50 protein-coding genes (1 of these 50 only partly in view) are annotated in these 56,394 nt (G+C 72.5%); 25 read left to right on the forward strand and 25 right to left on the reverse strand.

Annotation, left to right across the window (positions count from 1 at the left end; all coding sequences use genetic code 11):
• Positions 1-867, reverse strand: an 867-nt coding sequence (locus Asi02nite_RS41860; protein WP_239127165.1) for a PLL family lectin, incomplete at its 3' end; no start/stop codon positions are given.
• A gap of 220 nt (positions 868-1,087) precedes the next feature.
• Between Asi02nite_RS41860 and Asi02nite_RS41865 the strand changes: the two genes are divergently transcribed.
• From Asi02nite_RS41865 to Asi02nite_RS27885, 5 genes are all read left to right on the forward strand, one after another.
• Positions 1,088-4,360 carry a DUF2961 domain-containing protein gene (locus tag Asi02nite_RS41865; RefSeq protein ID WP_239127167.1) on the forward strand — a complete coding sequence of 1,091 codons (3,273 nt, stop codon included), beginning with the start codon at positions 1,088-1,090 and terminating at the stop codon, positions 4,358-4,360.
• Positions 4,357-6,474 (forward strand): family 43 glycosylhydrolase, encoded by a 2,118-nt coding sequence (locus Asi02nite_RS27870; protein ID WP_203716892.1) that lies wholly within the window; start codon positions 4,357-4,359, stop codon positions 6,472-6,474. The genes Asi02nite_RS41865 and Asi02nite_RS27870 overlap by 4 nt, the downstream gene beginning before the upstream one ends.
• Before the next feature lie 142 nt (positions 6,475-6,616).
• On the forward strand, positions 6,617-8,173 hold the full coding sequence (locus Asi02nite_RS27875; protein ID WP_203716893.1) for a sugar ABC transporter ATP-binding protein: 1,557 nt from the start codon (positions 6,617-6,619) through the stop codon (positions 8,171-8,173).
• Complete coding sequence (locus tag Asi02nite_RS27880; RefSeq protein WP_203716894.1) at positions 8,170-9,252, forward strand: ABC transporter permease; 1,083 nt, start codon at positions 8,170-8,172, stop codon at positions 9,250-9,252. Before Asi02nite_RS27875 ends, Asi02nite_RS27880 begins: the two co-directional genes overlap by 4 nt.
• 34 nt (positions 9,253-9,286) lie before the next feature.
• Positions 9,287-10,297 (forward strand): substrate-binding domain-containing protein, encoded by a 1,011-nt coding sequence (locus Asi02nite_RS27885; protein WP_203716895.1) that lies wholly within the window; start codon positions 9,287-9,289, stop codon positions 10,295-10,297.
• Between the two features lie 153 nt (positions 10,298-10,450).
• Here Asi02nite_RS27885 and Asi02nite_RS27890 read toward each other — a convergent pair whose 3' ends face one another.
• Together Asi02nite_RS27890 and Asi02nite_RS27895 are read right to left on the reverse strand one after the other, a co-directional pair.
• The gene (locus Asi02nite_RS27890; protein ID WP_203716896.1) at positions 10,451-15,034 is read right to left on the reverse strand and encodes a WD40 repeat domain-containing protein; all 4,584 of its coding nucleotides are present in this window, start codon (positions 15,032-15,034) and stop codon (positions 10,451-10,453) included.
• Positions 15,027-15,908, reverse strand: a complete 882-nt coding sequence (locus Asi02nite_RS27895; RefSeq protein ID WP_203716897.1) for a hypothetical protein — start codon at positions 15,906-15,908, stop codon at positions 15,027-15,029. Before Asi02nite_RS27895 ends, Asi02nite_RS27890 begins: the two co-directional genes overlap by 8 nt.
• 145 nt (positions 15,909-16,053) lie before the next feature.
• Between Asi02nite_RS27895 and Asi02nite_RS27900 the strand changes: the two genes are divergently transcribed.
• From Asi02nite_RS27900 to Asi02nite_RS42425, 3 genes are all read left to right on the forward strand, one after another.
• On the forward strand, positions 16,054-16,755 hold the full coding sequence (locus Asi02nite_RS27900) for a DUF4097 family beta strand repeat-containing protein (RefSeq protein ID WP_308440184.1): 702 nt from the start codon (positions 16,054-16,056) through the stop codon (positions 16,753-16,755).
• Positions 16,756-16,798: 43 nt separating this feature from the next.
• Positions 16,799-17,146: a hypothetical protein gene (locus tag Asi02nite_RS27905; protein ID WP_203716898.1), complete on the forward strand. Its 348-nt coding sequence runs from the start codon at positions 16,799-16,801 to the stop codon at positions 17,144-17,146.
• Positions 17,147-17,230: 84 nt separating this feature from the next.
• Positions 17,231-17,365, forward strand: coding sequence for a hypothetical protein (locus tag Asi02nite_RS42425; RefSeq protein ID WP_275410395.1), 135 nt, complete (start codon positions 17,231-17,233; stop codon positions 17,363-17,365).
• Between the two features lie 41 nt (positions 17,366-17,406).
• Here Asi02nite_RS42425 and Asi02nite_RS27910 read toward each other — a convergent pair whose 3' ends face one another.
• Positions 17,407-17,775: a hypothetical protein gene (locus Asi02nite_RS27910; RefSeq protein ID WP_203716899.1), complete on the reverse strand. Its 369-nt coding sequence runs from the start codon at positions 17,773-17,775 to the stop codon at positions 17,407-17,409.
• A 102-nt stretch (positions 17,776-17,877) separates the two neighbouring features.
• Positions 17,878-18,651: a M23 family metallopeptidase gene (locus Asi02nite_RS27915; protein ID WP_203716900.1), complete on the reverse strand. Its 774-nt coding sequence runs from the start codon at positions 18,649-18,651 to the stop codon at positions 17,878-17,880.
• Positions 18,652-18,880: 229 nt separating this feature from the next.
• Here Asi02nite_RS27915 and Asi02nite_RS27920 point away from each other — a divergent pair, with 229 nt between their 5' ends.
• Both Asi02nite_RS27920 and Asi02nite_RS27925 read left to right on the forward strand, forming a co-directional pair.
• A complete protein-coding gene (locus Asi02nite_RS27920; protein ID WP_444541778.1) occupies positions 18,881-20,470 on the forward strand; it encodes an ABC transporter transmembrane domain-containing protein in 1,590 nt (529 codons plus the stop codon).
• Positions 20,467-22,197 carry an ABC transporter ATP-binding protein gene (locus tag Asi02nite_RS27925; protein WP_203716901.1) on the forward strand — a complete coding sequence of 577 codons (1,731 nt, stop codon included), beginning with the start codon at positions 20,467-20,469 and terminating at the stop codon, positions 22,195-22,197. The genes Asi02nite_RS27920 and Asi02nite_RS27925 overlap by 4 nt, the downstream gene beginning before the upstream one ends.
• A gap of 3 nt (positions 22,198-22,200) precedes the next feature.
• On the opposite strand, the gene Asi02nite_RS27930 is transcribed toward Asi02nite_RS27925, so the two are convergent.
• Positions 22,201-22,806 (reverse strand): hypothetical protein, encoded by a 606-nt coding sequence (locus Asi02nite_RS27930; RefSeq protein ID WP_203716902.1) that lies wholly within the window; start codon positions 22,804-22,806, stop codon positions 22,201-22,203.
• Positions 22,807-22,914: 108 nt separating this feature from the next.
• Here Asi02nite_RS27930 and Asi02nite_RS27935 point away from each other — a divergent pair, with 108 nt between their 5' ends.
• Positions 22,915-23,874: a YihY/virulence factor BrkB family protein gene (locus tag Asi02nite_RS27935; RefSeq protein ID WP_203716903.1), complete on the forward strand. Its 960-nt coding sequence runs from the start codon at positions 22,915-22,917 to the stop codon at positions 23,872-23,874.
• 1 nt (position 23,875) lies between these two features.
• Here Asi02nite_RS27935 and ppk2 read toward each other — a convergent pair whose 3' ends face one another.
• Complete coding sequence (gene ppk2 / locus Asi02nite_RS27940; RefSeq protein ID WP_203716904.1) at positions 23,876-24,808, reverse strand: polyphosphate kinase 2; 933 nt, start codon at positions 24,806-24,808, stop codon at positions 23,876-23,878.
• A gap of 68 nt (positions 24,809-24,876) precedes the next feature.
• Between ppk2 and Asi02nite_RS27945 the strand changes: the two genes are divergently transcribed.
• Together Asi02nite_RS27945 and Asi02nite_RS27950 are read left to right on the forward strand one after the other, a co-directional pair.
• Complete coding sequence (locus Asi02nite_RS27945) at positions 24,877-25,659, forward strand: SDR family NAD(P)-dependent oxidoreductase (RefSeq protein WP_203716905.1); 783 nt, start codon at positions 24,877-24,879, stop codon at positions 25,657-25,659.
• A complete protein-coding gene (locus Asi02nite_RS27950) occupies positions 25,659-26,813 on the forward strand; it encodes a low temperature requirement protein A (RefSeq protein ID WP_203716906.1) in 1,155 nt (384 codons plus the stop codon). The genes Asi02nite_RS27945 and Asi02nite_RS27950 overlap by 1 nt, the downstream gene beginning before the upstream one ends.
• Here the strand turns inward: Asi02nite_RS27950 and Asi02nite_RS27955 are convergent.
• From Asi02nite_RS27955 to Asi02nite_RS27965, 3 genes are read right to left on the reverse strand one after another with little or no spacing between them, the layout of a single operon-like run.
• On the reverse strand, positions 26,810-27,637 hold the full coding sequence (locus Asi02nite_RS27955) for a retropepsin-like aspartic protease (RefSeq protein ID WP_203716907.1): 828 nt from the start codon (positions 27,635-27,637) through the stop codon (positions 26,810-26,812). The two genes, Asi02nite_RS27950 and Asi02nite_RS27955, sit on opposite strands and share 4 nt — an antisense overlap.
• Before the next feature lie 40 nt (positions 27,638-27,677).
• The gene (locus Asi02nite_RS27960; protein ID WP_203716908.1) at positions 27,678-28,100 is read right to left on the reverse strand and encodes a hypothetical protein; all 423 of its coding nucleotides are present in this window, start codon (positions 28,098-28,100) and stop codon (positions 27,678-27,680) included.
• Between the two features lie 8 nt (positions 28,101-28,108).
• Entirely contained in the window at positions 28,109-28,858 is a 750-nt protein-coding gene (locus Asi02nite_RS27965; protein WP_203716909.1) for a Crp/Fnr family transcriptional regulator, read from the reverse strand.
• Between the two features lie 320 nt (positions 28,859-29,178).
• Here Asi02nite_RS27965 and Asi02nite_RS27970 point away from each other — a divergent pair, with 320 nt between their 5' ends.
• The 3 genes from Asi02nite_RS27970 (at position 29,179) to Asi02nite_RS27980 (ending at position 31,375) form a co-directional block, all read left to right on the forward strand.
• Positions 29,179-29,487, forward strand: a complete 309-nt coding sequence (locus Asi02nite_RS27970) for a hypothetical protein (RefSeq protein WP_203716910.1) — start codon at positions 29,179-29,181, stop codon at positions 29,485-29,487.
• A gap of 15 nt (positions 29,488-29,502) precedes the next feature.
• Complete coding sequence (locus tag Asi02nite_RS27975; RefSeq protein WP_239127169.1) at positions 29,503-30,435, forward strand: Dyp-type peroxidase; 933 nt, start codon at positions 29,503-29,505, stop codon at positions 30,433-30,435.
• A gap of 106 nt (positions 30,436-30,541) precedes the next feature.
• Complete coding sequence (locus Asi02nite_RS27980; protein WP_203716911.1) at positions 30,542-31,375, forward strand: alpha/beta fold hydrolase; 834 nt, start codon at positions 30,542-30,544, stop codon at positions 31,373-31,375.
• A gap of 288 nt (positions 31,376-31,663) precedes the next feature.
• Here the strand turns inward: Asi02nite_RS27980 and Asi02nite_RS27985 are convergent, their stop codons facing one another.
• Positions 31,664-32,875, reverse strand: a complete 1,212-nt coding sequence (locus Asi02nite_RS27985; RefSeq protein WP_239127171.1) for a hypothetical protein — start codon at positions 32,873-32,875, stop codon at positions 31,664-31,666.
• A gap of 11 nt (positions 32,876-32,886) precedes the next feature.
• Positions 32,887-34,410, reverse strand: coding sequence for an alkaline phosphatase D family protein (locus Asi02nite_RS27990; protein ID WP_203716912.1), 1,524 nt, complete (start codon positions 34,408-34,410; stop codon positions 32,887-32,889).
• A 143-nt stretch (positions 34,411-34,553) separates the two neighbouring features.
• On the opposite strand from Asi02nite_RS27990, the gene Asi02nite_RS27995 reads away from it, so the two are divergent.
• The 4 genes from Asi02nite_RS27995 (at position 34,554) to Asi02nite_RS28010 (ending at position 38,430) form a co-directional block, all read left to right on the forward strand.
• Positions 34,554-35,321, forward strand: coding sequence for an MEDS and STAS domain-containing protein (locus tag Asi02nite_RS27995; RefSeq protein ID WP_203716913.1), 768 nt, complete (start codon positions 34,554-34,556; stop codon positions 35,319-35,321).
• Complete coding sequence (locus Asi02nite_RS28000) at positions 35,318-36,277, forward strand: anti-sigma factor RsbA family regulatory protein (RefSeq protein ID WP_203716914.1); 960 nt, start codon at positions 35,318-35,320, stop codon at positions 36,275-36,277. The genes Asi02nite_RS27995 and Asi02nite_RS28000 overlap by 4 nt, the downstream gene beginning before the upstream one ends.
• Before the next feature lie 241 nt (positions 36,278-36,518).
• Entirely contained in the window at positions 36,519-37,649 is a 1,131-nt protein-coding gene (locus Asi02nite_RS28005; protein WP_203716915.1) for an FAD-dependent monooxygenase, read from the forward strand.
• Positions 37,650-37,716: 67 nt separating this feature from the next.
• Positions 37,717-38,430, forward strand: coding sequence for a VOC family protein (locus tag Asi02nite_RS28010; RefSeq protein WP_203716916.1), 714 nt, complete (start codon positions 37,717-37,719; stop codon positions 38,428-38,430).
• Positions 38,431-38,982: 552 nt separating this feature from the next.
• On the opposite strand, the gene Asi02nite_RS28015 is transcribed toward Asi02nite_RS28010, so the two are convergent.
• The gene (locus tag Asi02nite_RS28015; RefSeq protein WP_203716917.1) at positions 38,983-39,210 is read right to left on the reverse strand and encodes a hypothetical protein; all 228 of its coding nucleotides are present in this window, start codon (positions 39,208-39,210) and stop codon (positions 38,983-38,985) included.
• 9 nt (positions 39,211-39,219) lie between these two features.
• Positions 39,220-39,939, reverse strand: a complete 720-nt coding sequence (locus tag Asi02nite_RS28020; RefSeq protein ID WP_203716918.1) for a TetR/AcrR family transcriptional regulator — start codon at positions 39,937-39,939, stop codon at positions 39,220-39,222.
• A 25-nt stretch (positions 39,940-39,964) separates the two neighbouring features.
• On the opposite strand from Asi02nite_RS28020, the gene Asi02nite_RS28025 reads away from it, so the two are divergent.
• Complete coding sequence (locus tag Asi02nite_RS28025; protein WP_203716919.1) at positions 39,965-40,927, forward strand: alpha/beta fold hydrolase; 963 nt, start codon at positions 39,965-39,967, stop codon at positions 40,925-40,927.
• A 119-nt stretch (positions 40,928-41,046) separates the two neighbouring features.
• Here the strand turns inward: Asi02nite_RS28025 and Asi02nite_RS28030 are convergent, their stop codons facing one another.
• A complete protein-coding gene (locus Asi02nite_RS28030; protein ID WP_203716920.1) occupies positions 41,047-41,208 on the reverse strand; it encodes a hypothetical protein in 162 nt (53 codons plus the stop codon).
• Positions 41,209-41,382: 174 nt separating this feature from the next.
• Between Asi02nite_RS28030 and Asi02nite_RS28035 the strand changes: the two genes are divergently transcribed.
• Positions 41,383-41,769 carry a VOC family protein gene (locus tag Asi02nite_RS28035; RefSeq protein WP_203716921.1) on the forward strand — a complete coding sequence of 129 codons (387 nt, stop codon included), beginning with the start codon at positions 41,383-41,385 and terminating at the stop codon, positions 41,767-41,769.
• Between the two features lie 6 nt (positions 41,770-41,775).
• Here the strand turns inward: Asi02nite_RS28035 and Asi02nite_RS28040 are convergent, their stop codons facing one another.
• Positions 41,776-42,636 (reverse strand): alpha/beta fold hydrolase, encoded by an 861-nt coding sequence (locus tag Asi02nite_RS28040; protein ID WP_203716922.1) that lies wholly within the window; start codon positions 42,634-42,636, stop codon positions 41,776-41,778.
• Between the two features lie 49 nt (positions 42,637-42,685).
• Here Asi02nite_RS28040 and Asi02nite_RS28045 point away from each other — a divergent pair, with 49 nt between their 5' ends.
• Positions 42,686-43,288: a TetR/AcrR family transcriptional regulator gene (locus tag Asi02nite_RS28045; RefSeq protein ID WP_203716923.1), complete on the forward strand. Its 603-nt coding sequence runs from the start codon at positions 42,686-42,688 to the stop codon at positions 43,286-43,288.
• A 346-nt stretch (positions 43,289-43,634) separates the two neighbouring features.
• On the opposite strand, the gene Asi02nite_RS28050 is transcribed toward Asi02nite_RS28045, so the two are convergent.
• The 4 genes from Asi02nite_RS28050 to Asi02nite_RS28065 all read right to left on the reverse strand — a co-directional run bounded on the left by Asi02nite_RS28050 (position 43,635) and on the right by Asi02nite_RS28065 (position 49,917).
• A complete protein-coding gene (locus tag Asi02nite_RS28050; RefSeq protein ID WP_203716924.1) occupies positions 43,635-44,819 on the reverse strand; it encodes a zinc-dependent alcohol dehydrogenase in 1,185 nt (394 codons plus the stop codon).
• Positions 44,820-44,847: 28 nt separating this feature from the next.
• On the reverse strand, positions 44,848-46,779 hold the full coding sequence (locus tag Asi02nite_RS28055; protein ID WP_203716925.1) for an acyltransferase family protein: 1,932 nt from the start codon (positions 46,777-46,779) through the stop codon (positions 44,848-44,850).
• Between the two features lie 35 nt (positions 46,780-46,814).
• Positions 46,815-47,867, reverse strand: a complete 1,053-nt coding sequence (locus Asi02nite_RS28060; RefSeq protein WP_203716926.1) for a 3-deoxy-7-phosphoheptulonate synthase — start codon at positions 47,865-47,867, stop codon at positions 46,815-46,817.
• A 358-nt stretch (positions 47,868-48,225) separates the two neighbouring features.
• Entirely contained in the window at positions 48,226-49,917 is a 1,692-nt protein-coding gene (locus Asi02nite_RS28065; RefSeq protein WP_203716927.1) for a glycoside hydrolase family 43 protein, read from the reverse strand.
• 99 nt (positions 49,918-50,016) lie between these two features.
• Here Asi02nite_RS28065 and Asi02nite_RS28070 point away from each other — a divergent pair, with 99 nt between their 5' ends.
• Positions 50,017-50,736, forward strand: coding sequence for an OBAP family protein (locus Asi02nite_RS28070; protein WP_203716928.1), 720 nt, complete (start codon positions 50,017-50,019; stop codon positions 50,734-50,736).
• On the opposite strand, the gene Asi02nite_RS28075 is transcribed toward Asi02nite_RS28070, so the two are convergent.
• From Asi02nite_RS28075 to arfA, 5 genes are read right to left on the reverse strand one after another with little or no spacing between them, the layout of a single operon-like run.
• Complete coding sequence (locus Asi02nite_RS28075) at positions 50,733-51,710, reverse strand: glycoside hydrolase family 43 protein (protein WP_203716929.1); 978 nt, start codon at positions 51,708-51,710, stop codon at positions 50,733-50,735. The genes Asi02nite_RS28070 and Asi02nite_RS28075 overlap by 4 nt on opposite strands.
• Positions 51,707-52,531: a carbohydrate ABC transporter permease gene (locus Asi02nite_RS28080; protein ID WP_203716930.1), complete on the reverse strand. Its 825-nt coding sequence runs from the start codon at positions 52,529-52,531 to the stop codon at positions 51,707-51,709. Before Asi02nite_RS28080 ends, Asi02nite_RS28075 begins: the two co-directional genes overlap by 4 nt.
• Positions 52,531-53,436: a carbohydrate ABC transporter permease gene (locus Asi02nite_RS28085; RefSeq protein ID WP_239127173.1), complete on the reverse strand. Its 906-nt coding sequence runs from the start codon at positions 53,434-53,436 to the stop codon at positions 52,531-52,533. Before Asi02nite_RS28085 ends, Asi02nite_RS28080 begins: the two co-directional genes overlap by 1 nt.
• 2 nt (positions 53,437-53,438) lie before the next feature.
• Positions 53,439-54,785 (reverse strand): ABC transporter substrate-binding protein, encoded by a 1,347-nt coding sequence (locus tag Asi02nite_RS28090; protein ID WP_203716931.1) that lies wholly within the window; start codon positions 54,783-54,785, stop codon positions 53,439-53,441.
• Positions 54,782-56,296 carry an arabinosylfuranosidase ArfA gene (gene arfA, locus Asi02nite_RS28095; protein WP_203716932.1) on the reverse strand — a complete coding sequence of 505 codons (1,515 nt, stop codon included), beginning with the start codon at positions 56,294-56,296 and terminating at the stop codon, positions 54,782-54,784. The genes Asi02nite_RS28090 and arfA overlap by 4 nt, the downstream gene beginning before the upstream one ends.
• Before the next feature lie 90 nt (positions 56,297-56,386).
• On the opposite strand from arfA, the gene Asi02nite_RS28100 reads away from it, so the two are divergent.
• Positions 56,387-56,394: the 5' end (the start) of a LacI family DNA-binding transcriptional regulator gene (locus Asi02nite_RS28100; protein WP_203716933.1), read on the forward strand. 994 nt of this gene lie beyond the right edge of the window; only the first 8 of its 1,002 coding nucleotides appear in the window; the start codon lies at positions 56,387-56,389; its stop codon lies beyond the right edge, outside the window.

Here is a 56,394-nt window from a genome sequence, read left to right on the forward strand (position 1 = left end):
GCCCGACACCTGCCCCGATACGAGGTCGTAGAAGCGGTGCTCCAAGTTGCCGGCCGGGTTGCGGAAGAACACGTGCTGCTGGTTCCCGTACGCGAAACCGGTGGGATCCGACCGCACCAACCCGACCGTGTTCCAGTTGTCGAGTCCCGGCGCCGCCGAACCGCTCTGCCACCAGTGCCGCAGCGTGTTGTCGGTGCCGCGGGCGAACACGTGCTGCTGTCCATTGTGGGCGTAGCCGATTGGCAACCCCACCAGCGCGCCGCCGCCCCAGTCCGGCCGGACGAGCCCCGTCGCCGGCGACCACGAGATGTTGCTCAGCGTGCCACCGGTGTTGACGGCGGCCACGTGCTGCTGGTCGCCGTAGGAGTAGGCGGTGCCGGCGACCCCGCCGCCGACCATCGCCCGCGCCTCCGCGAGCAGCGCCCGCGCCTTGGCCTCGCTCTGGTCGTAGCGGTCCGGGAAGCCCGACCGCTGCACGGCCTGGGCGATCTGGCCCGCGGTGCAGCCCGGGCAGCGGCCGTCCTCGACCTGGGCGCGGCTGAAGAACTGGGTGGACGCGTACTCGACGTTGAGGATCTGCGCCGGCGTGCCCCAGCCGTAGCTGGGCCGCTGCTGGAAGACGCCCAGGGAGTCCTTGTCGCCGCAGGGCAGGTTGTTCATGTGGGACTCGACCCAGCCGGCCTCGAAGCCGGCGAGCATCACCCGGTCGGAGACCCCGCGGGCGACGCCGACCTGGTAGACGATCCGGATCACGGTGGGGTCGTGGTTGGCCGGGATGCTGGTGCAGGCGGCCGACGCCGGTGCCGGCGCCGCGAGCACGACCGCGGCCGCGACGGCGAGCGCCGCGAGCCAGGAGGGGATACGCACGACGGTCTCCTCGGGGGTACGGGAGAGAAATCGATTGCTCGCACTATGCGGAAATACCACGACGACTGTCAATGGCTGCCGGCCACCTCGTTCTGTTGGGGGTTAAGGCGGATGCACTGAAAATATTCTTCAAACGTTGAAACCGGGCGGGCAAGTATTGACAGTCATCGGTCCCCGAAGTTAACTCGCCAGCAATCGATTTCTAGACGAAGGGACCGCCGTGAGATCCCGTACCCTCGGCGCCGCCGTGGCGGCGCTGCTCGCGGTCACCGCACCCGCCGCCGTCCCGCCCGCCACCGCGGCCGCCGGCGCCGCCGTGCTGGCCGTCCCCGACGACAAGGGCCCGATCGGCTGGGACGCCTACCGCCGGCTCGACCGGCTGCCCTACCTGTCCGCCGGCACCCGGACCGAGCAGTTCTCCAGCTTCGCCCGGGACGGCTCCAACGACGACGGCTTCGTCGGCACCTACTCGTGCCTGCGCCAGTCCGGCGGCTGCGTGATCGCCGAGGACCGCGGCGCCGGCGAGGTGCAGTCGATCTGGTTCACCCGCGACAACGGCACCGTCACCAACACCGGCTGGATCCGGATCGAGCTCGACGGGGTCACGGTGGTCAACACCGGGCTGCAGAACCTGGTCAACGGCGGGCTCGGCAACCCGTTCTCGTTCCCCCTGGTCACGAACGCCGACCAGACCTCCGGCGGCGTCACGGTCAAGGTCCCGATGCCCTACCGGGACTCGATGCGGATCACCACCCAGCACAACCCGCTCTTCTACCACGTCACCTACCGCGAGTTCGCCGACGCGAGCGGGGTGAGCACGTTCAACCCGGCCGACCCGGCCACCGACGTGGTCGACAAGCTGCGCGCCGCCGGCACCCGCGACCCGAAGCCCGCGCAGGCCGGCGCCACCACGGCGGCCGCGACCGTCAACGTGCCGGCCGGCGGCTCGGCCACCCTGGCCACGCTGAGCGGGCCGCGGGCGGTCACCGCGTTCCGGCTGCGCGTGCCGGACGCGCTCGCGACCGAGCCCAACCTGAGCGGACTGCGGCTGCGGTTCACCTTCGACGGCCGGTCCACGGTGGACAGCCCGGCCGGCGAGTTCTTCGGCGGCGGGCTGGGGGAGCGCAACGTCCGGTCGTTGATGTTCGCGATGGACGCCGCGGCCGGGGGCTGGTACTCGGCCTGGTGGCCGATGCCGTTCCGGACCGGCGCCACGCTCCAGCTCGCCAACACCACCGGCGCCGCGCTCAACGGCATCCAGGCCGAGGTGACCTCCGCGCCCGGCACAACCTGGACCGACGCCCTCGCGGCGGCCGGCCCGGCCGGCTACTTCACCACCCAGTCCCGTCGCGCCGAGACGGTCGCCGGCACCGACTGGCCCGTCGTCGACGCCGCTGGCCGAGGCCGGTTCGTGGGCGTCAGCCACACCATGCGCGGCCACATCACGAGCGGCAACACCCGGAACTACCTCGAGGGCGACGAACGCGTGTACGTCGACGGCTCGCCGACACCACAGATCTACGGCACGGGCACCGAGGACTTCTACGAGTCCGGCTGGTACTTCAACCGCGGTGAGTACAGCGGCGTGTTCACCGGCAACACCGCGCACCAGTTCCGCGGCGGAGGCTGCGTCGACGAGTGCGACGCGACCTACCGGCTCATGCTCGGCGACGCCGTCTCGTACGGCAGTGGGCTGCGGTTCGGCATCGAGCACGGTCCGGCCAGCGACATGCCGGCCCAGTACGGCTCGACGGCGTTCCTCTACACCCAGCCGACCGTGGCGCTGCGGCGCACCGACACCGTCGTCACCGGCGACGCGGCCAGCCGGACCGCGCACGCGTACACGGACGTGGGTGGCGGCCAGGCGGCGCTGACGTCGCGGTTCGAGGGCGACGACGACAGCGTGACGGTGACCGACCAGGTGCGGCGGTCGACCGGCGCGGTCAGCTTCCGGGTGGCGGTCGACCCGGCCAACCAGGGCGTCAAGCTCCGGCGGACCGGCGACCAGCAGGCGGCGTACCAGCAGATGACCGTCGCCGTCGACGGTGTCGGCGCGGGCGTCTGGGTCCAGCCGCTCGGCAACGGCACCCAGCGCTGGTTGGCCGACGAGTTCGTGCTGCCGGCCGCGCGGACGGCTGGGAAGTCGGCGGTCACGGTCACGCTCACGCCGGTCGCGGGCGCCCCGGCCTGGACCGCGTCGAGGTACGTCGCGGACAGCATGGTGCCGCCCTACGCCGACACCACCGCCCCCGCCGCGGTCACCGGCCTGACCCTCGGCGGCGGCCGTACCCACGCGGTGGCCCTGTCCTGGAACGAGCCGTCGGACAACGTCGGCGTGACGGGCTACCGGATCTACGCGTCGGCGTCGCCCGGGGTGGCGATCACCGCGGCCAACCTCGTCGGCACGTCCCGCACCACCGCCTTCCGGCACGGGCCGCTGCCCGCGAACGTGACCCGCTACTACCGCGTGGTCGCGGTCGACGGCGCGGGCAACGCCGGCGGCGGCTCCGGCGAGGTGTCGGCGACCACCCGGCCGCGCAACACGAGTGACGCCGACAACGACCGGCGCGACGACGCGGTGGTCTTCACCCGGGGCCTGGCCGGCGACGTCTTCACCTCGCTCTCCGACGGCACGCGGTTCGTGCAGGACGGCTGGCTCTGGAACGACCTGTTCGCCCTCGACGCGGAGATCCCGCTGACCGGCGACGTCAACGGCGACGGCCGGGCCGACGCCATCACGTTCACGCGCGGGGACCCGGCCGACGTCTACGTCGGACTCTCCACGGGCAGCGGGTTCGCCGGCGGGACCAAGTGGCACGACTTCTTCGCGGTCGGCACGGAGATCCCGGCGGTCGGCGACGTCAACGGCGACGGGCTGGCCGACATCATCACCTTCACGCGCGGCGACCTCGCCGACGTCTACGTGGCGCTCTCGAACGGGACCTCGTTCGGGCCGGGCGTCAAGTGGCACGACCACTTCGCGGTCGGTGCCGAACTCCCGGTGGTCGGCGACTTCAACGGCGACGGGCGGGACGACATCGCGACCTTCACCAGGGGTACGCACGACCAGGCGGACGTCTACGTCTCGCTCTCCGACGGGGCGAAGTTCGTCGAGGACGGCTGGAAGTGGCACGACCACTTCGCGGTCGGGGCCGAGCTTCCGGCGGCCGGTGACGTCAACGGCGACGGCCGCGACGACATCATCGCGTTCACCCGCGGCACCGCCGGCGACGTGTTCGTCTCGCTCTCCGACGGCTCGCGTTTCGTCCAGGACAACTGGAAGTGGCACGACCTGTTCGCGCTCAACTCGGAGGTGCCGGGCGTCGGTGACTTCGACGGCGACGGGCGGGCCGACATCGTGACCTTCACCCGCGGCACCACCGCGGACGCGTTCGTGTCGCTCTCCGACGGCGGCCGGTTCGTGCAGACGACCTGGAAGTGGCACGACCACTTCGCCACCGGGTCCGAGTTCCCCCGCCCGAGCCTGCTGTGAGACGGCTGATCGCGGCCCTCGCCGGGGTGGTTCTCACCCTGGCGGGGGCCGCCGCGCCCGCCCGCGCCGCGGACGAGACGGTCCGGCTCGAGGCGGAGGCGTTGCTGCCGGCCGTCTCCGCCTCGGCGCCGGTCGAGGCGCAACCGAACTGCTGCGGCGTGGCCTGGTCGGCCGGGCGGCAGCTGTGGTTCCGGGCTGTGCGGGCGGGCGACGCGGTCACCGTGTCGCTGCCCGCGGTCACCCCGGGCCAGTACGACCTGGGCGCGGTGCTGACGCGGGGCCCGGACTACGGCCACGTGCGGTTCGCGATCGACGGCGTCGCGGTCGGGCAACTCTTCGAGGGGTACGCCGCCTCGGTGCAGCGGACCGGGGCGGTCCCGCTGGGCTCGGTGTCGCTGGCGGCCGGCCCGCACCGGCTGACGGTCACCGTGACCGGGCGGCATGCCGCGTCCACCGGCTTCTTCGCCGGCATCGACACCGTGTCGCTACGCCGGGTCGGACCGCTCGCCGCGGTCACCACCGTGCCCTACGAGACCGTCGCCGACACGCCGGCGCAGGGCGCGCTGACCCGCGTCTACGACCCGAGCGTGGGGGAGTCGACCACCTGGTACTACAACGACCACACGCTGGTGCGGAACGTGCGGACCGGGGTGTGGCACGTCTTCGCCATCACGCACGCCGAGCCGGCGAACCCGCTCGACGAGAAGACCTTCGGGCATGCCACCGCGCCGTCGCTCGCGGGTCCCTGGACGAAACAGCCGCCGGCGCTGACCGCGAGCGCGGCCGCGGGGGAGGGTTGGATCTGGGCGCCGCACGTGGTCTACAGCAACGGGCTCTACTACCTGTTCTACGCGGCCGGGAACCCCGACTTCGCCAACTACCGGATGCACCTGGCGACCTCGCCGGACCTGTTCACCTGGACCCGCAGCCCGGCCAACCCGCTGTTCACCGACGGCTGGGAGGGGCGCGACCCGATGGTCACCCGGGTCGGCGCGCAGTGGGTCATGTACAACACGGCCACCTCACCCCGGACCGGCGGCAACCACGTCGTCAACTACCGCACGAGCACCGACCTGACGACCTGGAGCGCGCCCGCCGTGGCGTACAAGGCACCCGTCAGCGGGCAGGCGGGCGGGCCGACGGAGTCGCCGTTCGTGGTCCGGCGCGGGTCGTTCTGGTACCTGTTCGTCTGCTGTGACGGCACGGACTACGGTGCCGCCTACCGGCGGACGGCCGTCTACCGCAGCGCCGATCCGTTCCGGTTCGACCATGCCGAGAAGGTCGCCGTGCTCGACGCGCACGCGGCCGAGGTCGTGGTCGACGGCTCCTCCTGGTATCTCAGCCATGCCGGGTGGGGCCAGGGCGGGCTCTGGCTTGCGCCGCTGACCTGGGCCGGCGGGGTGGTCGCCCGCGGCTACCGGGTGACCACGAGCTTCCTGCGGGCCGACGTGCGCACCTGGCCCGAGGCCCGGATCGCCGCGCTCGACGTGGACACCGGCGGGGGCTATCGGCCCGCGCTCGACCAGTCCCACCGCGGCACCGGGCCCTACCTCGCGGTGGGCCGGTTCGACGTGACCGACCGGGCGGGCGCGCCGGCGCGGGTCGACGTGTCCGCGGACGGCTCCCGGCTGCACCTGATCGGCATCCCGTTCGGCGACGAGCCGGTGCGGGCCGACTGGCTGCTCACGGTAGCGCCGCGGTGGACCGGGTCCGCGCTGCAGAGCGACCTGGTCTGGCAGGTCGACAGCGCGCCGACGGCCGCGGTCTGGGAGGTGGCGTTCAACGTGGACGGTGCCCTGCCGGCGGTCGGTGACCCGGCCGTGGAGGCGCGCCCGACCGGCGACGTGCCCGGGATGCCATCGTGGACGATGACCACGGGCCCCGGCCTGTCGATGGTCGCGGCGCACCGCTGGGCGTCGGCCTGGCGGGGCGACAACACCTGGTACGACGCCGGCCACGCGATGGCCGCCTGGCAACCGTTGTGGCGCAACGGCGGCACGGCCTGGGCGCCGGGCCAGTACCCGGCCGGCACGTGGCGGTTCGCCGCGAGCCCGGTCCACCGCGACACCGTCTTCGCGACCACCGTCCACACGGCACTCAACGCCACACCGTAACGCAAGGAACGGTCCGTTGTTAACGCTTTCCGCATAACAACGGACCGTTGCAATCGCCTCGGAAGGATCCTTCAGGGGTTGACAGGACGTTGAAGCTCTTCTACGTTCCGGATGCAAGAAATCGATTTCTCAGGAGGTCGGCATGAGTGACGAAGCGGTCGTCACCATGACCGGCGTGGCCAAGCGTTTCGGCGGCGTGGTGGCCCTGGCCGGCGTCGACTTCTCGGTGCGGGCGGGCGAGGTGCACGCGCTGCTCGGGGAGAACGGCGCCGGCAAGTCCACTTTGATCAATGTGCTCTCCGGCGTGATCACCGACTACGAGGGCACGGTCGCCGTCGACGGGTCGCCCGTGCGGTTCGCCGGCCCGGCGGCCGCGCAGGCGGCCGGCATCGCGACGATCCACCAGGAGCTCGACCTCGTGCCGGGCCTGTCGGTGGCCGAGAACCTGGTGCTCGGTCGCGAGCCGCGCACCCGGCTGCGCACCGTCGACCGGCGCGCGATGCTGCGCACGGCCCGCGAGCAACTCGGCCGGCTCGGCGCCGACCTCGACCCGCGCCGCCTGCTCGGCTCGCTGCGGGTCGGCGAGCAGCAACTCGTCGAGATCGCCAAGGCGCTGCTCCTGGACGCACGGGTCCTGATCATGGACGAGCCGACCGCCGCCCTGGCCGACGCCGAGGTGCGGCGGCTGTTCGCCACCATCGCCGGCCTGCGCCGGGAAGGCGTCGGCGTCGTCTACATCTCGCACCGCATGGAGGAGATCGAGCAGATCGCCGACCGGGCGACCGTGCTGCGCAACGGCTCGGTGGCCGGCACGGTCCGGCCGGGGGAGACCGACCGGGGGCGGATCATCTCGCTGATGGTCGGTCGCTCGGCCGAGTCGCTGTTCGACGTCGCCGCCGCGCCCGACGGGCCGGCCGACCGGGAGCCGCTGCTCGAGGTCGACGCCCTCTCCGTGCGGCCCAAGACGGTGCGGCCCGGGCGCTCCGAACCCACCGGCGTCACCCTGACCGTCGGCGCCGGCGAGATCGTCGGTCTGGCCGGGCTGATGGGCGCCGGCCGCACCGAGTTGCTGGAGACGCTCTTCGGCGCCGGCTCACCGGGCCGCCGCTCCGGCACCGTCCGCCTCGGCGGGCAGCCCTACGCGCCGCGTAACCCCCGCGCGGCCCTGCGGTCCGGCGTCGGCTTCGTACCCGAGGACCGGCGCCGGTCCGCGCTCGTCCTCGCGCACCCGACGGGCCGCAGCATCGCGCTCGCGGCGCTCGGGTCGCTCAGCACGCTCGGCGTGGTGCGCCGCGGCCGGGAGCGCGCCGCGGTGCGCGGCAAGATGGCCGAGCTCGCGATCAAGGCCGCCTCCGCCGCCGCGCCGGTCGGCTCGCTCAGCGGCGGCAACCAGCAGAAGGTGATCTTCGCACGCCAGCTCCTGGTTCGGCCGCGGCTGCTCCTGCTCGACGAGCCGACCAGGGGCGTCGACATCGGCGCGAAGGCCGAGATCTACCGCCTGCTGCACCGGCTGGCCGCCGACGGCATGGGCATCCTGCTCGCCTCGTCGGAGCTGCCCGAGCTGCTCGGCGTCTGCGACCGGGTGGTCGTGCTGCGGCGCGGCGCGGTCGCCGCCGACCTGACCGCCGCCGACTCGACCGCCGAGGACATCCTCGCCGCCGCGATGGGCGTGGCCGTGGCCGGAAAGGACTCCCGATGACCGACACCCGCACGCCGCCCGGCGAGGAGGTCGCGCCCGCCGCCGGCACCGTCGGTCTGCGCGGCACGGCGGCCCGCTGGGTCCACCGGCCGCGCAGCCGCCGCGAGCTGCTCGACCGGCTGTTCGCCGTACAGAGCCTGTTCGCGCTCGTCGTGGTCTTCGTCGTGGCGATCGCCGTCTCCCCGCGCCGCGGTGGCGAGATCCTCTTCCTCGACGGCGGCAACCTCGGCAACATCGTCCGCGCGGTCTCCGAGATCGGCATCATCGCGGTCGGCATGACCTTCGTGATCCTGCTCGGCGGCATCGACCTGTCCGTCGGCGCGATCCTCGGCCTGTCCGCGGTCGGCACCGCGACGCTGATGGTCGACTCGGGCTACGGCATCCTGCCCGCGGTGGTCGTCGTGCTCGCGATCGGCCTGCTGTTCGGGGCCCTGCAGGGGTACGCGACGGCCAGGCTCGGGATCCAGTCGTTCATCGTCACGCTGGCCGGGCTGCAGGTCGCCCGCGGCCTGGCCCGGATCTGGTCCGGCGGCCTGGGCATCCCGATCGCGTACGGCGACGGCCCGAAGGAGGCACCGCCGGCGTTCGAGTTCCTCAACGGCAGCATCAACGGGGTCGTACCCGTCCCGGCGGTGCTCTTCATCGCCATCGGCGTCGCCGCGATCGTCGTGCTGCGGACCACCGCGTTCGCCCGGCACGTCTACGCGATCGGCGGCAACGAGAAGGCGGCCAAGCTCTCGGGTGTTCCGGTCACCCGGGTCAAGGTCGCCGTGTTCGCCATCGCGGGCCTGCTCGCCGCGGTGGCCGGCATCATCCACGCGGGCCAGCTCAACCAGGGCAGCCCCAACGACGGTGCCGGGTACGAGCTGGACGCGATCGCCGCCGTGGTCATCGGCGGCACCAGCCTCGCCGGCGGGTCCGGCTCGATGGGCGGCACGCTGGCCGGCGCGCTGCTGCTCGGCATCCTCAACAACATCCTCGCGCTCAACAACATCGACGCGAACGTGCAGCTGCTGATCAAGGGCCTGGTGATCGTCGCCGCGGCCGCGCTGCAGAAGCTGCGCAACACGGTCGCCTGACTCCGTCCGTCCCCGCCCTTCTAGGAGCGTTCCCATGCGTACGCGTACCGCCCTGCTCGCCGTGCTCGCGTGCGGCGCCCTGGCCGCCACGAGTGCCTGCAGCGTCGAGAAACAGTCCGACGGTGCCGGCTCCGGTTCGGCCGCCTCGTCCGAGAACTGCGGCTCCGGCAAGGACTTCCTCATCGGCATGTCGCAGGCCAACAACGCCGAGCCCTACCGCCAGGTGATGAACAACGACATCGAGACCGCCGCGAAGGCCGTACCCGGATTCACGGTCGAGGTCGCCGACGCGGCGCAGGACAACAGCAAGCAGGTCGCCGACGTCGAGAACTTCCTGACCCAGAAGATCAACCTGCTGATCATCTCGCCGAACGAGGCCAAGCCGCTGACCGCGGTCGTGAAGAAGGCGTACGACCAGGGCATCCCGGTGATCGTGCTGGACCGCAAGGTCGAGGGTGACGCGTACACGGCGTTCATCGGCGGCGACAACGTGGCGATCGGCCGGGCGGCGGGGGAGTTCTACGCGAAGACCCTGTTGCCGGACGGTGGCAAGGTCATCGAGATCGCGGGCCTGCCGGGTGCGACGCCCGCGGCCGAGCGCGCGCAGGGCTTCCGGGAGGGCATCAAGAGCAACCCGAAGATCGAGATCATCGCGTCCCAGCCGGCGGACTGGCTGCGCGACAAGGGCCAGACCGTGGCCGACGCCCTGCTGAAGGCGCACCCGGACGTGAACGCCATCTACGCGCACAACGACCCGATGGCCGAGGGCGCCTACCTGGCGGCGAAGTCGGCGGGCCTGGAAACAAAGATCAAGTTCACGGGCATCGACGCGCTCCCGGTCCCGTCGGGCGGCATCAAGGCGGTCCAGGAAGGCCGCCTGGCGGCGACCTTCCAGTACGCCACGGGCGGCCGCGAGGCGGTCGACCTGGCGAAGAAGATCCTGGTCGACTGCAGCAAGGACGTGCCCCGCTCGACCACCCTGGACACGATGCAGGTCACGGCGGAGAACGCGGCGGAGGCCTACACGAAGCTCGGCGGCGTCTGACCTCGACACGGCGCGCGGCCCGGAGCACATCATCGCTCCGGGCCGCGCGCTGTCGCGGACCGCACCCGTCCCAGGGCGGGCCGCGGGCCGATCACGTCGGCTGACCGCCGTGCGAACCGCGCCCACGGTCGAGGTGGTCCGGGTTCGCGGGGCTCAGCCGCCGGCGTGGATGAGCTTCGGCAGCGCGTCCGGGTCCAGGCGGATCGCGACGATGCCGTTCGACGTCGCCACCATCACCGTGTCCGGCTCGCAGAACGCCACATCGCGGATCGGGGCGTCGGCGTCGAAGGCGGTGGTGGCGTCGATGTAGGGGTAGACCGACGGAGGTGTCGCCAGCGCGTCGAGGTCGGAGAAGAGCAGTTCGCTCCCGCCGATCCGGGTGCAGATCAGGGTGCGGCCGTCCGCCAGTGTCATCGGGACGATCGCCGACGGCAGATCAGGGGCGCCGTGCTCGCGGAGCAGCGTGCCGTCGGTCAGGTCGAAGACCCGGACCACCTGCCGGGCGCGGCCGTCGTCCCCGAAGTCGTCGTCCGTGGTCTCGCCGGCGGGCTTCCCGTCGCGGCCCGCGACCACCATGATCGGGCGTCCGGTCGAGTCGTGACCGCAGCCGACGGCCGAGACCGTGTAGGCCTCTGAGGTGAACGACCACTGCTGGACCGCGGCCCCGGGCTCGAAGCCCTGGAACCGCAGTCGCGTGGCACCGGAGCGCGCGTCGACGACGTGGACCGTGCCCCGGTCGTCCACGACGACCAGCGAGTCGTGGTCCGGCGACGGGAGAGCGGCGGCCGCCACGACCGTCGCGCGGGCCGCGGTGGCGACCGCGCCGTCCCGCCGCCCCAGCAGCCGGCCGAGCCAGCCGCGCGCCCGGCCGGTGGATTCCGCGACGATCGCGGGCGTCGGGTCGGTGGACCGCACCTCCCACTCGACCGGCTCCCCGGCGGGAAGGCCGTACACGCCGGGGTGGCTCTTTCCGTCCAGGACGAGCATCGCGGCGCCGCCGGGGTCGCCGCGCAGCACGAGTCCGGGCCGACGGCGGTCGAAGACCCAGCTCCGGTGCGCGCGGTCGGTGGGCGGGAGGAGATCGATCTCGGCGAGCAACCCGCCGTCGGCGAGGCTCAGGACGCGGCACATCTGCTCGTCGTCGACGACGGCGGCGATCGCCGTGCCGTCCGGCAGCACCAGCGTCCGCAGCGCCTGCGGGGCGGTGCCGGGCAGCGGGTGCCGCGCCACCGTCTCACCGGTCGCGGCCGCCCACACGGTGAGCGTGCCCCGGGATGCTCCCGCCACCACGCCCACGCCGTCCGGGAGCGTGCAGGCCGCGACCAGGTCGATCGCCGGATGGGCCGCGGCGTCTTGCGGCGGCCGCAGGTCCCAGAGCCGCAGCAGCCCGTCGTGACCCGCGGTCACCGCGAGCGGCACCGCGTCGGTGGCCGGGCCGGCGGCGATCGCGCTGACGTGCGGCCCGCCGATCGGCACCGACCATTTCTCGCCGGCCGGCAGCGGTTGCACCTCGAGCGTGCCCCAACCCGGCGAGACGGCGGTCCAGCCGGTGCCGGGCAGGTCGGCCACGGCCAGCGCACCGTGGCCGCCGAGCGAGAGATGGCCGGCGGGGCCGCCGGTGCCGAGGTCGTACACGGTCGGACTCGTCGTGAACGTCGAATCGATCAACGCCAGGCCGGACACGCAGATGATCCGGCCGATCGCGCTGGTGCGGCGCCAGGTCTCGTCGACGACCGGGATGACGATGGTACGGACCAGCCGGTGCGCGTCGATGTCCCACACCTCGAGCCGTTCGGTGTGCCCGCCCGAGCTGTCGACGGCCTCCAGCACGGCGACCGCGGTCCCGTCGGCCAGCACGGCGCAGTCCATGGCCTCGATCGGCGGCGCCTGGCTCTCGCCGTAGAACTCGCTCCGGCCGCCGGTGCGGGTCTGCCGGACGGAGTAGCCGGTCACGAGCCGGGACCGGTCGACCAGCACCCCGCGGTAGCGGCCCGCCGAGACGTCCCAGGTGCGTACCGTGCCGTCGAAGGAGCCGGTGACCGCCAGCGGCGGCCGGCCGGGCCGGCTCACCACGGCCAGATGGGTGATCGGCCCGCCGCGGGCGCTGAAGCTCGCTCCACTCTGGTCCGAGACCTGCGCGAAGGTGCGCGCGTCGCGTTCCACCGGCCCGAGGATCGTGGCCAGCGGACGCCCCGATTCCAGGTCCCACGACCGGACCGTCCGGTCGAAGCCGGCGGACACCGCCACCGGCCGGCCGTCGGCAAGGGTCCCGCACCGGAGCACGTTGATCGGACCCACGTGTCCGGGCAACGCGGCGAGCTGGTCGCCGGTGGCGAGGTCCCAGATCCGGACGACGCCGTCGAAGCTTCCCGTGACGGCGACGCCGCGGCCGTCGCCGAGCACCGCGCAGTCGATCGCCTCGATGCTCTCCGGGCTCGGCACGGCCAGCCGAAGCTGCTCGGGCGCCCAGCGGACCCAGCTCACCGCCCAGGGGCGCGGCACCGGCTGCCGCGCGACGTCCTCGACGAGGAAGTCCGCCCCGCTGCGCCGCGCGACGAAATCGAGGTGGGCGGCGGCCTCGCCGAAGCCGCTGCTCGCGGTGACGAGGTGCACCGCACGCTGGTAGACCCGGGTCGCCGCGCGGCCGCGCTCGTCTTCGGCGGCGCCCAGCGCGGTCAGCAGCTCCGCCGACCGGGCGGCGACCAGGAAGCCGGCCTCCGCCAGCAGCGTGTCGAGGCGGCCGGACCGGGCCGCGTGGGTGGCCAGGTGGGCGACCGGGTACGGCTGTGCCCGGCTCCAGTCCCGCCGGCCGCCCGGGCCGATCGGCACGCGGTCGAGCAGCACGTCCGCGATGACACCGTGGGAACGGGCGGGGTCGCCGTCCGCGCGCAGGTACTCGGCCAGCGCCTCGTGGTAGAGGCGGTAGACCGAGCGGTCGTGGTCACCCGACTCGACGAGGTAGGCGCCCGCGTTGCGGTGCAGCCAGAGCACGTCGTCGTCGCTGTAGTGCCGTCCGCTCAGGGCCGACGCCAGCGGCGCCCAGACGTCCTCCCACGGCAGGCCGCCACCCTGGGCGTACGCGACCGGGGTGAGCAGGTCCCGCGCCCGGCCGGCCGCGTCGCCCAGCCGGACGTCCAGGTCCTGCCGCATCGCCTCGGCCGCGGTGCGGGGCAGCGCCGCCCGCCAGGCCGGGTCGGCCTCGTCCGCGGGCGGTCGTGCCGCCAACGTCCGGGCCGTGATGCGGGCGACGAGGAAGGAGTTCCCCGCCGCCGCGGTGACCGCCGTCGCCACGCCGGACACCACCTCGGGGGCGACGTCGCGGTAGCCGGGCCCGTCCAACAGCAGACGGCGTACGTAGCCGAGCATCGCGTCGGGGTCGGCGTGGGTGTCGTCGTCCAGGTCGATCCGTACGACGTTGGGCCCGAGCCGGGGGAGCAGGTGCCGCCGGGTGCCCAGCACCAGCCGCAGCCCGACCTCCGGTCCCCAGTCCAGCAGCGGGCGGAGCAGGCCGTCGACCAGCTCGACCGGGTCCAGCGCCTCGTCGAGCGCGTCGACCGCGACCACCAGCGGACGGTTGCGTACGGCCGAGAGCAGGCCCTCGAGGTTGTTCACCGGCGCGTCGAAGGCGCCGCAGAGCGCGTCCATCACCTCCTGCGTCGGCTTCCGTCGCGCGTGCACGGCCAGGTCGACGGCGCCGACCGGTGGGACCGTGTCAGCGGGCAGGCCAGCGCCCCGCGGCACGGCCGCGCGCAGGGCCGGATCGCTGAGGACGGCCAGCCGGGAGACGACGGCGGACTTGCCCGACCCGGGGTCGCCCGTGACCACCCGCGACCGCCGGTCCTCGTCGGACGCCAGCCAGCCGACGAGCTCCCGCAACGCCAGGTGGCGGCCCTCGAACCACCAACCGGTCTCCGTCGGCAGGTCCACGCCGCGCGCCCGGGGCAGGAAATGCTGCGCGATCTCCTCCTCGCGGGCGGCTCCCTGCGCCATCCGCAGCTGCGTGAACAGGTCGAGTCCGTGCAGGCGGGTGTCGTAGCGCTGGTTGGGCAGGAAGGGCAGCTGCGCGGTCGACCGGAAGAGCTCGCTCACGGACACCGTCTGCCAGCCGGGCCGCCCGGGGTTGGCCATGATGTGCGCGGCGACGGCGCTCAGCGACAGGTAACGCGGTTCGTGTCCAGCGGTCGCCTTGTGCCGCACCGCCTCCCCGAACAGGCGCGCGAAGTCGCCCGCCCGGACCTGCTCGAGCGGGTGCGATGCCGTCAGCACGACCAGCGTCTTGCCCTCGGCGCGGGCGACCGAGCGCATGCCCGTCAACAGAGCCTCCGCGCCGCCGTGCCCGGCGAAGCACGAGTCGAGGATGAGCAGGGCGTGCCGCAGCGGCGTCTCGGCCAGCATCAGCTCGGCGAGCTCGCTGGTGCTGACGGTGTCGGAGTACGGGTCCTCGGTGCCGCCCATCCACAGTCGATGCCGTTCGCCGACGAGGTCGGCGTGCCCCGTGTGGTAGACCACCACGACGTCGTCGGGCTCCCGTTCCCGGCAGAACCGGCGCAGCTCGGTGCGGAACCGCTGGGCGCTCGGGTCCAGGCCGAACGAGGGCACGCGGGCGTAGCCGAACTGCTCGGTGAACAGGGCGGCCATGCTCTCGACCGAGCCCGCGAGGGCCGCCCGGCTCGCCGACAGGCCCGTCGTCACCCCGACGGAGACCAGGAACCGGCGATGCCCGTCGCCGTCAGGCATCGAGGCCGTCGGCGATCGCCGCCCCGGTCAACCGGTCGCTCAGATAGGGGGCGATGTCGTGCGCGGACGCGCCGTTGTCGACCCTGATCTGGCGTACCCGGTCTCCGAAGCGGATGCGCAGGTCCTCCTCCACCGCGACGACGTCGCCCCGGTCGGCCACGTTGGTCCACGCGGTGACCGCACCGGGCCAGCCGCCCCGCAACTCGCCGGTCGCCGGGTCCGGCTTCGGCGGCGGCTCGAGCCGGTCGAAGATCAGATGGCGGAGGCCGAGCGGCGAGCCCAGCGTGACGAAGGACCGCACCGGCCACTCGGGATGCGCGCAGAGCGCCTCGTAGGCCACGACGGAGCCGAGCGAATGACCGACGACCACCTCGGTCTCGTCGCTCACGCACGTTGCCACCCGGTCCCGCGCGACCTGCCGCACGGCCGGGTCGAACAGGTAGGACCTCACCTGTTTGAGGTCGCCGATCAGCAGGCGCTCGGAGAGGCCCATGAAGAAACGCGAGCGCGTCATCGCCCGCAGCGCCGACTGCACCCAGCGCGGACTGCCGCCCAGCGTCTCGGCCTCCGGCGGCACGACGCGCCGGTCGACCTCGGCGGCCCGGCGCCACCAGGCGAGCAGCAGGTCCTGCTCGAAGCCGGTCTCGACGTCGACCGCGTCGAAGTGCGCGTCGGGCGCGAGCACCTCGCCGCGGCTCCGGAAGACGTCACCGTAGAAGGCGAACGCGACCGACTCCGGATCGAGGTCGGCACCGTGGCCGTCGGCGCGCGCGAACGCCAGCCCGTCGAGCAGCGCGGCCAGGATCGACGCCCTGAGCTGATGTGGACCTTTGACGTGCTGACGGATGCCGTGCACGACGACGACGCGGGCCATCGACCCCTTCCTCCCTGAGAGCGCAAGCTCACCCTGGGTGGTTGCAGCAGTCTAGCGACGCCAGCCGACGCCGCCAACGACGGACGGCAGCTCCGTGTCAGGTCCGTGGCGGGGGTGTGGCGGCGCGGGTGCTGATAGTCGACGCATGACGAACAACAGCCAGTCGAAGGAGAACGTCATGCGGAAGTTCGAGACCCCCGGCGCCATCTCGGTCGTCCTCGAGGTTCCCGCCGGGCGCGTACGGTTCATCGCGTCCGAGCGGGCCGACACCACCGTGCGGGTCGACCCCGTGGACGCCTCGAAGAGTCGTGACGTGAAGGCGGCGCGGCGGGTCACCGTCGAGTGTCGCGACGGTGTGCTGCGGGTCGCGGACCTGACCGCCGCGAAGCACACGCTCTTCGGGTCGTCGGGGTCCGTCGAGGTGACCGTCGAGCTGCCCGCCGGTTCGGCCGTCGAGGGCAGGTCCGCCTGCTGCGAGGTACGCGGCGTCGGTCGGCTCGGGGACGTCGCGTTCGACGGTGCGTACCGGCGGATCAAGATCGACGAGGCCGGGAGCGTGCGGTTGACCGCGATCGACGGTGACGTGGAGGTCGGCCGGCTGGGCGGTGCGGCGCGGATCAGCACCGCCCGCGGTGACATCCGCATCGCCGAGGCCGTGGACGGCGCGGTGGTGCTGCGTACCGGGTTCGGTGACATCTCGATCGGCGCCACCGCCGGCGTCTCGGCCACGCTGGACGCCGGCACCGGCTACGGCCGCGTCGCCAACGCCCTGAAGAACGACGGCACCGCGGGACTCGACATCCGGGCCACCACCTCGCACGGCGACATCACCGCCCGCAGCCTCTGACCCACGCGCGGATCGCGTACCCGTGGCGGGCAGGATGTCAGCCGTGACCGACGAAGATCCACTCGCCGACCTGATCGCGAAACAGTTCGGTTCGTGCACCCTGCCTCTCGGGCAGGGTGCACACGCCGGCACCGCGGTCTTCTACAACGAGCTCGTGGAGTCCACCGACGAGGTCGACCGGGTACGCGAATGGTGGCTGACCGCCGACCGCCTGACGCGCGGCGAGGTGGGCGAGGTGCGGCTGCGGCCCGACCTCATCGAGCCGGCGGGCGCGGCATCGGACAACCTGATCGTGACCGACTTCGCGAAGATGTGGTCGCGGCGCTGCCGGGTGAGCGACGACCGCTGGCCATCGTCACCTCGAACGTCGGCCGCGACCCGGACCGGGTGATCCGCTGGCAGGGCTCACCACCCACGGGCTTCGCGGGCGCCCCCGGTCTTCGTCGCGGAGCCACACGGTGACCTGACCTTCGCCGTGCTCTGCGTCGGCCTGCTCGCCTCGGCCGACCGCCACCCGACGGTCCTCACGTTCGACATGATCCGCGTGCTGATCGCGGAGCTGGTGCGACCGGAGCCCACGAAACGCGGCCTGTTCCGCCGCCGCCGGTGAACGCGTCCGTGATCAGGCTCCGCTGACGGCGCGCCCCGCGGCTAACCGCGGCGGGTCGTCGCGGTGGGTAGGTCGTCGAGGACGACCGAGAGTTCCACCGTCTCCTCGTGCACGTCGGCCACGTCCGTCAGCGCCGCGTAACACAGGCGCGTCGGTGGTGGGCCTCCGCGGGCGATGCGCAGGTAGCCCTCCCGGACCAGGCGGGCCGCCGCGGTCCCGGGGACGCCGGGCAGGGCGTGGCGGGTCCAGCCGGGCAGCATCGCCTCGATGTCGCCGATGTCGCCGATGCGGCGGCCGTCGTCGGACACCGCGAGTGGGTCGGGGCTGTGCATTTCGCGGACTCGGCCGATTCTCGTGCCGGTGCGGTCGACCACCAGCAGGCCTGGTCGGATCCGGATCTTGTCCGTCATCACGACCTCCCCAGAAAGCGGGCTGTCTCCCTCAATAATTGCACGCGAAACGGGGGCGGAGGGGACCCAGAAAACAGGGGCCCCTCCGCCCGGACCACCACATCAGCAGCGGGGTACGCCTGGGATGAAGCCGTCGTAGCCCGTCAGGACGTACGCGTCCGCGATGAAGCGGCCCGCGCCGATGCGGTCCCAGATGTTGCTCGTGCCGTACGTGCCGGTGACCGTCGTCCCCGTGGTCTGGCACTGGATCGTCACCCGCGTGCCGTCGGCCACCGTGCCGACCGACGCGTACGAGGTGCCCGGGCCCGACCGCACCGTCAGCGGCGTCCCCGCCGTGTTGACGGTGCCGGACCCCGCGCCCCCGCCGGAGCACGCGTTGTCGCTCGTGTAGGTCTTCGTGCCCCAGTAGAGCGCCAGCGCCCCGTTGAACCGGATCTGCACCGCCGAGCCGTTGAGCCGCTGCTCGTAGTGCAGGTGCGGGCCGGTCGAGCCGCCGCTCGTGCCGACGTAGCCGATCACCGAGCCGTAGCCGACCGACTGCCCCACCGACACGTTGAACCCGCTCAGGTGGGCGTAGTACGTGGTGTAGCCGCCACCGTGGTTGATCCGGACGTACCGGCCGTAGCTGGTGTCGCCGAGGTTGGTGACCACGTCGACCGTGCCGGGCGCGCTCGCCACGACCGGGTCGCCGTCGTCGTTGGTGCGGTTGAAGTCGATGGCGTTGGCCGGGCTGTGGTTGGTGCGCGTCTGTCCGGACCAGGCCTGCCCGCAGGGGAACGGCACCTTGAACGTGGGTGCCGCCAGCGCCGGCGCGGACGGCAGCACCAGGAACGCGGCGAGGGCGGCCCCGAGCAGGGCCAACCAGCGGTGCTTCATGCACGACCTCCAGTCAAATGAAGAAATACTTCAATTCCTCTATATGATCCTGGCAGAAATCTGCGTGAGGTGGAACAGGGGGCGAAGGTAGGTTGAACGCGTGCCCCCGCAGATCCCCCATGCCGATCCCGGGGTGCCGGACACACGGGGACCGTTCCGCTACATCTGGTGGCTGACCCGCAGCCAGCCCTGGCGGATCCTGCGCGGCGCCCTGTTCGGCACCGTGTGGATGGTCGGTCTCGCGCTGCGTCCCTACCTCGTCTCCCGCGCCGTCGACGACGGCCTGCGCGCCCACGACCGGGCCGCCCTGCTGTTCTGGGTCGGCACGATCGTGGCCTCCGGTCTGGCGATGGCCTGGGTCGGCATCATGCGCCACCGCACGATGACGTTCGTCCGCGAGGACGCCACCGCCCGCTCGGCCGAGGTGGTGCTGCGCCACCTGGCCCGGGCGGGCGCGACGCTGCCGCGCCGGCTCGACGCCGGCGAGGTCGCCACCGTCAGCGGCCGCGACATCGGCTACGTCTCGCACGTGCTGACGTTCATGGGGCCGGGCATCGGGGCCGTCATCGCGTACGCCGTGGTCGCGGTCGTGCTCTGGCGCATCGAACCGGTCCTCGCCCTGCTCGTGCTGGTCGGGGTGCCGAGCGTGGTCGCGGTGATCGCGCCGCTGCTGCGCCGGCTCGAGGCGGTCGAGACCGACTACCGGCGCCGGCAGGGCGCGCTGACCGCCCGGGCCACCGACATCGTCGCGGGCCTGCGGGTGCTGGCCGGCGTCGGCGGCCGGAGCCTGTTCGCCGACCGTTACGACCGGCAGTCCGCCAAGCTGCGCACCGAGGGCTACCGGGTCGCCGCGGTCAACAGCTGGATCGAGGGCCTGGCCATCGCCATCCCGGCGGTCTTCCTCGCGCTGGTGGTCTGGTCCGCCGCCCGGCTCGCGGTGCAGGGCCAGATCACGGTCGGCGAGATGGTCGGCGTCTACGGCTACGTCGCCATGCTCACGACACCCTGCTGGATGCTGCTGGGCAGCACGTACGACGTGATCCGGGGCCGGGTCGCCGCGCGGCGGATCGTCGCGCTGCTCCGGGTCGAGCCCGAGGACCACGCCCCGGCTGGCGAGTCGGTGACGGCGCCGGCCGGCCCCGCGGACCTGCACGACCCCGACAGCGGCCTGACCGTGCCGGCCGGCCGGCTGGTCGCGGTCGCCGCCGACGACCCCGGCACCGCCGCCGCGCTCGCCGACCGGCTCGCCCGGTTCGCGACCAGCGACGTGACCTGGGGCGGAGTGCCGCTCGGTGCGGTCCCGCTGGCGGAGGTGCGGCGCCGCATCCTGGTCGCCGACCACGACGCCTACCTGTTCGCGGGCCCGCTGCGCACGACGCTGAGCCCGGCGGGTGGCGCCGTCGAGCCCGGCGTGCATGCCGCCGCGGCCGAGGACGTCGTCGACGCGCTGCCCGACGGCCTCGACACCGACGTCGACACCCAGGGGCGCACGCTCTCCGGCGGCCAGCGGCAGCGGGTCCGGCTGGCCCGGGCCGTGCTGGCCGACGCCGAGGTGCTGATCCTCGTCGACCCGACGTCGGCCGTGGACGCGCACACCGAGGCCCGGATCGCGGAGCGGTTGCGCGCGGCCCGGGCCGGCCGCACCACCGTGCTCGTGGCGACCTCGCCGCTCCTGCTCGGTCAGGCCGACGAGGTGGCATTCCTGCGCGGCGGCCGGGTCACGGCCACCGGCGACCACCACGGCCTGCTCGCCCGCGACTCCGCCTACCGCGCCCTGGTCGCCCGCGGCGCCGACGAGGACGCCGAGGTGGCCGGATGACCGCGTTGCCCGTCGCCGACCGGGTCACCACCCGGCGGTCCAGCCGCGACCTGCTGCGCGGCGAGCGTCGCGCCGTGGTCGTCGTGCTCCTGCTGCAGGCCGCCGCGGCCGCCGCCGGCCTGGCCGCGCCCCGGCTGCTCGGCGCGATCGTCGACGACGTGCTGCAGGGCGCCACCGTCGCCCGGATCGACCGGCTCGCGCTGGCGATCGCCGTCTGCACGCTCGTGCAGGGCGTGCTGTTGCGCTACGGCTACCTGGCCGGCTACCGGTTGGGGGAGCGGGCCATCGCCCGCCTGCGCGAGTGGTTCGTCCGCCGCACGCTCGACCTGCCGACCGCCGTGGTCGAGCGGGCCGGCACCGGCGACCTCGCCAACCGCAGCTCCGTCGACGTGGCGACGGTCGGCACGATGGTCCGCGACGTGGTGCCCATCATGCTGATCTCGTCGGCCCAGCTCCTGCTGCTGTTCGGCGCGGTCTTCCTGATCCACCCGATGCTCGGCCTCGTCGCCCTGGCCGGGCTGCCCAGCATCCTCGCCGTCACGCGGTGGTACCTGCGCCGGGCCAGCCCCGCCTACCTCGCCGAGGGCGCGGCCAGCGCCGACCTGACCGAGTCGCTGACGACCACCGCCGAGGGCGCGCGCACCGTGGAGGCGCTGCGGCTCGGCGACGAGCGGATCACCAGCGGCACCGACCGGGTCGCCCGGCAGTGGGCCACGCGGCGCCGGACGCTCGGCCTGCGCTCGGTGTTCTACCCGGTGGTCGAGGGCAGCTACGGCCTGCCGGTCGCGGCGGTCCTGCTGGCCGGGGGCGTGCTCGCCCGCGACGGCTCCGTCAGCATCGGCGACGTGGTCGCGGCCGCGCTGCTGCTGCAGCAGGCGATCGAGCCGCTCGACCGGATGCTGCAGTTCATCGAGCAGGCCCAGCGCGGCGTCGCCTCGTACGCCCGGGTCCTGGGTGTCGGGTTCGGTGTGCCGGAGCAGCGCGGCGTCGCGCCCGTGCCCGGCGACGAGCGGATCGTGGTGCGCGACGCGCGGTTCGCCTACACCGCCGGGCACGACGTGCTGCACGGCATCGACCTCGACCTGCGGCCGGGGGAACGGCTCGCGATCGTCGGGCCGTCGGGTGCCGGCAAGTCGACGCTGGCCCGGCTGCTGGCGGGCACCGAGGCACCGGACACCGGGTCGGTCACGCTGGGCGGCGTGCCGGTCGCCGACATCGAACCGGCCCGGCGGCGGCAGCTCATCGCCCTGGTCACCCAGGAACACCACGTCTTCATCGGTACGCTCCGCGACAACCTGTCGTTCGCCGCGCCCGACGCCACCGACGGCGAGATGCTCAGCGCGCTGGTCGCGGTCGGCGCCGACTGGTACGCCGCGCTACCCGACGGGCTCGACACGCGGCTCGGCGAAGGTGCCCGGCAGCTCGGCCCGGCCGACGCGCAGCAGCTCGCGCTCGCCCGGATCGTGCTCGCCGACCCGCACACGCTGATCCTCGACGAGGCGACGGCGGCCCTCGACCCGACCACCGCGCGGCGCACCGAGCGGTCGCTGGCCGCGGTGCTCGGCGGGCGCACGGTCATCGCGATCGCGCACCGGCTCAACACCGCCCGCGACGCCGACCGGGTGGCGGTGCTGGCCGACGGTCGGATCACCGAGCTGGGCACCCACGACGAGCTGGTCGACGCCGGCGGGCCGTACGCCGCGCTCTGGCGCTCCTGGCACGGCTAGAAGCTAGTCGCGGCAGCGCTGCTCGAGCGACCGCGGCCAGCGCGCACCGGGGCTGATCTCCACGGTGGTGTCGACGGTGCGGGTCGCCCCGTCGGCCGTGCGGATCCACATGTTCAGCGGCAGCGGCGCGGCGATGAACACCGTGCGTTGCGCGCACGTGAAGGTGATCGTGACGGCGATGGTCCGGAAGCCCGGCCGGATCGTCACTCGCTGTGACGCGTTGCGGATCTCGAGGCCCTGTCGCCGGGCGCCGAGGTCCTCGACCTCGATCGGCAGCGGGCCGAGGTTGACCAGCGTCAGGTTGGCCACCATCGACGCCGTCGTGCCGTCGCTGGTGCCGTCCAGGTCGGCCGGGTCGATCAGCTGGGCGCCGACCTCGACGACGGCCGCCGCCGCGGCGCGCTCCTGGCCGGCCTCCCACCGGTGCACGCCGGCGCCGCCCGCCACCGCACCGAGCACGGCGGCCAGCGCGACGGCGCTGACCTGGAGGCGGGCCGCGCGCAACCGCCGGAGCCCGCCGCGCAACCGCTCGCCCGGCTCGATCGCGGGCCGCGGCGGCGCCGGCCGGTCGAGATCGACAAGGGGTTCCCGGGGGTGGGCATCGACCATGGCGAGAGGGTACGCGGCGCGCCAGGCGCCCGTGATCCGCGTCCGGCGGCATGATGTGGTTGAACCGCACGCAGCGGGGCAAAAGGCCGGGTGATACCGGAGGTGCCCATGAGTGACAACCCGTCCGCCCCGTCGAGCCCGACCAAGCTGCCCCCCGGCGAGTGGCTGGCCAGCGCCAAGCGGGCCGCCAAGGAGTTCTCGGAGGACGGGGTCAGCGACTGGGCGGCGGCGCTGACCTACTACGGCATCCTGTCCATCTTCCCGGGCCTGCTGGTCGTGGTCTCGATCCTCGGCCTGCTCGGTCCCGACACCGTCAAGGCGGTGCAGGACAACCTGACCACGACGCTCCCGGGCGCGATCGCCGACTTCGTCAACAACGCGATCGACCAGGTGGCCGGCAACTCCTCGCTGGCCAGCGCCGGCGCGGTCGTCGGTGTGCTGGTCGCCTTCTGGTCGGCGTCGGGCTACGTGTCGGCGTTCATGCGCGCGTCCAACGCGATCTACGACGTGCCCGAGGGCCGGCCGATCTGGAAGACGCTGCCGACCCGCGTCGCGGTCACGGCCGCGGTCGGCCTGCTGCTCATCGCCTGTGCGCTGATCGTGGTCTTCACCGGCCGGTTCGCGGACTCGATCGGCGACGCGCTGGGCGTCGGCTCCGCGGCCGTCACGGCGTGGAACATCGCCAAGTGGCCGGTGCTGGTCGTCCTCGTCAGCCTGATGTTCTCGATCCTCTACTACGCGTCACCGAACGCCCGCCACGGCAAGTTCCGCTGGGTCACCCCGGGCGGCCTGCTGGCCGTGCTGCTGTGGATCGTCCTTTCGGGACTGTTCGCCCTCTACCTGACGTTCTTCGCGTCCTACAACAAGACCTACGGCACGGTCGCCGGCATCATCGTCTTCCTGGTCTGGCTGCAGCTCTCCAACATGGCCATCCTGCTGGGCGCGGAATACGACGCGGAACTGGAACGCGGCCGCGCGATCGCGGCGGGCCACCCCCGCGACAAGGAGCCGTACCTGGAGCTCCGCGACGACCGAAAGCTCAAGAAGCAGCGCCGCCGCCGGCAGTAGGTCAGAAGCCGGTGAAGGCCTTGGCCGGGGGCTCGCCGTCCTCGAAGAGCTCGCTGGCCGGGCCGACGATCAGCGGGTCGGGCGTACCCACGATCTCCTCGTCCTTGTTGTCGTAGTCGAACCGGGTCAGGACGTGGCGCATCGCGGCCAGGCGGGCGCGCTTCTTGTCGTTGCTCTTGATCATCGTCCAGGGCGCGTCGGCCGTGTGCGTGTAGAAGAACATCGCCTCCTTCGCCTCCGTGTACTCGTCCCACTTGTCGAGCGAGGCGAGGTCCGTCGGCGAGAGCTTCCACTGGCGCACCGGGTCGACCTGGCGGATCAGGAAACGGGTCTGCTGCTCGTGGCGGGTCACCGAGAACCAGAACTTGATGAGGTTTATCCCCGACCGCACCAGCATCCGCTCGAGCTCCGGCGTCTCGCGCATGAACTCGAGGTATTCCGGCCGCGTGCAGTAGCCCATGACCCGCTCGACGCCGGCCCGGTTGTACCAGGACCGGTCGAACAGCACCATCTCCCGGGCGGCCGGCAGGTGGGCGACGTAGCGCTGGAAGTACCACTGCGACTGCTCGCGCTCGCTGGGCTTCTCCAGCGCGACCACCGACGCCCCACGCGGGTTGAGGTGCTCCATGAAGCGCTTGATCGTGCCGCCCTTGCCCGCGGCGTCGCGGCCCTCGAAGAGGATCACCAGGCGGCGGTCGTTGGCCTTGATCCAGTTCTGCAGCTTGAGCAGCTCGATCTGCAGCAGGCGCTTCTCGCGCTCGTAGTCGGCGCGGTCCATCCGCTCGTCGTACGGGTAGTTCTCGCGCCAGGTGTCGACCGTCTCGCCGTCGGACTTCAGCAGCACCGGGTCGTCATCGTCGTCGTCGAGAACGCGGTAGCCATCGTACTGCTTGAGCAGGTTCGGGGTGCCGCCGTTGCTGCTTTCCGTGCCCATGTGCTGACGCTACCCAGCTGAGGTGACCACCAATCGCGGATCCAGTGAACACCGGTAGCGTGATCCATATGCGCATCGACCTGTCAGGCAAGACGGCACTCGTGACCGGTTCGTCCTCGGGGATCGGGCTGGCGATCGCCACCGGGCTCGCCGCCGCCGGAGCCCGGGTCGTGCTGACCGGGCGCGACGAGGCGCGGGTGAGCGCGGCCGCGGACCGGCTGCGCGCGTCCGGCGCCGACGCGAGCGGCATCGCGGTCGACCTGGCCGCCGGCGCCGACGCGGTGCTCGAGCGGGAGCCCGACGTCGACATCCTGGTCAACAACCTCGGCATCTTCGAGGCCCGCCCGCCGCTCGAGATCACCGAGGCTGAGTGGCAGCGCTACTTCGAGACCAACGTGCTCGCCGGCATCCGGCTGACCAGGCACTACCTGCCCGGCATGATGGACCGCGGCTGGGGCCGGACGCAGTTCATCGCCAGCGACTCGGCCGTGGTCATCCCGGCCGAGATGATCCACTACGGGATGACGAAGACGGCCCTGCTCGGGGTGTCGCGCGGCTTCGCCAAGGCGGCGGCCGGCAGTGGCGTCACCGTCAACACCGTCATCGCCGGCCCCACGCACACCGGCGGTGTGGAGGAGTTCGTCTACCAGTTGGTGCCGCGCGACCTCCCGTGGGACGAGGCGCAGCGGCAGTTCATGCGCGATCATCGGCCGCAGTCGCTGATCCAGCGGCTGATCGAGCCGGAGGAGATCGCGAACATGGTGGTTTATCTCAGCTCGTCGCAGGCGTCGGCGACGACCGGCGGGGCGCTGCGCGTCGACGGTGGTTACGTCGACGCGATCCTGCCCTGATGACGCCGGCGCCGCCCACCGCGGCGGAGCGCCACGCGTCCTGGCTGGAGCTCTTCTTCGACCTCGTCGTGGTCGTGGCCGTGGCGCAACTCGCGCACCTGATCGAGGGCGAGGTCGGCCTGCGCGACGCGGGCCTGTTCGTGGTGCTGTTCTACGCCGTCTGGAGCGTGTGGACGAGCTTCACATTGTACGCGAACGTCGCCGCCACGAAGACGCGTACGCGGGCGATGCTCGTGGCGATGTTCGGCATCGCGGTGATGGCCGCCGCGATCCCGGAGGCCGCCGGCGACCGGGGCGAGGCGTTCGCGATCGCGTACGTGTTGTGCCGCTGGCTGGGCATGATCTCCTGGCGGCGGACGGGCCAGATGCTGTTCAGCTGGCCCGCCGCGCAGGCCGGCGCGGGCTTCGTCCCGTGGGTGGTGTCCATCTGGGTGGAGCCGCCGGCCCGCTACTGGCTGTGGACCGCGGGCGTCGTGCTCGACATCGTCATCTCGGCGGTCCAGGGCGGCCGGGCGCGGGAGATGCTGGCCCGGATGCGCCGCTCGACGTCGCGCCGGGCCCGGTCGGTGCGGATCGTGCCCGCCCGGCTCGACGCGGCCCACTTCGGCGAGCGGCTCGGCCTGTTCGTCATCATCGTGCTGGGCGAGGCGGTGGCCCAGGTGGTGCTGGCGGCGTCCGAGGTGGACTGGACGAGGCCGCTCTTCGTGGCCGCGCTCGCCGGCTTCGGCCTGCTGGTCTGCCTGTGGTGGCTGACCCTGGAGTACGGCGCGCTGGCCGTCCCGCGGTTCGGCGAGCAGCGCATCGAGGCGTGGCTGGCGCTGCCGGCGCACTTCACGATGACGATGGCCATCACCAGCGTGGCGGCCGGCCTCGGCATGCTCGCCGACGACCCGGCCGACCCGCTGCCCGTCGCGGCCCGCTGGGTCCTCTGCGGCGGCCTGGCCCTCTATTTCCTGAGCACGACGGTGGTGGGCGCGGTGGCCGGCGCGCCCCGGGCCTGGCTGTTCGGCCGCGCCCTGCCCGCCACGGTGGCGGCGGCGCTGCTCGGCGCGTTCGGCGGGCCGCTGGAGGCACGCTGGCTCGCCCTGATCCTGGTCGGCGTCGCGATCTGGCAGGTCCGCTACGCCCGCCGCCACCCGGCGGTCGGCGCCTAGCCGCCCGCGCCTGCCGCCGCGTGCGGGCTCAGGACCATCCGCGCTCCGGTGACGTCGACGTGCAGCCGGTACCGGTCCAGGTAGTCGGTGCCGACGAGCCCGTCGTGAACGATGTCCTGGAACAGGACACGCGGCCGCGCCCGCGCCGTCGACGGCGCCGCGGCCAGGTGCACCGCTCCCGCGGCCGTCGCCCACCGCCGGGTCCAGCGGTATCCGGTCTCGTCGACACCGGTCTTCGTGACGACGCCGGCGTCGTCGGGGCCGACGCCGCAGTCCGCGAGGAAACGGGTGTCCAGGATCAGGTCGTCGGACCCCGTGTCGACCTCCACCACCACCTCGCGGCCGCTCGGCAGGACGAGGGTGGTGAACGGATCCACCGACGGTCCGTGCCGCCGCACGTCGAGCGGGATCTCGGCCCCCTGCTCGCCGAAGCCCTCGGCCGGGCGCACGGCCAGCGTCATCGCCCGCGGGTCGGTCGTCACGACCTGGTTCTCGAAGAACCCCAACCCGATGATCCCGGCGAACCCGTGCGGGCCGTCGACGTCGCCGAGGTCCGCCACCGCCGCCACGTGCCCGTCGACCGCGTGGCCGGCGAGGTCGAGCGGCGGCAGCCGGACCAGGTCGGCGCTGATCCACTGGCCGGACATGCGCTGACCCGAGAAAGACGCGCCGGTCGGCCGGACGTCGGGGCGGGCCGCCACCGCGGCCGCCACCACCGTGACGCCGATGCCGGTGTCCACGAGAAACCGGTAGGGATCACCACCCAGCCGCACGGGTACGCGGACGAGGTGCCGGACGCGATCGAAGGTCACCGTGCCGCGCACGCCCACCATCGTCGCGGGCGGCCCGGTCGATGTCCAGCCGTCAGGCCGGCACGTGGCCGGTCCAGAGGTCCTCGAGCGCCCGGTCGTGCGGCGGGCGGACCTGGATGCCGCTGCCCTGGAGATGGTCCCAGGCCACGCCCGGGACCCGGGCCTTGAGCTCGTGCGGCGGCAGGCGGTCGGCGAGGGGGAGCAGCGACTCGAACTCGACCTCGGCGTAGGCGCGCAGCCGGCCGCCGTGCTCCTCGGTGTGGACGTCGCCGGTGAACCGGCCCGCGCCGACGATGCCGCGGTCGCGCACCAGCCGCACCAGGAACGCGCGGTCGCCGGCGGCGATGCCCGACCGCCGCTGGCCGATGCCCCAGCGCCGGGCGACGGCCCGCCCGGCCGCCGTGGCCGCCACCGCCGCCGCGTAGTCGGCTTCCGGCCAGGCCTTGGGGTTCCAGGTCAGCAGGAAGGTCGACATGCCCCGCATCATCCCGCCAGCGGCGGGACCTTGTCGCGCGGATCGACGGGCGTGTCGACCGGGTCGAGGCCCGCGTAGCGGTGCAGCGCCGGCACGTCGAGGAGCAGGATGCGGCCCGGCTCGAGGACGAGCCAGCCGCGTCGTTCGAGGCGGGAGAGCACGGCGCTGACCGACTGGCGGGCGCCGCCGGCCAGGTTGGCCAGCACCGTGACCCCGATGTCGACGGTCATCGGGTCGGTGTGGCGGGCCAGCCGCAGCAGCGCCTTCGCCACCCGGCGGGCCAGGTCGAGAACCATGAAATCGGCTCGCTGTTCGGCGAGGGCGCGGACCTGCGCGCCGAATTGCAGCACGACGTTGTGCGTGAGGTGGGTCGACGCCGCCGCGAGTGCGACCACCGGTTCGGCGGGAATCGCGAGAATGACGCTTTCCCGGAGTACTTCCACGGATGCCAGGTGCGGGCGCCGGTCGAATACGGCGATTTCCCCGACCGCCTGCGGCGGCCCTTTGAGATGCAGCACCGAGCGGCGCCCGGAACGGCTCGGCTGGAACTCGCAGACCAGCCCGCCGTGCACCACCACCAGGTCGACCGGGTCGTCGCCCTGGTGCCAGAGAATCGTGCCGATCGGCATCGGAAACGGGGTCACGTGCGCGGACAGCGCGGCCAGGGCGTCGGCCGGCAACCCGCGGAACAGGGGGCAGCGGGCGAGCGTGGCGGCGACCTGGGTCTGGGACGTGGTTCGCGCGGAATCGTCGGCCATCGGGCTCCCTCGGTCGGGTGGCGCGGGTGGTCGTTCCGGGTGAATCACTTGTCGCGTGAAAAGAACCTGTTAATTCATTCGCCGGCGGAGCGAATCCGAACCAACAAGGATTGCACGTGGATTGGTGGCCGGTAAACCACGTCGTCCGATGTCCAGTATGGATGCTGACGTACGCAAGTCAATCGCACACCATGGGGTTGCGGCAGTGGCAATTGTCATTGCCCCGACAGAAACCCCGGAGGCATTGCCGAGGGTGGCCGCCGTGGCCCGACGGCGGCCACCGTGGTTTTGGCCACCCGCGAGCGGGGAATCCTGTACGCATGATCACCGAGGAACCGCCCGCCATCGCCCAGGTCTCGCCCGGCATGGAGGTCCGCGACGCGACCGGCGTCGCGGTCGGCGTCGTCGGCGCCGTCCAGCAGCCGGGCACCGACATCCGCCCCGAGCTGCCCGCCGGGCCGGCCGAGCTCCACATGGCCACCGGCTACCTGCTGATCGACCGGGGCGAGCAGTTCGAGAACGACGTGTACGTCAGCGGCGAGCAGATCGACCACGTCGCCGGTACGGGCGACGGCGCCCTGGTCACCCTGAACGCGAGCTGGACGGAGCTCGACCGCGCCGTGGACTGATATACGTTTGGCCCCATGATCGAGCCGCAGGCGGTGCTCGCGCCGCTCAGCCGGGCCGCACTGGTGCTGGTCGTCACCGTCCACGACGGCGACGAGGCCGCGTCCCGTACGCGTGACCTCTGCGGCGACCTGTCGGGTCTGGTGCGCTCGGTGGGCTTCCGTGACCTGGACGCGCAGCTGTCCTGCGTGGTCGGGTTCGGCGCGGCCGCCTGGAGCCGGATCTTCGACTCGCCGGCACCGCGCCGGCTGCACAAGCTCCCGGCCATCCGGGGCGAGAAGCACGAGGCGCCCTCGACGCCCGGCGACGTCGTGTTCCACATCCGCGCCGGCCGGCCGGACCTCTGCTTCGAGCTGGCCACCCAGATCCTGACCCGGCTCTCGGGCGCGGCCACCCCCGTCGACGAGACCCAGGGCTTCCGCTTCTTCGACTTCCGCGACCTGCTGGGCTTCGTCGACGGCACCGAGAACCCGACCGGCGACGCCTCGGCCAAGGCCGCGCTGATCGGCGCCGAGGACCCGGACTTCGCCGGCGGCAGCTATCTCGTGGTCCAGAAGTACCTGCACGACCTCGACGCCTGGAACAGGCTGCCGGTCGAGGCGCAGAACCGGGTGATCGGGCGCGACAAGCTGTCCAATGTGGAGATGCCGGACGAGGTGACGCCGTCGTCCGCGCACCGGATGCTCACCACGATCAAGGACGCGGACGGCAACGAGATCAAGATCATGCGGGACAACATGCCGTTCGGCAGCCCGGCGGCGGGGGAGTTCGGCACCTACTTCATCGGGTACGCGGCCAGCCCCACCGTCATCGAGCAGATGCTCCGCAACATGTTCATCGGCGATCCCACCGGCAACTACGACCGGATTCTCGACTTCTCCCGCGCGGTCACCGGCAGCCTCTTCTTCGTGCCATCGCTCACCCTCCTCGACACCCTCGGCGACTCGTAGCTCACATATTCGGGTGATGCGTAGCGCGCCCCGTCGTCGGCAGCGTTGACTGAGGCCGGTTTCCACGACGAATGGGACCGGTTTCGACTGGACGGGGGTCCGCAACATGCCGTACGTGACCGTGGGTCAGGAAAATACAGAGCCGATCCAGATCTACTACGAGGATCACGGCGCGGGTACGCCGGTCGTGCTCATCCACGGCTACCCGCTGAGCGGGCAGTCCTGGGAGAAGATCATCGCGCCGCTCCGCGGGAAGTACCGGATCATCACGTACGACCGGCGCGGGTTCGGCAAGTCCTCGCAGCCGGGGGGTGGCTACGACTACGACACTCTCACGTCGGACTTCAACATCCTGATGGAGACGCTCGACCTGCGCGACGCGGTGCTGGTCGGGCACTCGATGGGCACCGGCGAGGTCACCCGCTACCTGGCCCGGTACAACGCCACGACCGGCCGGGCGCGAAGCGGCGTGCTGCTCAGCCCGTTGGCGCCCAAGCTCTTCAAGACCGACGACAACCCGGAGGGCGTCGACTACTCGGTCTTCCAGGGCATCAAGGACCTCGCCGCGAAGGACCGGCCGCTCTGGATCAAGCAGTTCTTCGACCTGTTCTTCAACGTCAAGGACACGCTGGGCAACCGCCTCTCGCAGGAGGCCTGGAACGCCCACTGGAACGTCGGGATCACCGCGTCCCCGATCGCCACCTACGAGTGTGTGGACGCGTGGGGCGCGGACTTCCGCGAGGACGTCGGGCGGATCGACGTGCCGGTGCTGGCCGTCCAGGGCACCGCCGACCAGGTGCTGCCGTTCGAGGCCACCGGCAAGCGGCTTCCGCCGCTGATGAAGAACCTCAAGCTGGTGCCCCTGGAGGGCGCGCCGCACAGCATCCCGTGGACCCACGCCGACGAGTGCAACGCGGCGATCAAGGACTTCCTGAAGTAGCGCATCCGGAGAAAACCTGTGTGTCGAATGTGAAGTTTGGGGCGTTCGCCGTCGCTCACTGTTACGGTGACCGTGCAGTCAGTAACCGAAAGGCTGTGGCGCGCGCCCTTTCCGGTTTCTTCGCATCGAACGAACGGGGTTTCCAATGTCGCTCTTCGACCTGCTTGGTGGGGCTCTTGGTGGCGTTGTCGGCATCGTCGGCGGCCTGCTGACCGGTATCGGCGGCCTCCTCTTCTGACGCGCAACAGGGGTGCCTGGACCGCACGGGTCCAGGCACCCCTGCGTGGGTCACCAGGTGGAGTTGTTCCCACCCTGGGCGAGGTAGACCTGGTCGTACAGGTTGCCGTCGTTGTCGTCCGTGAAGGCGGCGACGATCTCACCCCACGGTGAGACCGCGAGGTTGAGCTGGTCCTGTCGACCGGTTGTGACGGTGCTGTAGGTCTGTGCCGCGAGCCGGCCCTCCGTCGTACCGTCCGGGTTGAACCCGCGGGCCCAGACGTCGAGACCCTGCTGCGTCCAGCCGACCACCGCGTCGGCCTGGTCGTCGATGCCCACGGTCGGTGCCGCCGCACCGGCCGCGGCGGTCACCTCGACTTCGCCGTGCCGCGGGTCGCCGTTCGCGGCGAACGAACGCGACCAGATCCCGGGCGTTCCCGTGTGGTCGGACTGCCAGGCCACCACGAAGTCGCCGTTGAAGTTGGCCGCGACCGCCGGCCGCCGCTGCTGGCCACCACCGGTGATGTTGGCCGCCCGGCGGGACAGCGTCACCGCGCCGTTGCCCTTCGCGAGCTTGACCAGCCCGATCTGGAAGAAGCCGTTGCCGTCGCTGTCCTCGTCCCAGACGATCGTCGCGTCGCCCGACGCGGACACGGCGATGTCCGGCGCGTGGTGCGCCCCGGTCGACTGGCTGGCCACCACCTCGTACACCTTGGTCGCGACGTTGGTGTAGCCCGCCGCCCTGACCGTCGTGACCGTCCCCTGGACGTCCTCCCAGACGACGGAGAAGGCCACCGCGGACGGCGTGCCCGGCGTGCCGTCCGGGTCGACCGCGACCTTCGGCGTGAGCTGCTGGCCGGCCGCGCTCGCGTTGACCTGACCCCGGCCGAGGATCGTCCCGGCCGGCGAGATCACCCGGTAGACCACGTTGTAGACGCCGTTGCCGTCCGGCTCGTCGTTCCAGACGACGACCGCGTTGCCCCGGTCGTCCAGGCCGACGTCCGGGTTGACGTGCTTCCACGGCACACCGGCGGTGCCGCCGGCGGAGAGCTTCTTCTCGTACGCGCTGGTCCCGTTGCGGAACAGCCGCACGTAGATCTCGGAGTTGGCGTTGTCGCCCGGGTTGGACTCGGCCCGGTCGTCCTCCCAGACGACGGCGACGTCGCCGTTGCGGTTGGTGGCGACCGCGGCGGCGTCCTGGTCACCGGTGGCGACGCTGTTGGCGGTGGAGACGGTGACGCCCGCGGGCACGGCGAGCAGGGCCGCGAGGATTGGCAGCAGCAACTTCTCTTCTCCTACAACGCTTGCAGGCCGGGGCGGCCGTCGAGGATGGCGAACGAGCGGGCGGTGGTGATCGCGGCACCGTGCTCGGTGACGCTGGCGAGGCTGCGGAAGTCCGCCCGGATCTGCGTACGCGTGATGGTGGTCCGGGTGTATCCGCGGCGGTCCTGGTGGAACTTGAGGTGCGGGTTCGTGGCGACGTTCGGGATCGTCGTCGTGCCCGAGCCGTTGCCGCTCGACGTGATCGAGGTGCAGACGAGCTCGGTGCCGATCGTCGCGGAGTTCGGGTTGGCGTAGTCGGCCTTGAGGTCGTTGGCCCACGCGCGGTGCACGTCACCGGTGAGGACGACGGGGTTGCGGACCCCGCGCTGCTGCCAGCCGGCCTGGATCCGCGACCGGGACGCCCGGTAGCCGTCCCAGGCGTCCATGCTCGCCGCGCCGGTCGAGGTGAACTGGCGGGCGAAGAACACCTGCTGGCCGATGATGTCCCAGGTGCCCAGCTTCTGCCCGAGCCCGTCGAGGAGCCAGGCCTCCTGGGCCGCGCCGGTGATGCTGCGGCTGGCCAGGTCGGCGTCGGCGCACACCTTGCTGCCGTCGCCGCAGGCCTGGTCGTCGCGGAACTGGCGGGTGTCGAGCATGTGGAACGTGGCGAGCTGGCCCCAGCGCACGCGGCGGTAGAGCGGGATGCTGTTGCCGCTGGGCGCGCTGGCCGGACGCAACGGCATGTTCTCGTAGTACGCCTTGTAGGCGGCGCCGCGCCGGGCGGTCCACTGCGCCGCGGTCAGCGCCGGGGTGTTGTTCTCCCGCACCGTACCCGCGTAGTTGTTCTCGACCTCGTGGTCGTCCGGCACGACCAGCCAGGGCGCGGCCTGGTGGGCGGCCTGCAGGTCGGGGTCCGACTTGTAGAGCGCGTACCGCCGGCGGTAGTCGGCCAGGCTGACGATCTCGGCGCCGACGTGCTGGCGTACGCCGCTGCCGACGCCACCCTCGTAGATGTAGTCGCCGAGGTGCAGCACGAGGTCGGGCCGGTCCTCGGCCAGCCGCCGGTAGGCGGTGTAGTAGCCGCTCTCGTAGTGGGCGCAGGACGCGAACGCCATCGTGAAGTCGCGACCGACAGTGCTGGTGGCGGGGGCGGTGCGGGTACGGCCGACCGGCGAGATGTGGCCCTGGGCGCGGAACCGGTAGTAGTAGTCGGCGTCCGCCGCGAGGCCCCCGGCGACCACGTGCACCGAGTGGGCGTCGGAGTAACGCGCGGTGACCGCGCCCTGGGCGACCAGTGAGCTGAATGTGTCTGTTGTGGACACCTGCCATTCGACCGTCACGTCGGCGTTGGGCATGCCGCCCTGGCCGTCGGCGTTGAGCGGGGTGGGCGCCAGGCGGGTCCACAGGACCACGCTGTCGGCAGCGGGTTCGCCGCTGGCGACACCGAGCTTGAAGGGATACGGCGACGCCGCGCGGGCGCTCGACAGGGGGACGATCGTCGTGCCCACAGTGGCCAGTCCACCGAGGACGAAGATGCGTCGGCTGAGCCTCGTCATGCGCAGCACACTGACGGTGTTCGATGAATAGAAGATGATCAACGGGGGTCCGGGTGGCTGACCATGAGGTGGCCGCCGGCTGAGCGTTCGGTGCCGCCACCCGCCGTCAGGTGCCCGGGGCTGCGACGGCGTACTCTGTCCGGATGCGCGCGGCTGAGGCACCGGCCGCCCGGCCGAACCCCGCCGGGCGGCACCTGTGCTTCGCCTATGCCGATCTTGACGAGTTCCTGACGCGGGCCCGGGCCTTCCTGGCCGACGGCCGCGCGGCGGGCGCGCAGGTCCGGCTCGTCGGTGACGGCCTGCCCGACCTCGACGGCGTCCGGGCCGAGTCGCTGCCCGACGTCTACGACGTCATCGACCCCGCGGCGCAGGTCGACTACTGGGCCGGGGCGCTCGCGGACGCGCTCGCCGCCGGCCACAGCGGGCTGCAGGTGGTGGGCGAGGTGACGCCGCTCGTCCGGTCCGCCGCCTTCGGTGACTACGAGCACCTGATCGACCGTTTCATCGCCCAGCATCCGATCTCCGGCCTGTGCGGCTACGACCGCCGCGTGGTCGACCCGGCCGTCCTGGCGGAGCTGGCCTGCCTGCACCCGTGGCACAACGTGCCCGAGGTGCCGTTCCGCGTGCACGCCGCGGCCGGCACCGGCGACCTGGCGATCTCCGGGGAGCTCGACGTGACCGGCGCCGCGGCGCTGGTCCGGGCGCTCGACCGGGTCTCGCCCGCGCTGGTCGAGGGCGAGCTGTTCGTCGAGGCGAGCGGCCTCGACTTCGTCGACCACCGGTCACTGCTGCAGCTCGCCTCCTACGCCCGCGGCCGCGGCGCGACGGCCGTGCTGCGCACCCCACTGCCGGCGGCGGCGCGGCTCGTCGACCTGCTGCAGGTCCCGGGCCTGCGGGTGGAGGCGCGATGACCCGCAGCGGTGCGGCCGCCGAGCACGTCGGCTACTTCCACGAGGCCGTCTACTACGACAGCGACGACGAGTTGCTGGCCGTCGTGCTGCCGTTCCTGGTCGGCGGCGTCGACGAGAAGGAGCCGACGGTCGTCTCCTTCGGCCCCGAGAAGGCCGACCTGGTCCGTCGCGCGTTGCCCGCCGCCGCCCGCGGCGGGGTGTCGTTCCTGACCGGTGGCAGCGTGTACGCGCGGCCGGCGGCAGCCATCCGGGCCTACCGCGAGCTGCTCGCGGGGCACGTCGCCGACGGTGCCGGGCAGATCCGGATCGTCGGGGAGATCCCGCGGCCGTCGCTGGGCGCCACCTGGAACTGGTGGGCGCGGTACGAGGCGGCGATCAACCAGGCGTACGACGAGTTCCCGTTGTGGAGCCTGTGCGCGTACGACACCCGGATCACGCCCTCCGCCGTGCTGGGCGACGTCGCGCGGACCCACCCCCGGACCCTGCACGCCGACGGGCAGCACTCGCTCAGCCCGTCGTACGCGGCGCCGGCGTCGTTCCTGTCCGCCTGGCCGCCGGTCGCGTTGGACCCGTTGCAGGAGGGTCCGCCGCTGATCACGCTCGTCTCGCCGACGGCGGCGGAGGCCCGGCACGCGGTGCGGGCCGTGGATCCCGGGTTGCCGCTCGACGAGATCGAGGAGTTGGTGATCGCGGTCAGCGAGGTGGTGACCAACGCGCTGCGGCACGGCGTGCCGCCGGTGCTGGTGCGCTACTGGTCCGGGTTCGACCGGGTCGTGGTGGCGGTGACCGACGGTGGGTCGGGGCCGACCGACCCGTTCGCGGGCCTGCTGCCCTCACGCGACAGCGCGACCGGCGGTCTGGGCCTGTGGATCACCCACCAGTCGTGCAACTACGTGGCGTTCTCGCGCGACGAGTCGAGCTTCACCCTCCGCCTGACGGCGGGCAATCCGTTCTGACGTCGACGTCCCGGCCACGGGCGGAAGGGTTCGTGACGTGGCGGCGGCCGCCGCCGAGGCGGGCGTGTCGCCCGAGGGGTCGGGGTTCGGTGGTGAAGCCGGCGGCCGCGGCGGAGTGGGGCGGGGTATTTCGGCTATTTCGCCGACCCTGACGGTCATCTGTGGAAGGTCGCTTGCGCTTCTTGATTCTCGTTGTCAACCTTGGTTGACGTTTTCCGGCGTTGTCAACTACGGTTGACGGATGGATCCTGTCGTGATCGTCGGGGCCGGGCCGGTCGGGTTGATGGTGGCGCGCGAGCTGGCCCGGCTCGGCGTTCCGCACGTGGTGCTGGAGGCGCTCGCCCGGCCCAGCGAGCTGCCGAAGGCCAACGGGATCGTCGGGCGTGCGGTGCCGCTGCTGCGGCCGCTCTTTCCCGGCGCGCGGCCGGCGCCGCGGTTCATGTACGGGGGCTTCGCGCTGGACCTGCGCCGGTTGCGGGACAACCCGGTGTGGGTGCTGCCCGTGCCGCAGCGGCGGCTCGAGGAGGTGCTGGCGGTGGGCGTGCCGGTGCGGCGGGGGCACACCGTCGGCGGGCTGGTCGCTGACCCCGCCGGGATCGAGGTGTCCGTCGAGGGGCCGTCCGGGGCGTACACCCTGCGCGGTTCGTACGTGGTGGGCTGCGACGGGGCGCACAGCTTCGTGCGGAAGGCGGCGGGGATCTCGTTCGACGGGTCGTCCGACGACGGGGTGGTGACGCGGAGTGCGCACGTGGTGCTGCCGCGGCGCGCGCTGACCCGGGTGCGGGGACTGCTGCGGGCGCCGGGCGTGCCGTACCGGCCGTATCTGTTCCATCGGACGGCGGGCGGCGTGTTCTCGTTCGCGCGGTTCGGCGGCGGGCCGCATCTGGTCACGACGCTGGAGTGGGGTGCGGGTCATGACGAGACGGCGCCGATGACGGTGGGTGAGCTGCGGGAGAGCCTGGCGCGGGTCCTGGGGTCGCCGGTCCTGCTCGGGTCGCCACCCGCGTCGGGTGGGCCCTACGTCCTGCGGCGTGCGACGTCCCGGCAGAACAGGATCGCGTCGTCGTACCGCGCCGGTCGGGTGCTGCTGGCCGGCGACGCCGCGCACGTCGTCGCCGGTTTCGGCGGACCGGCGCTGAACCTCGGGCTGTTCGACGCGGTCGAACTGGCGGGACGGCTGGCCCGCGATGACGTGTCCGGCTACGACGAGGCCCGGCGACCCTTCGCGCAACGGGTGCTGGCGTCGGCACGGGAACAGGCGGAACTGCTGGCGCCGGGGCCGTCGACGGACGCGCTGCGGGTGCGGTTCGCGGCCTACCTGCGTACGCCCGAGGGCCTGCGCCGGGTCGCGGACACGATCGGGGGAGGCTGATTCCTGTCGTACCCCTCGGGCACGATGCTTGTCATCTCATCTCATCGCCGTGACGAGGGAGTCGATGATGATCGGAAAGCTGGAGTCGGTGGTCGTGGACGCCGCCGACATCGCCGGGCTGTCGGCGTTCTACCAGGGTCTGGCCGGGTGGAAGGAGACCTGGTCCAGCCCGGAGTGGCTCACGCTGGTGACGCCCGACGGGTGGCGGATCGACCTGCAGGCGGCGCCCGACCACCGGCCGCCGTCGTGGCCCGGGCAGGAGCGCCCGCAGCAGGCCCACCTCGACCTGCGGGTGCCCGACCTCGAGGCGGGCCTGGCCCGCGCGGTCGCTCTCGGCGGCACCCTCCTGCGCCGCAACGAGTCCTGGCTGACGATCGCCGACCCGGCGGGTCACCCGTTCGACCTGTGCCTGAAGGCCGACGACCCCGAAACAACGCTGGCGGGCGTGATGCTCGACTGCCCGGACGCGTCGTTGCTGAGCGCGTTCTACGTGGAGTTACTCGGCAAGCCCGTGACCTACACGGGCGACGGCATCGCGATGATCGGCGAAGACGGCGACCACCCGGTGCTGTTCCAACAGGTGGCCGACTATGCGGCGCCGCGTTGGCCGGATCCGGCCTATCCGCAGCAGTTCCACTTCGATGTGCAGGTCGAGGACCTGGACGCGGGGGAGCGGGCAGCGGTGGCGGCGGGGGCGACCCGACTACCGGCGGGCTCGGACACGTTCCGGGTCTTCACAGACCCGGCGGGCAAGCCTTTCTGCCTGACGAGCCCGGAATAACCGAGAGCTCAGTCGCCGCCGCGGCGCGGATGCCGGGTGTCGGTTGCGCGGGCGCAGGCGCCGCAGCGGCGCTGGCGTCCTCGCCCGACCCGGGCGCGGGGGTGCCGGGCGCCGACGCCGCGTCCCGTCCACGCTCGGCGACACGAAGTTCGCCTGGGACGGCCCGCCGGTGCCGCCGTCGGCTCGATGTCAGTTGGTAGGACACGTTCGGCTTGTCGGCCGAGGCGGGCGACGCGTTCCTGGTTGACGAGCCTGGAATGGCGGGCGCCGGCCGCCCCGCGCCGGCCGGATGCCGTGCCGTGTCTCGGGGCGGTTGGGCCGGCTCCGTGGTCGGACAGGTCTCGGCTTCGTGGGGCCAGGCGGGCGAGCGTTCCTGGCTGAGCCTGGAATAGCCGTGGGCATCCTCGTCGCCGCGGCGCGGATGCCGTGCCGTGTCTCGGGGCGGTTGGGCCGGCTCCGTGGTCGGACACGTTTCGGCCTCGCGGCCCAGGGCGAGCCGTCGGGCTGGGGAGCTCGGCGCGGAGAAAGGTGTGGAGCTCGATGGGTCCCCGGCTACGTCGGGGGACGCGGTGGGTCGTCGCGGGGTGGGGTGGTGCGTTGCTCGTGCAGCTGGATCTCCAGGCGGGAGCGGTGCGCGCCCGGGTTGTAGACCTCGTCCATCGGGCCGAGCAACCCGCCGCCGATGCCGCGTCGGCGGACTCGGGCCGCGAGCCATGCCAGCGCGCCCAGCACCGCGACGAACGCGGCGGCCAAGGCGAGCAGGACGGCTACATCGGACACCTGGCCACCCTACGTGCGGAGGCCGGCGGTGAGGAGGTGCACAGCTGAGGTCAGGGCAGCTCGGGGGTTCTCCTGCCAGTTCGGCGTGGGCGGCGCGAGGCTGGTCGAGTGCGGGTAGCGGTCGCGCAGGTCCGGGACGTGTGCCTGGATCGCCCTCGCGCGGGCGAGCCACTCGGCCGCGCCCGCGTTTGACATGCGGTCGTAGTCGGCGGTCGTCGCCGCCGTGGCGCGGACCGTCGCGTAGAGCATCGTGATCGCGGTCGTGCGGCGGTCGGTCGGCACCGACCACGCCGCGAGAATCGCGGCCAGGCGTTCCAGCCAGTCCCGTTCGTTGGGGCCCTGGCTCGCCTCCGCCCACGGGCGCTCGGCCAGCCACGGGTGCGCCACGTAGAGGTCGAACAACCTGGCTGACCAGGCCAGCAGCGCCTCGGCCAGGGAGTCCGGCGGGTCCATCCAGGACGGCAGCGCGCTCGCCTGGTCCTGCATCAGGGCGAGGAGGTGCTCCTTCGTGCCCACGTACGGGTAGAGCGCCATCGCCGTGCGGCCCAGGCGCGTCGCGATCGCGCGGGTGGAGACCGCGGCCAGGCCGTCGGCGTCGGCCAGGGCGATGCCGACGGCCAGGATCTCGTCGAGGTCGAGTTGCTGCGCCGGTCCGCGGCGCGGGGTGGGCAGCGTGCTGCCGCGGTGCCGCCAGAGGCGGCGGATGTGGGCGTCGATGTCCGTCGGCATAGTCCTTACAGTGTATAGTGTTTCCATGACGACCGCACGCACGCACGACGGCACGACGATCGACGTGACAGTCCGCGGTGCCGGGCCGACCGTTCTGATCCCCGTCAGCACCACCCCGATCGAGGGCGAGGCCGCGGAAAGGTTGCGCGCCTGGGGTGCCGATCCGGCGCTCGGGCACAACCTGGTCACGGGCCTGGTCGAGGCCGGCTTCCGGGTGGTCTCCGCCGACTACGAGGGCCACCTGGCCGACCACCCCAAGCCCGACACCCTGACACCCGACACCGTCGCGGCCGACCTGCTGGCCGTCGCGGACGCGGCGGGGGCCGAGCGCTTCGCCTACTACGGCTACTCGTGGCTGGCCCTGTCCGGCCTGCAGCTCGCGCTGCGCACCGACCGGCTCACCGCGCTGGCGATGGGCGGCTACCCACCGCTCGGCGGCCCCTCCGACGCGATGCTCACGGTCACGAACGCCACCTACGCGATGGCGATGGCAAATGAGCGCCGGACGCGGGTCGAGCCCGAAAGCGCGCCGACGGCCCGGTTGTTGTCACCCACCCCGAGCGACGGCACTGCGGGCCAGAACCCGAACAGCACGGACGACGCGAGCGTCGCCTCGGCCGAGCCCGGTGACTGGGACGCGGCCGAGGTCACGATCAGTCCGGAGCGGGCCCGGCAGTTCGTCACGCTCTATGAGTCACTGCGCGGCTTCGACGAGCGGTCGGCCCTGGCCCGGCTGACCGTTCCCCGACTGGCCTTCGCCGGCGCCGACGACAACATCACCTACAGCCCGAAGTGGGGTGACGCCTACGTCGCGATCGGCGAGGCCCTGACCGCGCACCGCGCGGAGCTGGAAGCGTCGGGCTGGACGGTCACCATCGTCCCCGGCGCCGACCACATGAGCGCCATGCGCGCGGAGACGGTCCTGCCAATCCTGGCCCCCTGGCTGACCCGCTCGACACCGCAGGCGGCCGGCACCTCACCGCGGTAGGGCCGGCGGGAGCCAGGCGGGCGCGCCCCACCGCCGCTACCCGGCATCGGCGACGGGTCCGTCGCGGTCACGAGTGCGGCGATGACCATCGTCGTCATCGTGAGACGTCCCATCGGGGTTCATGAGGCGCGTCGGGCCGGCTGCACCAGCAGAAGTACCAGCACCGCGCTGAACCCGAACGAGGCCGCGTCGAGCAGCAGCACCGTTTTGGGCGAGGCCGTCGACGGGTCGCTTTCCTGCGCCGCGCCGTTGTTGCTGTTCGTCCCCGAGTCACTGTTCATCGGGCGGGGCGGTCGCGCTGACGGTGGTCGTGGTCGGCCTGGCACCCGCCGAACAGGCCGCGGACCGCGACGGAGCCAAGGCGTGCGACGGAGCGAAGGCGCGCGACGGAGCCCAGGCGCGGGACCCGCCCCTCGGCGGGCGTGACCAGCCCAGGAGGCTTAGGCTGACCCGCCATGGTGTCGTTTGTGAGGAACGTTTCGTTCGACTGCCCGGACCCGTACGCTCTCGCGCTGTTCTGGTGCGACGTCATCGGTCACCCGCTCGACCCGGAGTTCCGCCCCGGCGACGAGGAGGTCGCGATCGACCCTCCCGACGGCCCGCGGCTCTACTTCCAGGCCGTGCCGGAAGCCAAGATCGTGAAGAACCGGGTGCACGTCTGCCTCCAGCCCGCCGATCGCGACCGCGACGCCGAGGTCGAGCGGGTCGTGGCGGCCGGTGCCCGGATCGACGGCGACTACCGCAACGCCGACGGCACCGGCTGGGTCGTGCTGCTCGACCCCGCCGGCAACGAGTTCTGCCTGACGCGGTCCGACGCCGAGCGGGCGGCGGCGAACCACTGACGCCAATTAGCTCACGCCCGCGGTGAACGTGCGGATGCGGTCGACCACCACGCCGGGGGAGTGCACCGGCAGGTCGTGCCCCGCGCCCGCGACCACCTCGACCCGCGCCGTCGGCACGAGCGAGCGTAGCCGTGTCGCGACCGCCTCCGCGGCGTAGAGCTGGCTGCGGGCACCGAGCAGGACCAGCAGCGGTACGCCGTGCAGCGCGCGCACCATCTCGTCGGTCAGCGGCGGCGGCACCGGCAGGCGGCGGCGGAACCGCATGCTCGCGCGCAGCAGCGGCATCAGCTTGTCGTCGCGCAGGGTCGCGTTGCGCAGCGGGCCCGCCAGGCGGTGCCGGACTCCGCGCGGTGTGAGCGCCGCCAGCCCTCCGGCGACGACCCAGGCGAGAAAGGCGGGCGTGACCCGGCCGAGGCCGGCGGGGTCGAGCAACGAGATCGAGGCGGCGCGGTCGGTGGCCTGGAGCGCGATCCAGCCCCCGGGCGAGCAGCCGACCAGGTGGGCGTGCGGCACCTCCAGTGTGGACAGCACCGCGCGGAGCCAGGCCCCGAGATCCGCCCCGCCGGTGATCGGGCGCTGCTGGGCCGACCCGCCCGGCTCGCCCACCGGGTCGATCGCGATCACCGGCCGGTCGGCGGCGAGCGCGGCCACGTGCCGGTGCCACATCAGGGAGTTGCCGCCCGCACCCGGCAAGAGCACGAACGGGACGCCGGTCGACGGGCCGCAGCGGTACGCCCTGGTCGGGCCGTAGGCCGTCGGCACGTCGACGGCCGAGTAGGGGACCGGCCACAACCGGGAGAACGACCGTTCGTAGCCCGCGCGGAACGTGTCCGCGGCCTGGACGCTGGTGAACTCGCTGATCGCCACGCCGACACCCTTCGCCGCGGTTTATTTGATACGAGCGTATCATCAAACCGTGCCCAAGCGCGTCGACTATGACCAGCGCCGCCGCGAGATCGGTGCCGCCCTGCTCCGCATCGCCGACACCCGCGGGCTGCAGGCGGCCAGCATGCGCGAGGTGGCCGCGGAGGCCGGCGTCTCGCTGCGGCTGGTGCAGTACTACTTCCGCACCAAGGACGAGCTGCTCCTCGCCGGCCTCGGCTACCTGGGCGAGGAACTCTCCGCCCGCGTCGAGCGGCACATCCCGCGACCGCCGACCCCGCGCGGCATGGTCACCGGCACCCTCACGGCGGTCCTCCCGACGGACGCCGAGGGCCGCCGGCTCACCCGCACGTACGCCGCCTACTACGCGCTCGCCCTGGCCGAGCCGAAGCTGGCGGCGCAGCACGGCGCCACCTATCCCGACCTGCTCGAGCGCTTCCTCGCCAACCAGATCCGGTCGGCCCAGGAGGCCGGTGACGTCGACGCCGCGCACGACCCCGCCACCGTGGCCGCCGGGCTGCTCGCCCTCACCAACGGCCTCGGCTCCAGCGTCCTCGGCGGCCAGCGCGACGGCGCCGCCGCCCAGGCGATCCTCACGTATCACCTCGACGGGCTTTTCGGCGGATCGCGGCCCTGAAGGTGCGGCACGGCAGCGGGCCGCGTGGTCGAGCATGTCGCGGCCCGCCTCCAGCGGGCGTCGACCGCGTCGCGGTGCGCGCAGAACGCCGCCCGCCCGGCGCCGTGATCAGGTCGCGGATGCCGACCAGCGCCAGCCCCGCGTCCTCGGGCAGGAGGACCGCGACGACCCGCTCCACATCGGACAGCGGGTAACGGCACCAGCCCGCCGCCGGGCCGGCTCAACGACCGCCGAGATCCGAGGTGGTCACCCCACCGGATCTCGGCGGCCTGCGACACCATCGCGTGGCGGAACGACCAGCGCGACCGGGCTCGGCGCGGCGACCTGCTGCTGGTCGTCACGAGCGCTACGGCTTGAGGACCACCTTCACGCAGCCGTCCTCCTTGTTCTTGAACATGTCGTAGCCGCGCACCGCCTCGTCGAGCGGCAGCCTGTGGGTGGTCAGGTCCTCGACGCCGAGCGGGTCGCCGTCGCCGGTCAGCGCCGGCATGATCTCGTCGACCCAGCGGCGCACGTGGGCCTGGCCCATCCGGATCGTGATGCCCTTGTCGAACAGGTCCAGCATCGGGAACGGGTCGGCCTGGCCGCCGTACACGCCGATGATCGAGACCGTGCCGGCGCGCCGTACGCAGTCGAACGCGGTCTTCAACGCCGCCATCCGGTCGACGCCGAACTTCTCGATCGCCGAGCGGGCCCACGAGTCCGGCAGCATGCCCGCGGCCCGCTGCGCGAACTCCTGGAACGGCGAGCTGTCCGCCTCCATCCCGACCGCGTCGATCACGCCGTCGGCGCCCCGGCCGCCGGTCAGGTCGAGCACCGCCGCGGGGATGTCGTCCACCTCGGACGGTGACAGCACCTCGATGCCGTGCCGTCGCGCCATCGCGATCCGCTCCGGCACGCTCTCCACGGCGATCACGCGCTCCGCGCCGAGGAACCGGGCGACCCGCGCCGACATCTGCCCGATCGGCCCGAGGCCGATCACGACGACGGTGGAACCGGGCGACACGTCGGCGTAGCGCACGGCCTGCCACGCGGTCGGCAGCACGTCCGACAGGAACAGGAACCGCTCGTCCGGCGGCCCCTCCGGCACCTTGATCGGGCCGAACTGCGCCTGCGGCACCCGCAGGTACTCGGCCTGCCCGCCGGGCACCTGCCCGTACAGCTTGGTGTAGCCGAACAGCGCGGCTCCCTTGCCGTACTCGCGGACCTGGGTGGTCTCGCACTGCGCCATCCAGCCGCGCTCGCACATCCAGCAGGTGCCGCACGAGATGTTGAACGGCACCACGACCCGGTCGCCCGGCGCGATCCCCGTGACGCCGGACCCCACCTCCTCGACCACACCCATCGGCTCGTGCCCGAGCACGTCACCGGCGTCGAGGTAGGGGCCGAGGACGTCGTAGAGGTGCAGGTCGGAGCCGCAGATGGCGGTCGAGGTGAGGCGTACGATCGCGTCGGTCGGCTCCTGGATCTTCGGATCCGGGACGGACTCCACGGACACCTTCGCGGTGCCCTGCCATGTCAAAGCCTTCATCCAGCAGGCATGCCCGCAGAGACGCGAACTATGCGCCCGTCGTGGCGATCCGGGCGAGTCGGGGCAACAGCCACGGAGCTATCACCTGTTGTACGCCCTCCGGGGTGAAATGCAGGCCGTCGCTGCGGATCCGCACGCCTCCGACGTCCCAGGTGAACCGCCCGCCCGGGCACACCATGGCCTTGAGGTCGAGCACGGTGGCCCCGCGCTGCCCGGCGACCGTGGTCAGCACCCCGTTCCAGGCGTCGACCCGGCCCGGCTCGTCCTCGGGCCACAGGCCGCCGTCCGGGCGTTCGGCCCGCCGGGTGTACGGCGCGGTCAGCACCACGACATGACCACCGCGGGAGCCGACGACATCGATCGCCAGGTTGAGCTCGCGGGTCAGGTACGCGTCGAACTCCGGCTGGCCGACGTGCTGGTAGCGCCCGTTGAGCCTGCGGTCCATCAGCTCCCACCGGTCCAGCAGGATCACGGCGACGTCCGGGTCGTCGGTGCCGATGTCGCGCCGCCAGCGCTGGTCCCACGTGTCGCAGCCGGGATAGTTCGGGTGCGGCGCGCCGACGTACACGATCTCCGGCAGCCGGGCGATCCCGCAGCCGGGCACGCCGCGCGCGAACACCTGGAGCTTGTCCTGCCTGGGCAGGTACGTGCCGAGCGACCATGACACGGAGTCACCCATGACGGCGATCCGCGGGAGTGCGCCGGGGGTGCGTCCCGGGCGGTGGATCGGCGGCCGCGCGGAGGCGCTCGGCCCGGGCCGAGCCTCGTCGAAGGCGATCCGCGGTGCCGGCCGGGCCGGCGGCGGCACGGTCAGCAGCACCGCGGCCAGGGCGGTGGCCAGCGCGGCGGTCACCCCGGCGGCCGCGCCGAGGCGGGGCCGCCGCCGCGTCCAGCGGGCCGTCCGCACCGGCCGCTCGACCAGCACGTAGGAGGCGGTCGCGACGAGGAAGACCGCCGCGAGCCGCACGCCCAGCAGCGGCAGGCCGGCCAGCCCGGTGCGGTCGGCGGTGAGCCAGCCGAACAGGGGCCAGTGCCAGAGATAGAGCCCGTACGAGATCCGCCCGACCGCCACCAGCGGCGCCAGCGCCAGCACCCGGGCGGTCGGCGAGCGGGGACTGACGACCGCGTGCGCGATCACCGCGGCGGTGGCCAGCGCGACCAGCGTGAGCCCGCCGCGGAAGAGCCACCCGTCGCCGCCTTCCGCGGTCGTCCAGAGCAGCCCGGTCACGGCGACGCCGGCGGCCGCCAGCGCGCCGAGCACCACGTGCCGCCCGGCGACACCGACCCGCCCGACCAGCAGCACCGCGAGCCCGCACCCGACCAGCAGCGTCACCGCCCGCGTGTCGGTGCCGTAGTAGTCCCGGTCCACGTCGGCCGGCGTGAAGAGCAGCGCCGACGCGAGCGCGGACGCGACCGCGCCGGCCAGACAGATGACGAGCAGGACCAGCCGGGTACGCCGCCCGCGCGCGATCGCCACCGCGGCCAGGAAGACCAGCGGCCAGACGAGGTAGAACTGCTCCTCGATGCCGAGCGACCAGGTGTGCGCGAGTGGGGAGGGGGCCCCGGTCGCCGCGAAGTAGTCGCCGTCGCGGGCCATCATGCGCCAGTTGGCGACGTAGGCCACCGCGGCCAGCGAGTCGAGCCGCAGCGCCGGCAACTCGGCCGGCGGCAGCAGCCAGCGCGACACGATCACCACGGTGACCAGCACGAGCAGGAGCGCCGGCAGCAGCCGCCGGGCCCGCCGGCCCCAGAACGCCACGAGGTCGGTCCGGCCGGTCGCCGTCCGCTCGGCGAGCAGCAACGACGTGATCAGGAAGCCGGACAGCACGAAGAACGCGTCGACGCCGAGGAACCCGCCGGGCAGCGCGGCCACTCCGCCGTGGAAGAGCAGCACGGCCAGGACGGCGAAGGCCCGGACCCCGTCGAGCGCAGGTTGGTACGGAAAGCGCGCCCCGGACATTTGGGACTAAACCTACCGGGGCGCGCGCCCGCACATCACCGCCGCGCGCGAACCGCCCCCGCCAGTTCGTCCAGCAGCGTCGCCGTCGTGTCCCAGTCGATGCAGGCGTCGGTGACCGACTGCCCGCGCACCGACCCGCCCGGGTCCTGCCGGCCGGCCACCAGGAAGCTCTCCAGCATCACGCCCGCGATGCCGCGCTCGCCGGCCGCCAGCCGGGCCGCGATGTCGCGTACGACGCCGGGCTGCCGGTTGTGGTCCTTGCCGCTGTTGCCGTGACTGGCGTCGATCATCAGCCGCTCCGGCAGGCCGGCCTTGCCGAGCTTGGCCAGCGCGTCCGAGACGTGCGCCGCCGAGTAGTTCGGCCCGCTCGCGCCGCCGCGCAGCATCAGGTGGCAGTCCGGGTTGCCGGTCGTGGTGACCAGGGCGGCGATCCCGTCGAGGTTGATGCCCATGAACACGTGGCTGGCCGCCGCGGCCCGGATGCCGTCGACCGCGTCGCCGATGTCGCCCGAGGTCGAGTTCTTGATCCCGATCGGCATCGACAGCCCGCTGCAGAGCTGCCGGTGGGTCTGGCTCGCCGCCGTCCGAGCGCCGATCGAACCCCAGCTCACGATGTCCGCGATGAACTGCGGCGTGATCGGGTCGAGGAACTCGCAGCCGACCGGCAGGCCGAGCGCGGAGACGTCCAGCAGGAGCTGGCGAGCGAGCCGCAGGCCGCGGTTGACGTCGAAGCCGCCCGTCATGTCGGGGTCGTTGATCAGACCCTTCCAACCGACGGTGGTACGGGGCTTCTCGAAGTAGGTGCGCATCACCACCCGCAACTCGCCGGAGAGCTCGTCGGCGACCTTCGCGAGGCGTTGGGCGTATTCCAGGCCGGCGTCCGGGTCGTGGATCGAGCAGGGGCCGACGATCACCAGCAGGCGGTCGTCGCGCCCGTCGAGCACGTCGGCGACCTCGGCGCGACCGCGGCCGACCACGTCGGCGACCTCGGGGGTGACCGGGAACTCGTGGCGGAGCAGCGCGGGAGAGATCAACGGGCTCATCCGGGCGATGCGGGCGTCATCGAGCGCCGCGGCGGTGACAGACATGGCGTCCTCTCATGGGCGAGCCGCCCTCGGACGCGTCCGAGCCGGCTCAGTGATCCGGCTCGGGGGTGAAGGTCAGCGCAGCGGTACGCCCGCCGACCCCACCCGGGCCGGAGGTGTAAACCAATACTGGCGCTGCACGGCCGCAACGTTAGCAGGCACGGTCCTGAAGAACCGCGCCGGACCACCCCCAGGGGTGTCGCGTGGATCACGGCGGCACTCCGCCGGGCCCAGACGACGACCGACCGCACGCGGAGCCGGGCCGGATACAACACCGGTATCCGACCCACCTCCGCGCACGCCCGGACGCCGCCTGGACCTCGGCGGAGCACCACCCTGATCCACGCGACACCCCTGGAGATCAGCGATACAACCGCACGTAGTCGAAGAGGGCCGTCGCCGGTGGGTTGTCGCCGCCGTGGGCGACGAGTCCGATTCGGGGGGCCGGGCCGGCCGGGAAGGTCCACACCCCACCCCACGTCCAGTGGCGGCCGTCGAGGCTGGTGGCCGCCCGGTACTCGTGCTCGCCCGTGCGGTCGGTCCGGTGGGCCAGGCGCAGCCAGGTCGTGTCGGCCGGGGGTGTCTCGACCATCCCGCCGTAGGAGAGGCCGCCGGCGTACGGGAGTTCCCGCCCGTACTCGATCTGGCGCGTGTTCCAGATCGCGACGTGGCTCAGCCGGGCGAAGTCGTCGTCGCCGGCGTAGATCACCAGGCCGGCCTGCTGGTAGTTGCGGACCGTGTCGACGCCCAGGTCGATCGACAGCTTCGTCTCGACGACCCAGTCGCCGGCGGGCGCGTCCCGCACGAGCACGCTGGCGTCGTTGCCGGGACCGACCAGGTCGGCCGCCTGCGTGGGCCAGCGCAGCGCTCCGCCGGTCACCGTCGCGTCGGGATCGGGCCGGACCCAGGACCACCCCGGGGACAGCCCGGCCGAGAACTCGTCGGACCACACCAGCCGCTTCGGCGTGACGGACCACGGCTTGTCGGGCGCGCCCGGGTCGGAGGCCCAGCGCCCGCCGCGTACGGTCGGCCAGCCGTCCACCCAGTCCAGCCGGTCGACCAGCATCGGCCGCCGGTTGATCCCGAACGGCTCGTCGAGGTACGGCGCGCCGCGGTCGATCGCGTGGTAGACGAACCAGTCGCGCCCCCGCTCGTCGGTGACCACCGCGTTGTGCCCGGTGCCGATCCAGCGGTTGCCGTTGGGCTGGATCACCGGCGTCCCGCCGACCCGCGAGGCCAGCAGCGAGTGGCCGTCCCGGTCGACGAACGGCCCGGTGGGGCTCTTCGACCGGCCCGCGAACACGCTGTAGCCGGTGGTGGGCCCGGCGCAGCAGTTGGCCGCGGAGCCGAACAGGTAGTACCAGCCGCCGCGCCGGACCACGTACGCGCCCTCGTAGCGGTTGTCGATCGTCACCTGCGTGGCCGCGCCGGTGACCCGCAGGCCGTCGGGGGACAGGGGCACGGTCCAGATCCCGCCGAAGTACGAGCCGTAGTAGAGCCAGCGCTGCCCGGTCGCGTCGGTAAGCCCGGCCGGGTCGAACGTCCACAGGAACCCGCCGCCGGCCGCCGGGCGGGGGCCGACCAGCGGCGCGCCGGAGTCGGTCCACGGGCCGGCGGGACCGGGCGCGGTGGCCACGCCGATCGCCGAGTCGTCGCCGGGGTTGAGGGTCGTGTCGGTGACCGTGTAGTAGAGCAGCCAGCGGTCGCCGGCACGCCGGATGTCCGGTGCCCACAGGCCCGCCGTCGGGGTCGCCCAGGCCGGCCGGTTGGCCGCGGTGAACGCGTCGCCCACATAGGACCAGCGGGCGAGGTCCGTCGAGCGCAGGACCGGCAGCAGGTGCGGCGTGCCCTCACCGGAGCGGAGGGGGTCGCTGGTGCCGTACGCGTACCAGAAGCCGTCGTCGCCGCGGATCACCGCCGGGTCGGCGAAGGTGTCGGCGACGCCGGCCGTGACCGGGTTGCGCGGCGTCCGGTGTGGAGCGGCGGAGGCGGGGGCCGCGGCGGTCACCAGCGCGAGGCCGGCGAGCACGGCGACGATCGGCAGTCGACGCATCCACCACCTTTACAACGTTGCATTCATCGTTGTAAAGATGGTTGGGACGGCTGATCACGGGTACGCAGCCCGGACCCGGCGAGGAAGAGGAGGCTCGACGTGCCCGTCCAGCCAGCGATCAAGACCCGACGCAGCCCGACCGCCCCGGCCGGCGAGTCCAAGGGCGCCTGGCGCGCGATCCTCGAGCAGGGCGCGCACCTGCTCCAGACCAGCGCGCCGATGTCGGGTTTCGACGTCTATGTCGTCGGCTTCCACTGTGCCAAGGGCGAGCCTGACTTCCAGATGGAGGCGCACCACTTCTGCCGGGTCGTCAACGACGACGTGCTGCAGTGCGTGCTGTTCGACGGCAACACGAAGGACGCGAACCTGATCGGCGTGGAATACATCATCTCCGGCCGGCTGTTCGACACGGTTCCCGCGGAGGAGCGCGGCTACTGGCACCCGCACAACTTCGAGGTGCTCTCCGGCGAGCTCGTCGCGCCCGGGCTGCCCGCGGCGGCGGAGAAGGCGCTGATGAAGCAGCTGATGAACTCGTACGGCAAGACGTGGCACACCTGGCACACCCACAGCGCCGGCGGCCACGGCGGGATGCCGCTGCCGTTCGGCGACCCGAAGCTGATGTGGTCGTTCAACCGGGACGGCGAGGCCGACGAGTCGATCAAGCAGGACCGCAACGAGGCGATGGACATCGACGTCGCGAAGACCCGCGCCGACCGCCAGTCGCTGCTGCCGCTCGCGGAGCCGCAGTGGGGAGTCGACGACATGAAGGACGACTTCACCGGCACCACCCCGGTGCCCGGCGTCGTCGCCAGACACTAGGGCAGCGCTTGCGGGCCGTCCGTCGGTCCGCGGACGACCGGCCGGCCGTCGGTCCAGACCACCTCGTCCAGCCAGACCTGCCGGCCGGGGTCGACCGCGCCCTCCTGGCCGGCGGGCCAGGCGTGGTAGAGCAGCCAGGTGCGGCCGTCCTTCTCCACCATCGACGCGTGCCCCGGCCCGGACGCGCGGCCGGCGGACGCCAGGATCGGGTTCTCCGGCGCCTTCCGGCACGGGCCCGCCGGCGAGTCGCAGACCGCGTAACCCTCCGCGTAGGACGACCGGTCGTACGCGTTGGCCGCGTAGAACAGGAACAGCCCCTCGGGCCGGCGCCAGAGGAAGGGTCCCTCGACGACCGCACCCTCCCACGCCTCCGTCTGCTTGATCAACCGCGCGGGCGCGCCCGCCAGCGTCTCTCCGGACGGCGCGAGTGGCTGCGACCAGATCCAGGTGTCCGCACCGACCGCGTTGCCGTCGTTCTTCCACAGCAGGTGCAGTGAGCCGTCGGAGTCGCGGAACGGGCTCGCGTCGATCGACCCACCCAGCGCGGCCTGGCAGACCAGCGGCGCGTCGGCATCGTCCACATAGGGCCCGGCCGGGGCGCGCGCGACCGCCCGCCCGACGCACTGACGGCCGGTCGCGGCCGACGCGGCCGTGTAGTAGAGCACGTACCGGTCCGCCGCCACCGCCAGCACCTCCGGCGCCCACGTCTTCCCGCCGACGGCCCACGACCCGAGCGCCGGCAACGCGTCGCCGGCCGGCGACCAGGTCACCAGGTCCGGCGAGGTCAGCACCGGCACGTTCGCGGCCGGCGTGTTCGTGTGGAACAGAAACCAGGCCTCGCCGACCCGGATCGCCTGCGGATCGGGGGCGTCCGACGCGTACACCGGGTTGGTGAACGTCGGCGCCGGCTCGTCACCGGCGCAGCCGCCGAGGGCGGCCGCCACCACCGTCGCCACCAGAACCCTCCGGATCATCCCTTGAGACCGCTGCGGGACACGCCCGCGATGATGTGCCGCTGCGCCAGCACGAACAGCACGATCGCCGGCACGCTGGCCAGGACCGCGCCGGCCATCACGACCGGGTAGTCGGTCTGGTAGGCGCCCTGCAGCAGGCCGAGGCCGGCCGGCAGGGTGAGCTGGTCGCCGCTGAACAGCACGAAGATCGGCCAGAGGAAGTCGTTCCAGTTGGTCAGGAACGCCAGCACCGCGAGGGTGGCCAGGGCCGGCTTCGACAGCGGCAGCACGATGCGGGTGAAGATCTGCCACGTGTCGGCCCCGTCCAGCGTCGCCGCCTCCTCCAACTCGCGGGGCAGCGACAGGAAGAACTGCCGGAGGAAGAACACTCCGAACGCGCTGGCCGCGCCGGGCACCACGATCACCGCGAGGGTGTCGAGCCAGCCGAGCGTGTCGACGATCAGGAAGTTCGGGATGATCTGCGTGGCCGGCGGCACGAACAGCGTGGCCACGATCAGCCCGAAGATCAGGCCGCGGCCGCGGAACCGCATCCGGGCCAGCGCGTACGCCGCCATCGACGCGGTCGTCAGCACGAGCGCGGCCTGCGCGACCGCCGCGAGCATGCTGTTCGCGAACCAGCGCAGCACCGGGTTCTGGGAACCCGCCTGCAGCAACTGCTCGTACCCGTAGGTCTCGATCGGGTCCGGCAGCCAGGTCGACGGGATCCGCTGCGCGTCCGGGTAGGACTTGAGCGAGGTGAGCACCATCCACACCAGCGGCACGGTGAACACCGCGGTGAGCAGGACGAGGGCCGTGTAGAGCCCGATCCGGCGGAGCGCCATCAGTCCTCCCGGTACCGGAAGATGCGGAAGTTGGCGACGCTGACCACGGCCAGCATCAGGGTGAGCGTGATGCTCATGGCGGCGGCGCGGCCGGCGTCGTTCTGCGCGATGCCCTGCTCGACGATGTACCAGACCACGCTGCGGGTCGAGGTGCCCGGCGCGCCCTGCGTGATCAGGTAGGACTGCCCGAACAGGTTGGCCGACGCCAGGATCGTGGTGGTCACCACGAACAGCAGCACCGGCCGCAGCCCCGGCAGGGTCACGTGCCGGAACCGCTGCCACGCCGTGGCGCCGTCGACCTTCGCGGCCTCGTACAGCTCGCCCGGGATGTCCTGCAGCCCGGCCAGGTAGATGACCGCGTTGAAGCCGGCGGTCCACCACACCGTGACACCGACCAGCGAGATCCACGCCCACGGCAGGTCGGTGACCCAGGCGGTGTCGTCGGGCAGCCCGACCAGGCCGAGCAGCCGGTTGACCAGGCCCAGATTGGCGTCGAGCAGGAAGCGCCAGAGCAGGCCGATGACCGCGACGCCGAGCACGTACGGCGCGAAGAACACCGCGCGGAAGAACGTGCGCCCGGGGAACGCCCGGTTGAGCAGCACGGCCAGCCCGAGCGGCAGCACGACCAGCAGCGGCACCGAGAGCAGCGTGAAGATGCCCGTGGCGCCGAGGCTCTCCCACCAGAAGCTGTAGACGACCGAGTTCGAGTCGAACAGGTCCCGGTAGTTGTCGACGCCGACGAACGGCTTGTTCGGGAGCTGGAAGTCCCACTGGTGCAGGCTCAGCCAGACGCCGAGGACCACCGGCAGCAGGGCGAAGACCAGGAACAGCAGCAGGTACGGCGTGAGGAAGAGGTACGGCGTCGCGGCACCGCGACGCCGTACCCTCGCCCTGGTCGGGGCCAAGATCAGGCCCCGTACTTCTTGGCGTTGTCGGCCAGCAGCTGGTTGGCCTTGGCCACGCCGTCGTCCATCGCCTTCTTCGGGTCCTTCTTGCCGAGCACGGCCTCGTTGAAGGCGGTGTAGAAGGTGGTGATCACGTCACCGACACCCGGCAGCGCCGGCGGGAAGGCGGCGTAGTCGAGCTCCGGCGCCAGCTTGCCGACCTCGGTGAGCTGCTGGAAGCCGCTGCTGTCGCGGACCTCCTTGCGGGCCGGCACCTGGCCGCCCGCCGCCCAGTCCAGCGAGTGCTCGCTGAGCCAGTTGATGAACACCTTGGCGGCGGCCGTCTTGTTGGCGTCGGCGCCGCGCTTCTGCTGGACGATCGTGAAGTTGTGCGAGTTGGCCCACGCGGCCTGCTTGGAGCCGATCTGCGGCAGCGGCGCCACGCCCCACTTCACGTCGGGGCTCTTCTTGAGGTCGTTGATCTGCCAGATGCCGTTCCAGTTGAACGCGCTCTTGCCGGCCTTGAACGCGACGTAGTCGGCGTCCTGACCGACGTTGGCCGGCGAGTGCCCGTTCTTGACCAGGTCGACGCACCAGGTGACCGCCTCGACCGCCTCGGGCGAGTTGTAGACGGCCTGGGTGGTGTCGCGGTTGAACAGCGACCCGCCGAACTGGTGCACCAGCGAGTAGCCGGCCATGCCACCGGTGAACTGGAACGGGCTCATCCAGAAGCCCTGGATGTTCTTGGCCTTGAGCGCGGTCAGCGCGGCCTCGAACTCCTGCCGGTTGGTCGGCGGCTTGGCCGGGTCCAGCCCCGCCTGCTCCATCAGGTCCGTGCGGTAGTAGAAGCCGAGCGGGTGCATGTCCAGCGGGATGCCGTACCGCTTGTCCTTGTAGATCCCGCCGTTCCAGACGGTCGCGGCGAAGTCGGCCTCGGTCAGCTCCAGCGCCGACGCCACGTCGTCGAGCGGCTGGATGATCTGCCGCGCGGCGAACGTCGCGAGCTGGTCCATGTGCATGACGGCGATGTCGGGCCCGTTGCCCGACGAGACCGCCCCGGGCAGCTTGGCGTAGTAGTCCTCCCACCGGTAGGTGGCCACGCCGACCTTGATGTTCTGGTGCTCGGTGTTGAACTGGTCGACCAGCTTCTTGAAGATGTCGCCGTCGCCGCCGGTGAAGCCGTTCCACAGGTTGAGGTCGACCTTCGGGCCGGTGTACGTCTTGCCGCCGTCACCCGACGCGGCGGGTGTGTCGTCGTCACCGCCGCAGCCGGCGAGGGTCAGAGCCGCGGCCGTGCCGAGCCCGACACCCAGGCCGAGCACACGGCGGCGGGAGATCAGGTTGTCCTTGGGTCGCTCCTCGGAATTCACAGGGATGGGTTCGCGAAGCGCAGGAGGTTCCAGGAGGCGCCGGGCACGCGTACCCGGGCGATGCCTCCGTCGACCGCGGGCTTTTCCAGCTCGCGGGGGCTGACCCGGTCAGGGGCGTCCGGGGTGTTGACGGCGTCCGGGTCGGCGCCGGCGTCGAGGGTCACGTGCGCCACGCCGGCGATCCCGGGCAGCGCGCGCAGGCCGATCTCGACGACCAGGTCCTCGTCGGACCGGTTGACGGCGAACACGGACAGGTTGCCGCTCTCCTCGTCGTACACGGCGGTGGTGGACAGGGCGTCCACCGCGCCGTAGCGCGCGGTCTCGTGCACCGGCGAGACGGGCTCGGTGCGCAGGACGGTGCCGACCGCGTGCCTCGCGGTCAGCGCGAACGGGTGGAAGATGCTCTGCCGCCAGGCGGGGCCGCCGTTCGTGGTGCGGATCGGGCCGATCACGTTGGCGAGCTGGGCCTGGCAGGCGACGCCGACCCGGTCGGCGTGCCGCAGCAGGGTGACCAGCAGGTCGCCGACCACCACCGCGTCGACCGCGGTGAAGTCGTCCTCGATCAGCGCCGGCGCCTCGACCCAGCCCCGCCGGTCCAGATCCGCCTTCAGACGGGACTGGTACCAGACGTTCCACTCGTCGAACGAGACCTTGAGCTTGCGGCGGTGGCGCTGCTTGGCGGCGACGTGATCGGCGGTGGCGACCACGTCCTCGATGAATCCGTCCATGTCCACGGCCGAGGCGAGGATGCTGGCCCGGTCGCCGTCCGACGGGTCGTAGTAGGTGTGCGCCGAGATGTAGTCGACCTGCTCGTACGCGTGCTCGAGGACGGTCGCCTCCCACTGGCCGAAGGTCGGCATGCCGCGGTTGGAGCTGCCGCAGGCGACCAGGCTGATGGTCGGGTCGACGAGCTTCATCGCCTTGCCGGTCTCGGCCGCCAGCCGGCCGTACTCGTCGGCGGTCTTGTGGCCGACCTGCCAGGGTCCGTCGAGCTCGTTGCCGAGACACCAGAGCTTCACGTCGTACGGGTCGGCGGCACCGTTCTTGCGCCGCAGGTCCGACAGCTCGGTGCCGCCCGGGTGGTTGGTGTACTCGAGGACGTCCAGCGCCTCCTGCACGCCGCGGGTGCCGAGGTTGACGGCCATCATGGGCTCCACGCCGGCCGTCCGCGCCCACGTCATGAACTCGTCGAGGCCGAACTGGTTGGTCTCGATCGTCTTCCAGGCGAGGTCGAGCCGGCGCGGCCGGTCGCCGGCGGGGCCGATCCCGTCCTCCCAGCGGTAGCCGGACACGAAGTTGCCGCCCGGGTAGCGCACCACGCTCACGCCCAGCTCCCGGACCAGGTCGAGCACGTCGCCGCGCAGGCCCAGCGGGTCGGCGGTCGGGTGCCCGGGCTCGTAGACGCCGCCGTAGACGCAGCGGCCCATGTGCTCGACGAACGAGCCGAACAGGCGCCGATCGGCCGGTGCGATCGAGAACGCCGGGTCAACGGTGAGTGAAGCGATGCGCAATGGGCTCAGCCTTTCGGGTGACGTGCAGACTTTCTACAACGTTGTAAAGATGGTCTACGCTGTCGTGGTCGAACCGCGACGGAGGTGGGAGTGCGCAA

Source organism: Asanoa siamensis (assembly GCF_016862555.1).
Lineage (GTDB): Bacteria > Actinomycetota > Actinomycetes > Mycobacteriales > Micromonosporaceae > Asanoa > Asanoa siamensis.

What these genes read in the sequence shown, in the direction of transcription:
- Asi02nite_RS27970 (WP_203716910.1), top strand. Translation starts at nt 29,179, where the DNA reads ATGATCACCGAGGAACCGCCCGCCATCGCCCAGGTCTCGCCCGGCATG.
- Asi02nite_RS28035 (WP_203716921.1), top strand. Translation starts at nt 41,383, where the DNA reads ATGGTGTCGTTTGTGAGGAACGTTTCGTTCGACTGCCCGGACCCGTAC.
- Asi02nite_RS28020 (WP_203716918.1), bottom strand. Translation starts at nt 39,939, where the DNA reads ATGCCGACGGACATCGACGCCCACATCCGCCGCCTCTGGCGGCACCGC.
- Asi02nite_RS28025 (WP_203716919.1), top strand. Translation starts at nt 39,965, where the DNA reads ATGACGACCGCACGCACGCACGACGGCACGACGATCGACGTGACAGTC.
- Asi02nite_RS28055 (WP_203716925.1), bottom strand. Translation starts at nt 46,779, where the DNA reads ATGTCCGGGGCGCGCTTTCCGTACCAACCTGCGCTCGACGGGGTCCGG.
- Asi02nite_RS27915 (WP_203716900.1), bottom strand. Translation starts at nt 18,651, where the DNA reads ATGAAGCACCGCTGGTTGGCCCTGCTCGGGGCCGCCCTCGCCGCGTTC.
- Asi02nite_RS27900 (WP_308440184.1), top strand. Translation starts at nt 16,054, where the DNA reads ATGACGAACAACAGCCAGTCGAAGGAGAACGTCATGCGGAAGTTCGAG.
- Asi02nite_RS27875 (WP_203716893.1), top strand. Translation starts at nt 6,617, where the DNA reads ATGAGTGACGAAGCGGTCGTCACCATGACCGGCGTGGCCAAGCGTTTC.
- Asi02nite_RS27965 (WP_203716909.1), bottom strand. Translation starts at nt 28,858, where the DNA reads ATGGCCGACGATTCCGCGCGAACCACGTCCCAGACCCAGGTCGCCGCC.
- Asi02nite_RS27920 (WP_444541778.1), top strand. Translation starts at nt 18,881, where the DNA reads ATGGTCGGTCTCGCGCTGCGTCCCTACCTCGTCTCCCGCGCCGTCGAC.
- Asi02nite_RS27975 (WP_239127169.1), top strand. Translation starts at nt 29,503, where the DNA reads ATGATCGAGCCGCAGGCGGTGCTCGCGCCGCTCAGCCGGGCCGCACTG.
- Asi02nite_RS28010 (WP_203716916.1), top strand. Translation starts at nt 37,717, where the DNA reads ATGATCGGAAAGCTGGAGTCGGTGGTCGTGGACGCCGCCGACATCGCC.
- Asi02nite_RS28000 (WP_203716914.1), top strand. Translation starts at nt 35,318, where the DNA reads ATGACCCGCAGCGGTGCGGCCGCCGAGCACGTCGGCTACTTCCACGAG.
- Asi02nite_RS28060 (WP_203716926.1), bottom strand. Translation starts at nt 47,867, where the DNA reads ATGTCTGTCACCGCCGCGGCGCTCGATGACGCCCGCATCGCCCGGATG.
- Asi02nite_RS27885 (WP_203716895.1), top strand. Translation starts at nt 9,287, where the DNA reads ATGCGTACGCGTACCGCCCTGCTCGCCGTGCTCGCGTGCGGCGCCCTG.
- Asi02nite_RS28005 (WP_203716915.1), top strand. Translation starts at nt 36,519, where the DNA reads ATGGATCCTGTCGTGATCGTCGGGGCCGGGCCGGTCGGGTTGATGGTG.
- Asi02nite_RS27930 (WP_203716902.1), bottom strand. Translation starts at nt 22,806, where the DNA reads ATGGTCGATGCCCACCCCCGGGAACCCCTTGTCGATCTCGACCGGCCG.
- Asi02nite_RS27890 (WP_203716896.1), bottom strand. Translation starts at nt 15,034, where the DNA reads ATGCCTGACGGCGACGGGCATCGCCGGTTCCTGGTCTCCGTCGGGGTG.
- Asi02nite_RS28080 (WP_203716930.1), bottom strand. Translation starts at nt 52,531, where the DNA reads ATGGCGCTCCGCCGGATCGGGCTCTACACGGCCCTCGTCCTGCTCACC.
- Asi02nite_RS27945 (WP_203716905.1), top strand. Translation starts at nt 24,877, where the DNA reads ATGCGCATCGACCTGTCAGGCAAGACGGCACTCGTGACCGGTTCGTCC.
- Asi02nite_RS28075 (WP_203716929.1), bottom strand. Translation starts at nt 51,710, where the DNA reads ATGATCCGGAGGGTTCTGGTGGCGACGGTGGTGGCGGCCGCCCTCGGC.
- Asi02nite_RS28030 (WP_203716920.1), bottom strand. Translation starts at nt 41,208, where the DNA reads ATGAACAGTGACTCGGGGACGAACAGCAACAACGGCGCGGCGCAGGAA.
- Asi02nite_RS27980 (WP_203716911.1), top strand. Translation starts at nt 30,542, where the DNA reads ATGCCGTACGTGACCGTGGGTCAGGAAAATACAGAGCCGATCCAGATC.
- Asi02nite_RS27995 (WP_203716913.1), top strand. Translation starts at nt 34,554, where the DNA reads ATGCGCGCGGCTGAGGCACCGGCCGCCCGGCCGAACCCCGCCGGGCGG.
- Asi02nite_RS27925 (WP_203716901.1), top strand. Translation starts at nt 20,467, where the DNA reads ATGACCGCGTTGCCCGTCGCCGACCGGGTCACCACCCGGCGGTCCAGC.
- Asi02nite_RS27880 (WP_203716894.1), top strand. Translation starts at nt 8,170, where the DNA reads ATGACCGACACCCGCACGCCGCCCGGCGAGGAGGTCGCGCCCGCCGCC.
- Asi02nite_RS27990 (WP_203716912.1), bottom strand. Translation starts at nt 34,410, where the DNA reads ATGACGAGGCTCAGCCGACGCATCTTCGTCCTCGGTGGACTGGCCACT.
- Asi02nite_RS27960 (WP_203716908.1), bottom strand. Translation starts at nt 28,100, where the DNA reads ATGTCGACCTTCCTGCTGACCTGGAACCCCAAGGCCTGGCCGGAAGCC.
- ppk2 (WP_203716904.1), bottom strand. Translation starts at nt 24,808, where the DNA reads ATGGGCACGGAAAGCAGCAACGGCGGCACCCCGAACCTGCTCAAGCAG.
- Asi02nite_RS27935 (WP_203716903.1), top strand. Translation starts at nt 22,915, where the DNA reads ATGAGTGACAACCCGTCCGCCCCGTCGAGCCCGACCAAGCTGCCCCCC.
- Asi02nite_RS28065 (WP_203716927.1), bottom strand. Translation starts at nt 49,917, where the DNA reads ATGCGTCGACTGCCGATCGTCGCCGTGCTCGCCGGCCTCGCGCTGGTG.
- Asi02nite_RS27895 (WP_203716897.1), bottom strand. Translation starts at nt 15,908, where the DNA reads ATGGCCCGCGTCGTCGTCGTGCACGGCATCCGTCAGCACGTCAAAGGT.
- Asi02nite_RS27950 (WP_203716906.1), top strand. Translation starts at nt 25,659, where the DNA reads ATGACGCCGGCGCCGCCCACCGCGGCGGAGCGCCACGCGTCCTGGCTG.
- Asi02nite_RS27910 (WP_203716899.1), bottom strand. Translation starts at nt 17,775, where the DNA reads ATGACGGACAAGATCCGGATCCGACCAGGCCTGCTGGTGGTCGACCGC.
- Asi02nite_RS28050 (WP_203716924.1), bottom strand. Translation starts at nt 44,819, where the DNA reads ATGAAGGCTTTGACATGGCAGGGCACCGCGAAGGTGTCCGTGGAGTCC.